The sequence below is a fragment of the Acinetobacter sp. VT 511 genome, assembly GCF_001077515.1.
Taxonomy (GTDB): Bacteria; Pseudomonadota; Gammaproteobacteria; order Pseudomonadales; family Moraxellaceae; genus Acinetobacter; species Acinetobacter schindleri.
This window is the reverse complement of the sequence record NZ_LFRE01000058.1, coordinates 115,344-173,014: the sequence shown is the minus strand read 5'-3', so window position 1 is coordinate 173,014 and position 57,671 is coordinate 115,344. Positions and strand designations below refer to the sequence as shown.

General features: G+C 42.6%; 50 protein-coding genes, 1 other RNA gene and 1 pseudogene (1 of these 52 only partly in view). 22 read left to right on the top strand and 30 right to left on the bottom strand.

All coding sequences use genetic code 11. The features are described from left to right. The 13 genes from ACS72_RS07140 to ACS72_RS07080 all read right to left on the bottom strand — a co-directional run. On the bottom strand, window positions 1–439 hold the 5' portion of the coding sequence (locus ACS72_RS07140) for a D-Ala-D-Ala carboxypeptidase family metallohydrolase (RefSeq protein ID WP_004812593.1). The gene continues 275 nt to the left of window position 1, outside the view; only the first 439 of its 714 coding nucleotides appear in the window; its start codon is at window positions 437–439; its stop codon lies beyond the left edge, outside the window. 139 nt (window positions 440–578) lie between these two features. After that, window positions 579–902, bottom strand: a complete 324-nt coding sequence (fdxA, locus tag ACS72_RS07135) for a ferredoxin FdxA (protein WP_004812595.1) — start codon at window positions 900–902, stop codon at window positions 579–581. A gap of 202 nt (window positions 903–1,104) precedes the next feature. Continuing rightward, complete coding sequence (gene mutS / locus ACS72_RS07130; RefSeq protein WP_048881699.1) at window positions 1,105–3,738, bottom strand: DNA mismatch repair protein MutS; 2,634 nt, start codon at window positions 3,736–3,738, stop codon at window positions 1,105–1,107. Between the two features lie 234 nt (window positions 3,739–3,972). Then, on the bottom strand, window positions 3,973–5,211 hold the full coding sequence (locus tag ACS72_RS07125) for a diguanylate cyclase (protein WP_048881698.1): 1,239 nt from the start codon (window positions 5,209–5,211) through the stop codon (window positions 3,973–3,975). 295 nt (window positions 5,212–5,506) lie between these two features. Then, the gene (locus ACS72_RS07120) at window positions 5,507–7,516 is read right to left on the bottom strand and encodes an alpha/beta fold hydrolase (protein ID WP_048881710.1); all 2,010 of its coding nucleotides are present in this window, start codon (window positions 7,514–7,516) and stop codon (window positions 5,507–5,509) included. Window positions 7,517–7,646: 130 nt separating this feature from the next. Beyond that, complete coding sequence (locus ACS72_RS07115; protein ID WP_048881697.1) at window positions 7,647–8,555, bottom strand: ABUW_2363 family tetratricopeptide repeat lipoprotein; 909 nt, start codon at window positions 8,553–8,555, stop codon at window positions 7,647–7,649. A 105-nt stretch (window positions 8,556–8,660) separates the two neighbouring features. Then, window positions 8,661–9,470: a serine O-acetyltransferase gene (gene cysE / locus ACS72_RS07110; RefSeq protein WP_048881696.1), complete on the bottom strand. Its 810-nt coding sequence runs from the start codon at window positions 9,468–9,470 to the stop codon at window positions 8,661–8,663. Continuing rightward, the gene (locus ACS72_RS07105; RefSeq protein WP_048881695.1) at window positions 9,470–10,318 is read right to left on the bottom strand and encodes an RNA methyltransferase; all 849 of its coding nucleotides are present in this window, start codon (window positions 10,316–10,318) and stop codon (window positions 9,470–9,472) included. The genes cysE and ACS72_RS07105 overlap by 1 nt, the downstream gene beginning before the upstream one ends. Before the next feature lie 35 nt (window positions 10,319–10,353). Continuing rightward, window positions 10,354–13,926: a DNA polymerase III subunit alpha gene (gene dnaE / locus ACS72_RS07100; protein ID WP_048881694.1), complete on the bottom strand. Its 3,573-nt coding sequence runs from the start codon at window positions 13,924–13,926 to the stop codon at window positions 10,354–10,356. 650 nt (window positions 13,927–14,576) lie between these two features. Further along, window positions 14,577–15,272 (bottom strand): methionine ABC transporter permease, encoded by a 696-nt coding sequence (locus ACS72_RS07095; protein ID WP_004812614.1) that lies wholly within the window; start codon window positions 15,270–15,272, stop codon window positions 14,577–14,579. After that, entirely contained in the window at window positions 15,269–16,294 is a 1,026-nt protein-coding gene (locus ACS72_RS07090; RefSeq protein ID WP_048881693.1) for a methionine ABC transporter ATP-binding protein, read from the bottom strand. Before ACS72_RS07090 ends, ACS72_RS07095 begins: the two co-directional genes overlap by 4 nt. Before the next feature lie 73 nt (window positions 16,295–16,367). Then, entirely contained in the window at window positions 16,368–17,243 is an 876-nt protein-coding gene (locus tag ACS72_RS07085) for a MetQ/NlpA family ABC transporter substrate-binding protein (RefSeq protein ID WP_048881692.1), read from the bottom strand. A gap of 589 nt (window positions 17,244–17,832) precedes the next feature. Continuing rightward, window positions 17,833–18,390 carry a GNAT family N-acetyltransferase gene (locus tag ACS72_RS07080; RefSeq protein WP_048881691.1) on the bottom strand — a complete coding sequence of 186 codons (558 nt, stop codon included), beginning with the start codon at window positions 18,388–18,390 and terminating at the stop codon, window positions 17,833–17,835. A gap of 123 nt (window positions 18,391–18,513) precedes the next feature. Between ACS72_RS07080 and ACS72_RS07075 the strand changes: the two genes are divergently transcribed. Beyond that, on the top strand, window positions 18,514–19,527 hold the full coding sequence (locus tag ACS72_RS07075) for a hypothetical protein (RefSeq protein WP_048881690.1): 1,014 nt from the start codon (window positions 18,514–18,516) through the stop codon (window positions 19,525–19,527). A gap of 51 nt (window positions 19,528–19,578) precedes the next feature. On the opposite strand, the gene purD is transcribed toward ACS72_RS07075, so the two are convergent. The 8 genes from purD to ACS72_RS07035 all read right to left on the bottom strand — a co-directional run bounded on the left by purD (window position 19,579) and on the right by ACS72_RS07035 (window position 27,605). Continuing rightward, window positions 19,579–20,862 (bottom strand): phosphoribosylamine--glycine ligase, encoded by a 1,284-nt coding sequence (purD, locus tag ACS72_RS07070; protein WP_048881689.1) that lies wholly within the window; start codon window positions 20,860–20,862, stop codon window positions 19,579–19,581. A 142-nt stretch (window positions 20,863–21,004) separates the two neighbouring features. Continuing rightward, window positions 21,005–22,579: a bifunctional phosphoribosylaminoimidazolecarboxamide formyltransferase/IMP cyclohydrolase gene (gene purH, locus ACS72_RS07065; RefSeq protein ID WP_048881688.1), complete on the bottom strand. Its 1,575-nt coding sequence runs from the start codon at window positions 22,577–22,579 to the stop codon at window positions 21,005–21,007. 94 nt (window positions 22,580–22,673) lie between these two features. Then, entirely contained in the window at window positions 22,674–22,943 is a 270-nt protein-coding gene (gene fis, locus ACS72_RS07060; protein ID WP_001086304.1) for a DNA-binding transcriptional regulator Fis, read from the bottom strand. Window positions 22,944–23,343: 400 nt separating this feature from the next. After that, window positions 23,344–24,222 carry a DUF3426 domain-containing protein gene (locus ACS72_RS07055; RefSeq protein ID WP_048881687.1) on the bottom strand — a complete coding sequence of 293 codons (879 nt, stop codon included), beginning with the start codon at window positions 24,220–24,222 and terminating at the stop codon, window positions 23,344–23,346. Window positions 24,223–24,236: 14 nt separating this feature from the next. Beyond that, the gene (prmA, locus tag ACS72_RS07050; protein WP_048881686.1) at window positions 24,237–25,139 is read right to left on the bottom strand and encodes a 50S ribosomal protein L11 methyltransferase; all 903 of its coding nucleotides are present in this window, start codon (window positions 25,137–25,139) and stop codon (window positions 24,237–24,239) included. Between the two features lie 135 nt (window positions 25,140–25,274). After that, on the bottom strand, window positions 25,275–26,162 hold the full coding sequence (locus tag ACS72_RS07045; protein ID WP_048881685.1) for a bile acid:sodium symporter family protein: 888 nt from the start codon (window positions 26,160–26,162) through the stop codon (window positions 25,275–25,277). Between the two features lie 81 nt (window positions 26,163–26,243). After that, window positions 26,244–27,134: a bile acid:sodium symporter family protein gene (locus ACS72_RS07040; RefSeq protein WP_048881684.1), complete on the bottom strand. Its 891-nt coding sequence runs from the start codon at window positions 27,132–27,134 to the stop codon at window positions 26,244–26,246. 126 nt (window positions 27,135–27,260) lie between these two features. Beyond that, the gene (locus ACS72_RS07035; protein ID WP_004894381.1) at window positions 27,261–27,605 is read right to left on the bottom strand and encodes a hypothetical protein; all 345 of its coding nucleotides are present in this window, start codon (window positions 27,603–27,605) and stop codon (window positions 27,261–27,263) included. Window positions 27,606–27,870: 265 nt separating this feature from the next. On the opposite strand from ACS72_RS07035, the gene mnmG reads away from it, so the two are divergent. The 3 genes and pseudogenes from mnmG to ACS72_RS07020 all read left to right on the top strand — a co-directional run bounded on the left by mnmG (window position 27,871) and on the right by ACS72_RS07020 (window position 31,725). Continuing rightward, a complete protein-coding gene (mnmG, locus tag ACS72_RS07030; protein WP_048881683.1) occupies window positions 27,871–29,751 on the top strand; it encodes a tRNA uridine-5-carboxymethylaminomethyl(34) synthesis enzyme MnmG in 1,881 nt (626 codons plus the stop codon). A gap of 305 nt (window positions 29,752–30,056) precedes the next feature. Beyond that, window positions 30,057–31,270 (top strand): annotated as a pseudogene (mhpT, locus tag ACS72_RS18990) (3-(3-hydroxy-phenyl)propionate transporter MhpT). A gap of 128 nt (window positions 31,271–31,398) precedes the next feature. Beyond that, window positions 31,399–31,725 (top strand): hypothetical protein, encoded by a 327-nt coding sequence (locus tag ACS72_RS07020; protein WP_048881682.1) that lies wholly within the window; start codon window positions 31,399–31,401, stop codon window positions 31,723–31,725. A gap of 59 nt (window positions 31,726–31,784) precedes the next feature. On the opposite strand, the gene glnG is transcribed toward ACS72_RS07020, so the two are convergent. After that, window positions 31,785–33,257, bottom strand: coding sequence for a nitrogen regulation protein NR(I) (glnG, locus tag ACS72_RS07015; RefSeq protein ID WP_048881681.1), 1,473 nt, complete (start codon window positions 33,255–33,257; stop codon window positions 31,785–31,787). Continuing rightward, a complete protein-coding gene (glnL, locus tag ACS72_RS07010) occupies window positions 33,244–34,353 on the bottom strand; it encodes a nitrogen regulation protein NR(II) (RefSeq protein ID WP_048881680.1) in 1,110 nt (369 codons plus the stop codon). Before glnL ends, glnG begins: the two co-directional genes overlap by 14 nt. A gap of 352 nt (window positions 34,354–34,705) precedes the next feature. On the opposite strand from glnL, the gene rimO reads away from it, so the two are divergent. The 12 genes from rimO (at window position 34,706) to lpxA (ending at window position 47,085) form a co-directional block, all read left to right on the top strand. Then, a complete protein-coding gene (rimO, locus tag ACS72_RS07005) occupies window positions 34,706–36,049 on the top strand; it encodes a 30S ribosomal protein S12 methylthiotransferase RimO (RefSeq protein ID WP_048881679.1) in 1,344 nt (447 codons plus the stop codon). A gap of 40 nt (window positions 36,050–36,089) precedes the next feature. Continuing rightward, window positions 36,090–36,818 carry a UMP kinase gene (gene pyrH / locus ACS72_RS07000; RefSeq protein ID WP_004812647.1) on the top strand — a complete coding sequence of 243 codons (729 nt, stop codon included), beginning with the start codon at window positions 36,090–36,092 and terminating at the stop codon, window positions 36,816–36,818. 77 nt (window positions 36,819–36,895) lie between these two features. After that, the gene (gene frr / locus ACS72_RS06995; protein ID WP_048881678.1) at window positions 36,896–37,450 is read left to right on the top strand and encodes a ribosome recycling factor; all 555 of its coding nucleotides are present in this window, start codon (window positions 36,896–36,898) and stop codon (window positions 37,448–37,450) included. A 7-nt stretch (window positions 37,451–37,457) separates the two neighbouring features. Next, window positions 37,458–38,210, top strand: a complete 753-nt coding sequence (uppS, locus tag ACS72_RS06990) for a polyprenyl diphosphate synthase (RefSeq protein ID WP_008305282.1) — start codon at window positions 37,458–37,460, stop codon at window positions 38,208–38,210. A 3-nt stretch (window positions 38,211–38,213) separates the two neighbouring features. Next, window positions 38,214–39,038, top strand: a complete 825-nt coding sequence (locus ACS72_RS06985) for a phosphatidate cytidylyltransferase (RefSeq protein ID WP_004894403.1) — start codon at window positions 38,214–38,216, stop codon at window positions 39,036–39,038. After that, window positions 39,039–40,235 (top strand): 1-deoxy-D-xylulose-5-phosphate reductoisomerase, encoded by a 1,197-nt coding sequence (ispC, locus tag ACS72_RS06980; protein WP_008305281.1) that lies wholly within the window; start codon window positions 39,039–39,041, stop codon window positions 40,233–40,235. 3 nt (window positions 40,236–40,238) lie between these two features. After that, window positions 40,239–41,594, top strand: coding sequence for an RIP metalloprotease RseP (rseP, locus tag ACS72_RS06975; protein WP_008305280.1), 1,356 nt, complete (start codon window positions 40,239–40,241; stop codon window positions 41,592–41,594). A 40-nt stretch (window positions 41,595–41,634) separates the two neighbouring features. Further along, window positions 41,635–44,148: an outer membrane protein assembly factor BamA gene (bamA, locus tag ACS72_RS06970; protein ID WP_048881677.1), complete on the top strand. Its 2,514-nt coding sequence runs from the start codon at window positions 41,635–41,637 to the stop codon at window positions 44,146–44,148. A gap of 89 nt (window positions 44,149–44,237) precedes the next feature. After that, window positions 44,238–44,735, top strand: coding sequence for an OmpH family outer membrane protein (locus ACS72_RS06965; RefSeq protein WP_004812658.1), 498 nt, complete (start codon window positions 44,238–44,240; stop codon window positions 44,733–44,735). Between the two features lie 3 nt (window positions 44,736–44,738). Then, window positions 44,739–45,809, top strand: coding sequence for a UDP-3-O-(3-hydroxymyristoyl)glucosamine N-acyltransferase (gene lpxD / locus ACS72_RS06960; RefSeq protein WP_048881676.1), 1,071 nt, complete (start codon window positions 44,739–44,741; stop codon window positions 45,807–45,809). 5 nt (window positions 45,810–45,814) lie between these two features. Continuing rightward, a complete protein-coding gene (gene fabZ / locus ACS72_RS06955; protein ID WP_026056779.1) occupies window positions 45,815–46,300 on the top strand; it encodes a 3-hydroxyacyl-ACP dehydratase FabZ in 486 nt (161 codons plus the stop codon). Further along, window positions 46,297–47,085: an acyl-ACP--UDP-N-acetylglucosamine O-acyltransferase gene (lpxA, locus tag ACS72_RS06950; protein ID WP_004894416.1), complete on the top strand. Its 789-nt coding sequence runs from the start codon at window positions 46,297–46,299 to the stop codon at window positions 47,083–47,085. The genes fabZ and lpxA overlap by 4 nt, the downstream gene beginning before the upstream one ends. A gap of 56 nt (window positions 47,086–47,141) precedes the next feature. Here the strand turns inward: lpxA and ACS72_RS06945 are convergent, their stop codons facing one another. Then, on the bottom strand, window positions 47,142–47,963 hold the full coding sequence (locus ACS72_RS06945) for a YbgF trimerization domain-containing protein (RefSeq protein ID WP_005221754.1): 822 nt from the start codon (window positions 47,961–47,963) through the stop codon (window positions 47,142–47,144). Window positions 47,964–48,256: 293 nt separating this feature from the next. Between ACS72_RS06945 and ffs the strand changes: the two genes are divergently transcribed. After that, an RNA gene (gene ffs, locus ACS72_RS17360) (signal recognition particle sRNA small type) lies at window positions 48,257–48,353 on the top strand. Window positions 48,354–48,564: 211 nt separating this feature from the next. Here the strand turns inward: ffs and ACS72_RS06940 are convergent. The 4 genes from ACS72_RS06940 to ACS72_RS06925 all read right to left on the bottom strand — a co-directional run bounded on the left by ACS72_RS06940 (window position 48,565) and on the right by ACS72_RS06925 (window position 51,569). Then, a complete protein-coding gene (locus tag ACS72_RS06940; protein WP_048881675.1) occupies window positions 48,565–49,182 on the bottom strand; it encodes a regulatory protein RecX in 618 nt (205 codons plus the stop codon). Window positions 49,183–49,259: 77 nt separating this feature from the next. After that, window positions 49,260–50,303 carry a recombinase RecA gene (recA, locus tag ACS72_RS06935; protein WP_005221756.1) on the bottom strand — a complete coding sequence of 348 codons (1,044 nt, stop codon included), beginning with the start codon at window positions 50,301–50,303 and terminating at the stop codon, window positions 49,260–49,262. A gap of 146 nt (window positions 50,304–50,449) precedes the next feature. Further along, window positions 50,450–50,890, bottom strand: a complete 441-nt coding sequence (locus ACS72_RS06930; protein WP_048881674.1) for an RNA-binding S4 domain-containing protein — start codon at window positions 50,888–50,890, stop codon at window positions 50,450–50,452. Then, on the bottom strand, window positions 50,883–51,569 hold the full coding sequence (locus ACS72_RS06925) for an HAD-IA family hydrolase (RefSeq protein ID WP_004812672.1): 687 nt from the start codon (window positions 51,567–51,569) through the stop codon (window positions 50,883–50,885). Before ACS72_RS06925 ends, ACS72_RS06930 begins: the two co-directional genes overlap by 8 nt. Before the next feature lie 12 nt (window positions 51,570–51,581). Here ACS72_RS06925 and ACS72_RS06920 point away from each other — a divergent pair, with 12 nt between their 5' ends. Both ACS72_RS06920 and ACS72_RS06915 read left to right on the top strand, forming a co-directional pair. Beyond that, window positions 51,582–52,433 carry a 3'(2'),5'-bisphosphate nucleotidase CysQ gene (locus ACS72_RS06920; RefSeq protein ID WP_004894426.1) on the top strand — a complete coding sequence of 284 codons (852 nt, stop codon included), beginning with the start codon at window positions 51,582–51,584 and terminating at the stop codon, window positions 52,431–52,433. Between the two features lie 60 nt (window positions 52,434–52,493). After that, window positions 52,494–53,243 carry a histidine phosphatase family protein gene (locus tag ACS72_RS06915; RefSeq protein WP_048881673.1) on the top strand — a complete coding sequence of 250 codons (750 nt, stop codon included), beginning with the start codon at window positions 52,494–52,496 and terminating at the stop codon, window positions 53,241–53,243. A 494-nt stretch (window positions 53,244–53,737) separates the two neighbouring features. Here ACS72_RS06915 and rpsT read toward each other — a convergent pair whose 3' ends face one another. Further along, window positions 53,738–54,007, bottom strand: coding sequence for a 30S ribosomal protein S20 (gene rpsT, locus ACS72_RS06910; RefSeq protein ID WP_004786139.1), 270 nt, complete (start codon window positions 54,005–54,007; stop codon window positions 53,738–53,740). 214 nt (window positions 54,008–54,221) lie between these two features. Between rpsT and ACS72_RS06905 the strand changes: the two genes are divergently transcribed. From ACS72_RS06905 to ACS72_RS06895, 3 genes are all read left to right on the top strand, one after another. Next, window positions 54,222–54,887 (top strand): NAD-dependent epimerase/dehydratase family protein, encoded by a 666-nt coding sequence (locus ACS72_RS06905; RefSeq protein ID WP_048881672.1) that lies wholly within the window; start codon window positions 54,222–54,224, stop codon window positions 54,885–54,887. Window positions 54,888–54,898: 11 nt separating this feature from the next. Continuing rightward, a complete protein-coding gene (gene rraA, locus ACS72_RS06900; protein ID WP_048881709.1) occupies window positions 54,899–55,408 on the top strand; it encodes a ribonuclease E activity regulator RraA in 510 nt (169 codons plus the stop codon). A 101-nt stretch (window positions 55,409–55,509) separates the two neighbouring features. Further along, entirely contained in the window at window positions 55,510–56,289 is a 780-nt protein-coding gene (locus ACS72_RS06895; RefSeq protein ID WP_048881671.1) for a glutathione S-transferase N-terminal domain-containing protein, read from the top strand. A gap of 79 nt (window positions 56,290–56,368) precedes the next feature. Here ACS72_RS06895 and ACS72_RS06890 read toward each other — a convergent pair whose 3' ends face one another. Further along, window positions 56,369–57,538, bottom strand: a complete 1,170-nt coding sequence (locus tag ACS72_RS06890; protein ID WP_048881670.1) for a cupin domain-containing protein — start codon at window positions 57,536–57,538, stop codon at window positions 56,369–56,371. Between the last annotated feature and the right edge of the window lie 133 nt (window positions 57,539–57,671).

The window sequence follows — 57,671 nt, the reverse complement described above, 5'->3', positions numbered from 1 at the left end:
GATCACGATAAACTGAGGTTACTTCGAAATCATTGAGGACATTGGCTGCAACCAGATATTTAAATACACGTAACGTTGGCAACTGATTGCTCCACAGCTCACGGCTTGGCACCATATACTGCGGTCCACCACAACGCGACCAGTCACGTGCAGTACGCATCAATTCAAAACTTGGAATGATATTGCCTACCGAATTACGTTCTAAAAATACTTCATACTCGCGTACACGAGAGAGGTTATTTGCTACGGCTGCCCAGTTGGTATAGGCAAAAGGAATACTCTTAGGCAGCACCTTACGGTCAACCTTAACCTGTTCCTGAGGAATGTAAATCCGTTTTCCATCTGGCAAGGTCATTGGTTTCTTTGTCGCAGTGGTACAGCCCACCATGACAAAAGGGATCATGCTGAGACCCAATAATCCCTTGTAAAAATGCTTCATTATTAGAAATCAGGTATTTATAAAATAGCGCTATTTTAGTCCACTTTTGCGAAGGAATTCAGGATAAATTGCAATGAAATGTGTGCATCAGGTACAAAAAAAGACCAGACTATGCTGATCTTTTTTGGGGATTTGAAAATTACTTTTCAAGATATTGCAGTTTATCTGCTTTACCGTTCCATTCTTCACGGTCAGCTGGCTGATCACCAATTTGGGTGATATTCGGCCATTTTTGAGACAGCTCAGCATTCAATTCGATGAATACCTCCTGACCCTCAGGTAATTCATCTTCAGAGAAAATTGCATTTGCAGGACATTCTGGTTCACATAACGCGCAGTCGATACATTCGTCCGGGTTAATTACAAGGAAGTTCGGACCTTCATAGAAACAATCTACAGGGCAAACTTCAACACAGTCTTGATATTTACATTTAATACAATTTTCAGTGACAACGAAGGTCATGGCGACAGCTACCTAAAAAATATGGTTCTAATAACTAATGTGTATTTTAGGCAAAAACCGCAGCAACTAACAATTCCTTTTATTGATATTTGTTATATATAGGGCTGTTATTTTTGCAAAAAAACCGATACAGATATCAAATTCAGAGATTATAGCTACCTAAAACAAAACCGCCTCATACTGAATGAAGCGGTTGAAGAGTTTAGCCTGGTAGTTTCAGTAGATCTTTCAGTGCATAAAGCTGCTGTAAGGCTTCACGCGGACTGAGACTGTCGACATCAATGTCTTCCAGCAGTTCAAGTGCAGCTGATGGTTTTTCCACCTCAATAATCCGCTCAACGACTGTTTCGACCTGTTCAATCGCAAACAGATCAGGTTGTGGACTTTGAGGCTTGGTGTGATGCTGCTTTTCCAGAATACGCAGTCGGTTTTGTGCTTCCCGGATTACGCTTGCTGGAATACCGGCAAGTTTGGCGACCTGTAGGCCATGACTCTGGCTGGCTGGACCTTGTTGCACTTTATGCAGCAAAATCAGGTTACCATTCACTTCACGGGCAGTCACATGATAGTTATCAATACCTGATTCGCTGGCCAGTTCAGTTAACTCAAAATAATGCGTAGCAAACAGACATAAACATTGAATACGTCGGGTGAGATCAAGTACGCATGCCCAAGCTAGGGACAGACCATCATAAGTGCTGGTACCACGACCGACTTCATCCATCAGCACGAGTGATTGACTAGTCGCATGATGCAGAATCTGCGAAGTTTCGGTCATTTCTACCATGAAGGTGGATTTACCTGTAGACAAGTCATCTGCCGAACCGATCCGGGTAAAAATGCGGTCAATTGGCCCCAAGGTTACAGCCTGCGCCGGAACATAACTACCACAATAGGCCAGCAGGGCAATCAGTGCTGTCTGACGCATAAAGGTAGATTTACCGCCCATGTTTGGACCGGTGATAATGGCCATCCGGTGCTGATAATCGAGTTGTGTATCATTTGGAGTGAAGGCAGTTTTGCTTAAAGCTTCCACAACAGGATGACGGCCTGCCTGGATTTTCAAGCCAATTTCCGGACTATATTTCGGGCGTGACCAGTTGCGTAGGCGTGCCTGATGCGCAAAGTTACACAGCAGGTCGATCTGTGCGATGGCACTGCTCATCATTTGCAGGTTGCCAATATCCTCGCGTAATTCATCCAGCAGCATTTCAAAGAGCAATTTTTCACGTGCCAGTGCACGGGATTCGCTGGAAAGGACTTTATCTTCAAAGGCTTTCAGCTCTGGCGTAATGTAACGTTCAGCATTTTTTAAGGTCTGGCGACGAATATAATGTTCTGGTGCCTGTTCAGCCTGTGCACGGGTCAATTCAATATAGTAGCCACTGACACGGTTATAGCCGATTTTTAGGGTTGGAATGCCACTCTGCTCACGTTCCTTGATTTCCAGATCAATCAGGAATTGCCCGGCATGATCGCGAATTTTGCGTAACTCATCCAGTTCTGCATCGAAGCCTTCGGCAATAACATTCCCATCACGTAACAGAACTGGTGGATTTTCCACAATGGCTGACATCAAACGTTCATGCAGACCATGGAAATCACCAAGTTCTTCATTCAGTTGAATGAGTAATTTGGACTGCTGCTGGCTGACCATCGGTTGTAGTGCATGACGCAGGAACGGGATCTGAGCACAGGCCTGACGCAGCTGAACCAGATCCCGTGGACGTGCACTGCCCAATGCAATACGGCTCAATACACGTTCAATATCACTGATTTCTTTTAAAACCAGACGTACTGGCGATTCATGAAAGCCGTCTAATAATACCTGAGTAGCATCCAGACGCTCATCCAGAATGGCAGTATCGCGTAAGGGCTGCATCAGGGTGCGACTCAGCAGGCGGCCACCCATTGCTGTCTGACAATCATTGATTAACTGGAACAGCGAAGTACCATGTTCAAATAATGGTTCAATCAACTCTAAATTGCGTCTAGTCACTGGATCTAGCGCAATAAAGTCTGAACTTTGTTCTAGCTGAATGGTACGAATATGCGGCAGCGCAGTTTTCTGGGTTTCTTTGGCATAGTGAATCAATGCAGCCGCTGCGGCTTTGGCGAGTGGCAGATGATCAATCCCAAAACCTGCCAGTGTACTTACAGCAAACTGGTCACATAAAGTCTTTTGGGCATTGTTCAGGTTAAAGTCGACATTTGGGCGTTTGCTGACTGGTACATCCAGTTGGCGTTTCAAATGTTCAACCAGATCCTGCTCTTGCAGATTCTCATCTACGACAATTTCGCTTGGCATCAGACGTGCCAGCTCAATTGCCAGTTGGTTCAGGTCATAATCAATTTGTTGAACTTTGAAGATACCGGCGCTTAAATCCAGTAGAGCGATACCAATTTTATTTTGCTGAATGCATAGCGCAACCAGATTAGAAGTTTGATGTGCACCCAGCAGGGCATCATCGGTTAATGTGCCCGGAGTAATAATCCGAACCACACCACGTTCAACCGGACCTTTACCTGTGACCTCTCCAATCTGCTCGCAGATTACTACCGTTTCGCCTTTTTTTACCAGACGGGCCAAATATCCTTCTGCCGCATGGAAAGGCACACCTGCCATTGGAATCGGCTGACCATTGGCCTTACCGCGATGGGTTAGGGTAATGCCAAGAATTTTAGCTGCTTTATGGGCATCTTCAAAGAACAGTTCGTAGAAATCACCCATGCGATAGAACATCAATGAATGCGGATGCTGCATCTTTACAGACATATATTGCTGCATCATAGGTGTTAGAGTAGAAAGATCAGCCATGAGTTCTGAACTGGTCATTAAGAAGAAATCCTTTAAAAAATAATGGGCAGACTGGTTAAGGCTGATGAGCTGAAGGCAATATAGTCGCTATTCATTTGCCCAAGCAGAAACCATCAAAACAGCCATGCAAAATGTGTATTGAGCTAAGTCTAGCAAAATTAATTTTTAGAAAGAAATGGATTCGATGACTTCTGTCGAGTCTAATGAAAGATTGCCGGTTTTAAACACGAAAAATATGGATCGGAGTCAGGCCTAAATCATATATACATTGTTTTTAGACTGACAAGGAGCGATCTTAAAACGATTACGACCCTCTGCTTTTGCAGCATACAGCGCTTCATCAGCCTGAGCAATAAAATCAGCCAGGCGATCATTTTCCTGAGGCTTGATACTGGCACAGCCAATACTCACCGTGACATGACCCGAGACCTGACTGGCAGGATGGAACAGCTGCAAAGCATTGATGCGTTGGATCAGCTCTTGGGCAATTTTCTGTATTTCTACTTCATCGATATAAGGATAGACCAGTAAAAATTCTTCTCCACCATAACGTGCTGCCAGTTCCATACTGCGGGAAGAAATGCCTTGTAACTGTTGGGCTACCAATTGTAGACATGCATCACCGGCAATGTGTCCAAAATGGTCGTTATAGTTTTTAAAATAATCGATATCCACCATCATGATACTCAAAGGCGCTTGATGTCGTAGTGCGTGGCGCCATTGTGTGTCCAGATATTCTGTCAGATAACGTCGATTGGCCAGGCCAGTGAGCGCATCAAGTTGGGTCAGCCGTTCCAGTTCCTGTGCCTGTTGGGTCAGTTCCTCTTTATGCAGTTCGATAATACAATTTTGCAAATAGTTCTCACGATGCTGGCGGTCAATCGCATAGGCAATAATCATTCCAAGGAGACTGCTAAACGTATAGGTACGATGTAAAAAGGTCCAGTCAATATTGTAGTTGAGAGAAACCGTGACCAGATAACCAATCAGTCCACCGCCCCAACCCGCAATGAGTGCTGAATAAAAGCGCATACCGACAAAGCTATAGTTAATGACGACTGCATACATCATGGCCACGTGCAGCAGGGCATCATTATCAATATCCTGGCCAATCACGGGAATAATCACAAAAGAAATCGCGACCGCACTGGTCGCACCTAACGTGGTATACAGGTCAAAAAAACGATTAAACGGCTTGCTAAACGACATTAACCAAACTGCGATGGTAATTACCCCAACCCAGGCATACAGAGAAAGCCAATGAATTAGTTTTTCATCGATTGAAATGGTCTGAAAAATTCCGTAACTGAGCACAAAATACAGAACCAGAATAATGCTGCCCCGAAAACGAAATTCATAAGCAGCTTCGTCACGGTATTGCTGGCGATAGATTGGCTCGAGTTCTTTTCTGAAATACACATAGTTCAGTCCATGTGCAATCAGCTCATTTACTTTTTCATGGCTAATCTGTTTAGAGCCAGCTAATTTCATAAGGTACCATTACTAAGCAAATAAAGTCGTTTAACTACTGCTACTGTAGATTGTATCGAATGGTTAAACTATTGATAGCACAGATAAAGTATCCTGCTCAAGAAATATCCTTTTATATATAAAAAAATTATATTTCATATAAGTCATAAAAAAGTAATTTGATTACCTAACTATCTTTATCATCTCTTAGAAGTGCTTATCAATTTACATGCTCTTAAATTAAGTAACTTAAGATTTATAGCTATTTCGCAAGAGAGAAAATAAAAAACCGAAGTTTTAACTTCGGTTTTTATACTTATTTCAGTACTTTTTGCGGCTGATATAAACCGAGTTCAGTCAGGTGCAACCTCAAGATACGACGTAACTCGAGTACAGCTTCAGGCGTTTCCTGAATCGAATGACCACCTTTGATAATTTCCTCAGAAATTGCGCCTTTTAGCTCGGCACTTTGATAGGGAACCACATCATCTGTCATCACTGATTTATCGGTACTATCTGTCGTATTACCTATAATGTTGTGGAACTTAAAGCCTTTGTATGGCACGACATCACGGGTCAGGGCATTAAATTTCGAATTTTTGGATAAATCGCTTGGACCGTTCTGAATCATGTCATGGCCAACTTCCTTGATGAAATCATCCAGTCCAATATCACCTTGTAAGGTATCCGCAAATGCGCCCAGAAATGCACCCGGTAAACGGATAATTTTACGGGCCGCCAAGGTAAACCAGCGATCTGCATAATCAGTTCCGCGATGTGGGGTAGCCAAAAAAATCCCCCGGCTAAAGTTTGGAATCGGTTTAAGCTGCAAACGTGCTTTAAATAATGGATTATTACGGAACCGTTCGATACGGCGGTTATTATTAATCAACTCTTCAGTACGTGGAATCAGATTGGCATCACTTACCAAGAGGCGGGCGATCACCCCGCCCATACTATGACCAACCAGTACGGCATCTTTCTTGGCAGGATCCTGCGCATTGATGCGTTGGAAACTTTGTTGGATCAAGGCATTGATCTGATAACGGCTCTCCAGAATTGGCATATTGGTTGAATAGAATACTTGCCAGACCTGGAAATTTTCCCGCAGTACCGGATCACCCATGATGTCATTGGTGAGACGGATCCAGGCTTCAGGACTGCTGGCTAGGCCATGGATTAGGACAATCACTTTTTTCTTCGGATTGTAGGGTTCAAGCATATAAAGATGCGGCATGATCAGGTTGTCATCCCGGTCAATCAGCACCAGATAGGCAGCACGTCCCAGGTTATTTTCAGCCAGCCATAAGCCATAGGGCGCCGAGAAATTTGCAGCCAGCGCATATTGTTTACCTGCAACGGTTACTTTTTCATGTTTGTAGGGATCATGCAATTTGAGCTGGAATTCCGGACCGTTAATAATCTGATCAATACTGGTCGCAGATTTAGGAACTGCGGTAATAGTAGTGGCCAGATAACGCGCCGAATGAATATTCGGATTGCTGCCTTCTGCATATTTGAAATTCAGTGGGTCGACAATATATTTTTTATTTGGTGTGATACGTTTTTCTTCGGGAAGGACCACTACAAATTCCGAACCAAAACCGTCTCGACGGGTAATTGAACGTAGACCAGAGAAATTCATGTTATAGGTCGACATGAGCTTCTCAAAAGGCTGGTCCTTAATTTCAGGATAGTTTTCGAAATCTACTGTATAAATGCTGTTGCCGACCTGAATCTTGCGGCTGCCTTCTTTGGCCTGATGACGCTCGGAATAAACATGGATCAAATGCGAGATCGCCAGGTTATAAAAGTCACGAATCTGTACCTGACGGTTGTCAAAGATACGATCTTGTGGAGCACGCTGGGTTTTGAACAGATAGGCATAGCTATAACGAATACTTTGGTCCAGCATCGCCAGCTGCTGATCCTGGCATTTCTGGATATTCTGTTTTTGTAGCTGCTTTTTTTCTTCAGATTGGGTCTTGGTCAGAACGCTGCTTTTGCATTCTGAACCTTTACCCAATTGCAGTGATTTGGCCAGATACAACTCACTGGCAGTAGACAGAAGCTGTTCATCCAGAATCTGCGGGATCTCCTTGAGCGCCTCTACGCATTCCTGCGGTTGTTCAGTACAGATTCGTGCTTCACGCCCAGTCATGGACAGAACATTCAGGCTGGCTTCACTCAGTTTATCCCGGGTCAAAATGCTGTCACGTTCATTACTGATGGTGACATTGAAGGCTTGTTCTTTCACACTGACCACCTGACAGCCGGTCAGGACTGTGGTGAATAAGAGTGAACAGAGGACGAATGCTTTATTCATTTTATAGTGCATATGAAATCTGAATGCTCAGTTAAATATTGAAATAATGTTTTGTATTTTACTTATTTTTATCAGAAAAAAGACTGCCGAAGCAGTCTATTTTGTAACTCAGATCACGAGCATTTTCACTTTAATTTTTGGGTGTCAGCACTTGCCATACATTCCAGCGACCTTGCTTCTCAATTTCCTGAATCAGCTGGTCTGCTACTTGTGCTTCTTGTGGGTATTTCACCTTATAATTTTTCAGCACCTGAACTGCATTCTTTTTATTTTCCATGGCAATGTAGTTGTTTGCCGCAGATAAGTAGGCTTCCTGAACACCAGCTTTCATGGCTTTTTCCAGATAAGGAATCGCTTCACGCTGACCGCCACCCTCAGACAGACCAAAACCGAACCAGAAGTTGGCTTCAGCATCATCCTGGTTCAATTTCAGAATACGCTGTGCATAAGCCAATGATTTAGTAGTATAGACTGAACCTAGGTCGAGATTACGCGCCATAACGCTGGCTTTAAATGCACGCATTAAAATATCGAAAGAGGCATTATTGTTGGCAGCTAAAGTATCGAGTTCCTGAGTGACACGTTTCAGTTTCAGTTCAAAACCTCTACGTTCCTGACGGTCACTGAAACGTGGTGGATAGTGTCGTGCTTTACCTTCAACTAATTGCAAGAAATCATCAATTTCAGTAATATCAATTTCATTCGGCCCAGCTAAAGTCGCATAACGCATAGAACGCGTATTGCTGTTTACGGTTGGAATGATCAGACGATTTACATCAAGGGTAATTTTTTCTGATGGGTTATCAGCACGGTTCACCACCATTTTGGTGACAGGCGCAGCAGCAGCTTTCTGCAAGTGCACTTCAAATGGAGGTGGTTCGTTATAATTGAATGGATTTAATGCATAAAAGGGTGGGGTCAGTTCCGGCTCAGCGAACACCATTGGATTTTTAGGTGTGTCTTGCTTTGAGGATGGAGTTGAACATGCGGTCAATGCCAGCGCTGCGAAGCAGGCAAGTGCCAAAGGCTTAAATGTCATGGTATACATCCATTTATGTTATTTTGAAAAATTGTGAGATTGCATGTTCGTCAGTCTAAGAAAACTGTAGCGAACATGCAAGTTACGGCGTGTTACCGTTTTTGATCAGGCCTTAGACTGAGAAGTCTGTGCTTCGCACTCACGGCGAGCTTCTTCCAGAATCTTTAGATCTTCCTTGCTGAGCGGATGTTCATTCAGCTGGTTTTTCTTGAAAGTAGGGTCAAGCATAGATAAACGGTTACAAAGCATATTCATGCGTTTTTCATTTTGCTGAATACGGTCAAGTAGGACACGCATACCTTCAATAATCGGATCAGACTGATCTTGTGTCGTCGCATATGGCTGGAAACCAATACTTTCTGCATAATCACGACGACGAGCTTCAGCTTCATCTTTCGGCTGATCTTTGGTAATAAATCGGGCAGGGTTGCCGACCGCTGTGGTATTGGCCGGTACGGCTTTGGTTACAACAGCATTGGAACCGACCTTGGCATTTTTACCAACTGTAAACGGACCGAGAATTTTTGCGCCGGCACCCACAACCACACCATCTTCCAGGGTTGGATGACGTTTGCCTTTATTCCAGGTCGTACCACCCAAGGTCACACCGTGATAAAGAGTAACATCATCACCAATTTCAGCTGTCTCACCAATCACCACACCCATACCATGGTCAATAAAGAAACGGCGGCCAATCTTGGCGCCCGGATGAATTTCGATACCTGTTGCAAAACGGCTAAAAGAGGACAAAACACGCGCTGAACCTTTACAGTCTTTTTTCCATAGCTCATGTGCCATGCGATGCATAATCAGTGCATGGATGCCAGGGTACGTGGTTAAGACTTCTAAGGTATTGCGTGCTGCAGGATCGCGCGCAAAGACAGCTTGGATATCTTCTTTGAGCTGTTTTAGCATTAGTTTTGATCCTCATCCTGTTGTGATGTATGGGAAGATTTTTTCCAGGTGCCGTTATTCAGTGCCTGAACACGAGTGAAAATACCACGAAGTAAGTGATATTCCATACGATCTAATTGTATACGTCCGAAAAGGCGACGCAAGCGTAAAGGCAGCAATCGTGGGTTTTTTGGATCCATAAATTCAATTTCTGCCAGCATTTTTTCCAGATGCGGATAGAATTGTTCCATCTGTTCATGGGTCACCAGCGGTTCATCCCATTCCATTTCAATGCCATCAATAACTTGCATGGTGGCTTTAGGATCACGTGGGTGTTCAACCTGATCCAGTGCAGCCATACGCAGTTCATAGCAGATGACCTGAATTGCTTGTGCGACATTGAGTACGCCGTAGTCAGTATTCACCGGAATGGTGAGGTGATAATTGGCCATTGCCAGTTCTTCATTGGTCAGGCCACGGTCTTCACGACCAAACAGAATCGCAATTTCCTGTTGCTCTTGCACGACCGCAGACAGCGCTTTTTCAGCTGCAGGACGCACATCCAGAAGAGGCCAGGGAATGGTACGGCTGCGTGCGCTGGTACCGAATACGATCTGGCAATCTTTGATCGCGTCTTCCAGTGTCTCGACGATTTCAATCTGCTCGATCAGATCGGTCGCACCTGCAGCCAAGGCATCAATATCCGGATGTGGATAGGTTTTTGGTGCAACCAAAACCAGCTTGGACAGGCCCATAGTTTTCATGGCACGTAAAGCACTACCGATATTGGCAGGCAGGGTGGTATTAACCATGACAATACGCACATGGGAGAGATGTGCTGAAACAGCAGCATTGTCAATTTGACTCATGATGATTCCAATATAAATATTTTAAAGGTCAGAATTTATGAATATTGCGGCTGAGACTCGGCTTCATATTGCGCCAGGGCATCATCCATACTCATATCTGCAGGGGGAGGCGGCACTTCAACCGACTTGGCTTCTTCATAAGATACCGCGCGGGCAGCTTTAGATTTAACCTGATATTCAATATGCAAGGCAGCCTTACCAAAGTAGTCCCGTAATTTGACCAGCAGCTCATCCAGCGGAGCGACTTTCCAGTTCAGGCCCAGATGCAGCTCAGTCGTTGCATAGTCATAATCCAGATAAAGAATGACTGGAATATGCGTACTCATATCCACATTGGTATATGGCATTAAAATCTGTTGCAGATCACGGCTGAGGGTTTTACTGTAATGTTCCGCTTGCAGGGTAATCTTGATGCTATTGGCTCGTTTCTGGCGGATTTCGTTCAGGCTAAAGGCTTTGGTCAGACGTCCCATTGGACGGTCAAAACCTTCGCGCTCATAAATTTCGCCTTCAATCACCACCACCTGATCCACCTGAACGATGTCTTTAAAGCGGTTAAAACGTTCATGATTGGTGGATACTTCAATCCGTGCCGTACCATCATCCAGCGTCACCATCATCCGGTTCGGGAAGTTGGCTACATCCACCACCAGACCTGCAAATACCGTCGTCACACCACGGCGGGTTGGGGTCAGTTCATTGATCTGACACGGGACAAAAGCTTTTAGCTCATTACGATAAACATCAATCGGGTGACCAGTCAGATATAGACCAAGCGTATCTTTTTCGCCTTTAAGGCGGACTTCATCGGACCACGGTTTGACTGGCTTAGAGGGTTTGCGTTGAACTTCTTCAACTTCACCAAACAGGTCCATAATACCAGTTTCACGGTTCTGGCGAGCCTGATCCGCAGCCTGTACCGCTTCAGGGAGTTGTGCCATCAGGTCAGCACGCTCGATGCCCAAGCAATCCAAAGCACCGGCACGAATCAAGGCTTCCAAAGTCCGTTTATTGATTTTTTTCAGGTCAATACGGTGGCAGAAGTCAAACAGGTCTTTATAGGGACCTTCTTTCTGACGAGATTCAATCACCGACTGCATAGCCGCTTCACCAACGCCTTTAATCGCTCCTAGGCCATAGACAATGGTTTTTTCATCAGTAGCATGGAACTGATAGATAGACATATTAACTGACGGTGGTAACACTTCCAGATTGTTCTTGCGGCAGTCATCAATCAGGAATACCACGTTATCGGTATTCTGCATTTCCGAAGACATCACCGCTGCCAGGAACTCAGCCGGATAATGGGCTTTCAGCCACGCCGTCTGGTAAGCAACAAGAGCATAAGCTGCCGCATGCGATTTGTTAAAACCATAGCCGGCGAACTTTTCCATATAGTCAAAGATATGGTTGGCTGTGGCCTCATCAATATCTTTTTTCGCAGCACCTTCAATGAAGATTTTACGCTGCTTGACCATTTCCTCAGGCTTTTTCTTACCCATAGCACGACGCAGCAAGTCCGCGCCACCGAGGGTATAGCCGGCACAGAACTGTGCAGCCTGCATTACCTGTTCCTGATACACCATAATCCCGTAAGTTGGCTCTAATACGCCTTCAAGCAGGGGATGCAGATATTCAAACTCACCGCCGTGCATACGATGGATAAAGTCCGGAATCAGGTCCATTGGACCCGGACGGTACAACGATACGAACGCGATAATCTCTTCAAATTTGCTTGGGCGAGCTTCTTTCAGCATCTTTTTCATGCCCACGGATTCAAACTGGAAGACCGCGGTAGTATTGGCTTCGGCAAAGACCAGATAAGCATCTTTATCATCTAGCGGGATATAAGCAATATCCAGCGGTTTATCGCTCTGGATACGCTTATTGATATTATTAACCGCATCTTCAATTACGGTCAGGTTACGCAGCCCCAGGAAGTCGAACTTCACCAGGCCGGCTGCTTCGACATCGTCCTTATCGAACTGGGCAACACGCGCAGTACCATCAGCATCACACATCACAGCTGAGTAGTCAGTCAGCTTGGTTGGTGCAATTACTACACCACCGGCATGTTTACCGGTATTCCGGGTAATACCTTCAAGCTTCAGCGCCATTTCCCAGATTTCAGAAGCATCGTCATAATCCGGATTGGAGGGATTGGTAACGACGTCTTTCAGTTGTGGCTCGGCTTCCAGAGACTCTTCCAGGCTTAAACCCAAAGGTTTGGTGGGAATCAGTTTGGAAATGCGATCAGCCAGACCATAGGATTTACCGAGGACACGTGCCACGTCACGAATTGCCCCTTTGGCCGCCATGGTACCGAAGGTCGCAATCTGGGAAACTGCTTCTCGGCCATAAGTACGCGCTACATAATCAATTACGCGGTCACGACCAGCGATACAGAAATCGACGTCAAAGTCAGGCATCGAAACACGTTCCGGGTTTAAGAAACGTTCGAATAGCAGGTCATAACGCAGTGGATCAAGGTCAGTAATTTTTAAACTGTAGGCTACAAGAGAACCAGCACCTGAACCACGGCCCGGACCTACCGGCACACCATTCCCTTTGGACCACTGAATGAAGTCCATTACGATCAGGAAGTAACCCGGGAAGCCCATGTCTAGAATAATCTTGATTTCAAAGGCCAGACGTTCATCATAAGGTTGACGGATTTCCGGCCAGTCCTCACCACGTTGTTCAGGGGGATACAGAAAGTCTAGGCGTTCTTCCAGACCGACTTCACACAAATGGGTAAAATAACTGCCTATGGTATGACCTTCCGGAATCGGATAGTCTGGCAGGTCATTAAAGCCTAAACGCAAGGTGACATTGCAGCGTCTTGCGATATGAAACGTATTTTCAATCGCGGTTGGAATATCCGAGAAAAGCTCTGCCATTTCTGCTGAACTTTTAAAATACTGTTCAGGACTATAGGTTTTAGGGCGGCGATTATCACCAAGTACATAACCATCGGCGATACAGACACGTGCTTCGTGTGCTTCAAAGTCTTCACGTGCAAGAAAGTGCACGTCATTATGTGCGACTACACCGATATTATATTTTTTGGCGAGTTTGACCGCTTCTTCAATGAAAAGGTCTTCATTAGGGCGACTGGTACGAGTAAGCGCTAAATATACGCGATTACCAAATTTCTCTACCCATTCTTGTAGTAAAGGTTCAGCCTTATCAGGATTTGAGGTAATCAGCATTTTGCCGACATCAGATTGCATACCCAGCAATACAATCATGTCATCGTGCTGCTTTAAAATCCAATCTTTTTGTACACAAGGAATATCCAGTTGCTGGCCGCTAATATAACCTTCAGAGACCAGTTCGGTCAGGTTGCGCCAGCCTTTATTGGTCATGGAAAGCAGGGTGACACGATGCTCGGCATCATTCAGGCGAATTTCAGAACCGAGAATTGGCTTGATGCCTTTATCCAGACATTTTTTATAGAATTTGACTGCGGCATGCAGATTAGACAAATCGGTTAGCGCGAGTGCTGGCATCTCGTCATTAGCAGCAGCTTTGACCAGGTCCGGTATCCGTACGATGGATTCAGTAATCGAAAATTCTGTATGAATACCAAGATGAACAAAGTGCATAAATGAGTCCCTGCTAAAACCACTCGATAGTTTAGCACGGGATTTATTGTTTCAGTTTGAAATTGAGGGGAAATGCTGAACTTTTAGATTGTAATTTCGAGTGGACTTAGTTAATACTCATGTTCTTATTAAAGGCTTTTTTACCCCAAGATAAGATATGCGGATTGGCAACAGGGATGTTGCCAGTTGATCTGTGGCACAAGGAAGTGCCATCAAAGCAACAAAGGGGTTTTGTTACTTTTGCCCGTCAAAAGTAAGGGGGGAACTTTTAACGGTAAGGTTTGTTATCCTAAGATCAAAAGCAAAATAATATTTAGTAATAATTTTAATAGATAGCTCATGAATTCAGAAGAATTAAAATTTCAAAAATAAATGATTTCTATAATTCATGAGCGAGTACACTAAATCTCTTACTTTACTTTTGAAAGATGAGCAGCACTGCTGCGCAAGGTAACAAAAATCTTCTGTTAGCTTGATGATATATCCCTATATCACAAGCTAACGGGCGACATCCATGTCGCCATTTCTAATAGCTAATAAAGTGTGATTTTTTTTAAATGAAAATTTCTAATAATGATATGCGCTTTATGAACTTTAGTATGAAAAATAAAACCCTCAAAAAGAGGGCTTTATTTACTCAGAGAATTAACTTAACGCAGTCGGGATAACCAGTCACCCACACTCTGTACAATCTGCACCAGGATCAATAATACAATCACGGTCATGATCACCACTGAGGTATCAAAACGCTGGTAACCATAAGAGATTGCAAGATCACCAATACCACCAGCGCCGACAGCACCTGCCATCGCTGTTGCGCCAATCAGACTGATGGTGGCAGTCGTAAGATTCAGAATCAGCGAACTACGCGCTTCCGGCAGAATAAACTTGAAAATAATTTGCATTGGTGTTGCACCCATGGCTTGGGCAGATTCGATAATGCCTTCGTTGACTTCCAGCAGAGAGGTTTCCACCAAGCGGCCGATATAAGGCCCCACATAAATGGTCAAAGGCACAATCGCTGCCCAAGTACCAATTGATGTTCCAACCAGAAATTTAGTCAGTGGAATAACAGCAATCAGCAAGATAATAAATGGCAGGGAACGCAGTGCATTTACAATCGGATTTAGACCATGATAAATCACACGGTTTGGCAAAATTCCATTTGGACGAGTAACTAATAGAGTAATCGCCTGAATAAAACCCCAGATACAACCAAACAGCATCGCGAAGAACACCATATGGAAAGTTTCTTGCAGTGCAGTCACGAACTGGTCCATCGACAGCGAGCTTTTCCAGAAAGGCGCAGTGATCGTAGTAAGCCACTGTACAATTAAGTCTCTCATTCCTGTACTCCTGCCTGATCTACCTGTACGCCGTTATCTCGGAGATATTGTATTGCAGCTGTAATTTGCGCGGGATCACCGAGAAGCTGGATAAACATCTGTCCAATCACCGAACCATTAATTTCAGTCATATTGGCAAACAGGATATTCAAACTGATATCAAACTGTTTAATCACGCCCTGAATCACAGTTTCCTGCGCTGAGCTACCCAGGAACTTTAAACAATAAATACTGTGATGATTCTGATTTTCCAGATTCGTCAGAATATTTACGGGCAGGTTTTGCTGGAGCACCGTCTGGATAAAGTTTTTCGTGGTCGGATGCTGAGGCTGACTGAAAATCTGTAAGGTAGAGCCAGTTTCAATCACATCACCTTTTTCCATGACTGCCACATAATCACATACAGTTTCAATCACATCCATTTCATGAGTGACCATCACAATCGTAATGCCTTGTTCCTGATTAATGCGTTTCAGCAGTTGCAGTACAGACTTGGTGGTTTGCGGATCGAGAGCTGAGGTTGCTTCATCACATAACAAGATCTTTGGATGATTCGCTAAGGCACGGGCAATACCGACACGCTGCTTCTGACCGCCAGAAAGTTCATCTGGAAAAGCATTGCGTTTATGTTTTAAATCAATAAAGTCCAGCAATTCTTCAAGACGCTTTTCCCGTTCAGCTTTACTCCAGCCAAGCAGTTTCATTGGCATTTCAATATTGGCAGCCACAGTTTTGGTCTGCATCAGGTTAAAGTGCTGGAAAATCATGCCAATCTGGGTACGTTCCTGACGCAATGATTTGGCATCCAAAGCAGTAAAATCTGTACCATTAATTATTACCCGGCCCGAAGTTGGTCGTTCCAGCAGGTTAATCAGGCGAATCAGGGTACTTTTACCGGCACCACTATAGCCAATAATACCAAAGATACTGCCAGTCGGAATCTGCAGGTTGATCCGGTTCAGGGCATGTAAGGTCTGACCCTTCAGCTCGTACTGTTTGGAGATGTCTTTAAATTCAATCATAGTGTCAAATACTGCATCACGAATAAAAAAACAGGCAAGTTATCCTTGCCTGTTTTGAGTATTGATTATTGTATTACTTTGCTTCGGTCAAATAAGTTACCGGTTTGTTTACCGCAACCTTTGTACCGCCGAAGTGTTCATCAACATAGGCTTTCACAGCAGGAGTATGATACAACTGGCCAACTTTTTGAAGTACAGGATCATTTTGACGATCGGCTGCAACTGCTAAAACGTTCACGTTCATTTTAGTGCTTTGATCAATGGCTTCATAGTAGATTGCATCTTTCAATACGTTCAGACCACCTTCCATTGCCAGGGTATTACCTAAAACAATCGCATCGACTTCGTCTTTTACACGTACTGCTGTTGCCATTTGAATCGGCTTGATCACGATCTGTTTCGCATTTTCAGTGATGTCAGCAGGCGTCCCTTTAACCAGATCAAAGTTTGGTTTAAGTTTTACCAGACCCGCAGATTGCAATAATAACAGTGCACGTGATTCATTTGCGCCGTCGTTTGGAATGGCAATTGTAGCGCCAGTTTTAAAGTCTTCTACTTTTTTTACTTTGCTTGAGTAAATCCCCATTGGCTCAAGATAAGTCGTAGAAAGTGGAGCAATCTTTTGTGTATTGGCGTCGTTATAAGCCACCATATAGGCATAAGACTGGAATGCGTTAACATCAATTTCTTTATTGGCAACAGCAGTGTTCATCGACACATAGTCAGTGAAGTTTTTTACATCCAGCTTGATGCCGGCCTGCGCGGTTTCAGGTAAAGTGGCAATGTAGCGCCAGATATCAGCATCTGAACCTGTAGAAGCCATAGTCACTGTTTGCAGTTCACCTGAATCTTTGTTTTGTGCTGCATCCGTTGCAGGGGCTTCTTGTTTTCCGCATGCAGTTAAAGTCAGTACAGATGCACTGAGTAAAACGCCAAGTAGCTTTTTCATAAAGATGTCCTAATTCTCGTGTTGCCTAAAGTATATGCATTTTAAGGTCATGTGAAAGAGGAGTTTTATGATCTCTTCCTCAGACTTTAGATCAATATTGCATTTGACTCTGGCCGGGAAAATGCAAATGTACTGCAATAGTTCACGTTAGTTTGATCGGTTTAGAGTTCACCAAACGCTATATACTTTTTCTATTTGGAGAAAGTAAATAGAGATTATTTAAAGATATAGTCGTAAATGATGCTCTGGATGGGCGCAATCATACCAATTATTGTTTATTCAATATAGTGAATAAAAAATGATTGCTTATCTGATTAAGTGAATAGCTAATTCATAAAAATGTTAGTAATTACAATATATTATTTTTACTTTAAATAAATTGAATATTCATTCTGATGAAAAGATGATCTTTATAATATTTTTGCCGATATTAAGCATAAAAATGCATATAGATAAATATAAGAAAAATATCTGCTTTTTGGGAAATCAAGAAAATTCTATCTTAACGACATAAATCTTTTCTTCATGCTCAATAGGCGAAGCAGAATCTGATCTTGGTTTTCTCAGGTCATGATACTGCAAGTATATTTTAACAAAAGGGAATATGCAGATAATCCGAACGCTGTTTTTCATAGAGTACGTGTCTACACAAGATATGATCGGCAGATACAAGCGGATGGTCAAATTCTCCTACTTTTTCTAAGCCAATATTTTGCATGACACGTTCTGATGGCGTGTTGACGCATGCAGTAAAAGAAATGACTTTCTCGAGGCGTAGGGTTCTAAAGGCATATTTCAGTACCGCTTTGGCTCCTTCAGTTGCATAGCCTTGATTCCAGTATTGCGGTAACAAGCGCCACCCAATCTCAAGTGCATCTGCCACTTCAAACTCAGGCGGATGCACGTGTAACCCAATAGAGCCAATAAATTCGCCAGAGCTTTTCAGCTCTACTGCATATAAACCCCAACCACGTGTTTCGATGGCATCTTTTAAGCATTGCATAAATGCAGTGGCTTCAGAAGCATCGAGTTTTTTTATAAAATAACGCATGACTTCATCGTCTGCGCACATTTGGATAAATGGGGCAGTGTCGGAATCTTGCCACTGGCGGAGGATGAGGTGAGGGATGGAAATAGTAATATTCATTTATTTAGATATATTTGATTGATTTTCAAAGAAGAAAATTTGGTATGGTGTTAATTAAATACTATTCATTTAATTGCAAAATTAATACAATATAAAGAATAAATCTAAAAAAGAATCAAAAACATGACAAACATTATGAGATCTGACAATAGTGGGTCTTCAGGGGGAGTTGTTACTTTCTCAGGACATGCTGTGAGTGTTGAAGCTTGTCAGGATATATTTCAACAAATTACAAAACCTAAAACTTCTTTGAGTAAAAGCTATTCAAATAATTTAATGTTGGAATATGACGACATAGAAAATTTGAATTATATGATCGGGCAAGCTTTGCGAGGGGAAAATCTTGTCGCATTTAACTCTTCGATAATTGTTGTGCATCGTGATAAGTCGCAAGCAGTATTCGGAAGTTTTGAGGAGTTTAATGGTTATGCTACAGGAGGTAGTAGTCCAACAAGAGTTGTAGTACTTATTTATGAATATGCAATAAAATATGGTAATGAGGAAAAGTTCCAAAACTATCAAATAAAAATTGAAATTTCTTCTAAATTAACTTCTTATGAGGTTATTAATGATGATCAGTTGCCATCACCAATGAAAGCCCTATTTGTGAGAGTAATGCCTACTGTAGAAGTTCGTGTCAAATATGATGACTATATCAAAGCTAAGAATATAGTAGATTTGTTGGACACATGGGTAAGTGGGCGAACGAATAGTGATAACTATAAAAGTAATATCATAAAAAGATTACAAACTTATTCAGATACTTTTTCTGCAATTTTCTCATGCCTATTTATATTTGGGTTTATGTTTTATTTGCAAAAAAATATTAATGATTTTGTTACTAAAGGAAGTAATGTTCAAGAATTAGCGATCTTCTTTATTCAAATATTAGGAATATCTTTCTTAATTATAATGATCGCGAGAGGGGTTGGTAAACTTATTGAAAACTTTTTAGACTTCTACCCGTTTTTGTCTTATGTGAATATAAATAAGGGTGACCTGAACTTAATTGAAAAAAGAAAAGAGAAACTTTTTGGGGTGTTTCTTAAAATAATGGGTGCTGTTGTAATAGGTGCATTAGGCAGTTATTTAATGGCTGTTATATGTGGCTTATTTCCGTCACTAAATCCATTGTAGAAAGTAAAAAACCCCGCACTCAGCGGGGTTTTTTTTAATGCTTAAACTGAATTAAGCATTTTCACGTGCAATCGCACGGTAACCAATATCTTTACGATATTGAACACCATCAAACGTTACTTTTTCACAAAGTTCTAACGCTTTCGCTTGCGCTTCACCAATCGTATTACCCAGTGCAGTTACGCAAAGTACACGACCACCAGCAGTCACGATATCACCATTCTCAAGTGCTTTCGTACCTGCATGGAACACTTTGGCATCAGCCATTTCTGTGTCTAAACCTGAAATCACATCGCCATTGCTAGACGTTTCAGGGTAGCCACGAGATGCAAGCACGATACCAACAGTTTTACGCTCATCCCATTCAGCTTCCGCAGGTAAGTTACCTTCGATACCTGCTTGAACCAAATCAACTAATGATGATTTTAAACGCATCATGATTGGCTGAGTTTCAGGGTCACCAAAACGACAGTTAAACTCGATCACTTTAGGTTGACCTTGTTCATCAATCATCAAACCTGCGTATAAGAAACCTGTATAAACATGACCGTCTTTTTTCATACCTTCAACAGTAGGACGCATCACTTCATTCATGGTTTTTTCAAAAACGTCTGCCGTCACCACAGGCGCAGGAGAGTAAGCACCCATACCACCCGTGTTTGGACCTTGGTCGCCTTCAAAAATACGCTTATGGTCTTGAGAAGTTGCCATCGGCAAGATGTTGTCGCCATCAATCATACAAATGAATGATGCTTCTTCACCTGCAAGGAATTCTTCGATGACTACGCGAGAACCTGCATCACCAAATTTATTGCCTGCAAGCATGTCATCAATGGCATCGAATGCTTCTTCATTGGTCATGGCAACAATTACGCCTTTACCTGCAGCAAGACCATCCGCCTTGATCACGATTGGCGCACCATTTTTCTCAACAAAGGCTTTCGCTGCATCTACTTCAGTAAAGACATCATAGAATGCTGTTGGAATGTTGTGACGTTTTAAGAAGTGCTTGGCAAAAGCTTTAGAGCCTTCTAGCTGTGCAGCAAACTGCGTTGGACCCCAAATTTTTACACCCGCTTCACGGCAAGCATCAACCACACCATTTACAAGCGGTGCTTCAGGGCCGACAATAATCAGTTCAACTGCATTGTTTTTGGCAAAATCAATAATCGCAGGGTTGTCGAGAATGTCTAAAGCGACATTTTCACATTTATTTTCAGTTGCAGTACCTGCATTACCTGGCGCTACAAAAACTTTTGTAACTTGATCGTCTTGTGCGATTTTCCACGCCAATGCATGCTCACGACCGCCACTACCCAAAACTAAAATGTTCATCTTTAGAATAATCCTCGAAAATGAAATTCCCAAAGCCTAATTCGGCTTAAAAATCATTAACATCTTAACGCAAGATGCAAATCAATACAGACATAATAAACCCCCCTTATAGAAAGGAGGGCTTATTTTTAAATTTTACAACTTAGTGGCGGAAATGACGCATGCCAGTGAACACCATTGCAATACCAGCTTCGTCAGCTGCTGCAATCGTTTCTTCGTCACGCATAGAACCACCCGGCTGAATAATGCATTTGATACCTGCTTTTGCAGCGTTATCAATACCATCGCGGAATGGGAAGAATGCATCAGACGCCATTACTGCACCCTCAACGACTAAACCTGCATGTTCAGCTTTGATAGCAGCAATACGAGCCGAGTTCACGCGGCTCATTTGACCAGCGCCTACACCGATCGTTTGACGGTTTTTCGCATAAACAATCGCATTAGACTTTACGTATTTCGCTACTTTCCAGGCAAAGATCATGTCGTCAATTTCTTGTTCAGTTGGTGCGCGTTTAGTCACAACTTTAAGATCATCTTTCGTAATCATGCCTAAGTCTTGATCTTGAACTAACAAACCGCCGTTTACGCGTTTGTAGTCAAGTTGTGCAGCACGTTCGTCAATCTTCGGCAGTTCGCCACATACTAGTACGCGTACATTCTTCTTCGCACCAGTGACTTCAAGCACGCCTTCAGCAATGCTAGGAGCGATGATTACTTCAACGAATTGGCGGTCAACAATCGCTTGTGCAGTTTCAACATCTAATTCACGGTTGAATGCAATAATGCCACCGAATGCAGATTCAGGGTCGGTTGCATAAGCCAAGTCATAAGCAGCTTTGATACCGTCTAAAGATACTGCGACACCACATGGATTCGCGTGTTTCACGATCACACAAGCAGGTTTCGCAAATGATTTAACACATTCAAGTGCAGCGTCTGTGTCCGCAATGTTGTTATAAGAGAGTTCTTTACCTTGTAACTGTTTTGCAGTTGAAACAGAAGCTTCAGTTGCAGCTGGATCTACATAGAATGCAGCAGACTGATGCGGATTTTCACCGTAACGTAAGTCTTGAGCTTTGTTCAATTGTGTATTGAAAGTACGAGCAAACTTGTCAGCCGGACCTTCCTCGACACCTACGCGCGCGCCTAAGTAAGATGCGATCATACCGTCGTATTGCGCAGTATGTTCAAATGCTTTCACTGCCAGGTCAAAACGGGTTGCATAAGATAAAGCACCCTCAGCTTTAAGCTCAGCAATTACCGTTGCGTAGTCAGATGCATTCACTACGATACCGACAGAAGCATGGTTTTTTGCAGCAGCACGAACCATAGTTGGACCACCGATGTCGATATTTTCAATCGCATCGGCCAGTGAACAGTTTGGTTTTGCTACAGTTGCAGCAAATGGATATAGGTTAACAACGACAAGATCGATCGCATCGATGTTGTGTTCAGCCATCACAGCTTCGTCTAGACCACGACGAGCCAGAATGCCACCATGAATTTTCGGATGTAGTGTTTTTACACGGCCGTCCATCATCTCTGGGAAACCAGTGTGCTCTGAAACTTCAACTACAGCGACATTATTGTCTTTCAACAATTTATATGTACCGCCAGTAGATAAAATTTCTACCCCTAGAGCAGCAAGGTTTTGTGCAAACTCGACAATACCGGTTTTGTCGGAAACAGAGATTAAAGCGCGTTTAATAGTCATGATCTTCGTCACAGTTACCAAGGAACAGATTAAATCTAAATAGCTAATTTACAGTCAAAAAAAATGCCTGCGATTAACGCAAGCATTTTATCATTTATTCACTCATTAAACCGTGTGCTTTTAACTTTTTACGCAAAGTACCGCGGTTTAAGCCGAGAATTTCAGCAGCGCGGGTCTGGTTACCACGCGTATATTCTAGAACTACAGATAGAAGAGGCTTCTCCATTTCTGCCAGCACCATGTCATACACCTGAGAAGGTTGCTCGCCTTGCAGTTGTGCAAAATAGTGGCGAACTGCGCGATCTACGTGAATACGAAGAGCGACATCAGATTGTGCAGTAAAAATAGGAGATTTGCTATTCATGCGAATTAATCCGAAAAATCAAATACCACTTGGGTAAAGTGATATATAAAAGTGGTCTATAAATTAAATGAGCTTCTGTTTTAGATCCTAAAACAGAAGCTCTAAAACATGGTCATTACATTGAGCATGTAGCTTGACACATCTCAGCCAGTTGGTCGAAATATAAGCGTAACAATTGTTAAATTTTTGTTACCGACCAAAAATCAAACAAAAAAATCTGCATGATACGCAATAAGTGTTAGAGCGCATTAGCAAGACTGTATTTGTTGTGAAAAATTAGCGAAGAGTTGGCAGCACATAGCTTTCGTGGCGCGTATAATACCATTGTCTACAAAAAAGTGAGCAAGAAAACTGCATTTTTTTTTAGTTTTTTTATCTTTTTTGATAGTTTTTTTCAATATCAAGGACGAATTATTTCTAAACTATAGCTATCGAAACTTTTTCGCTTGACTGGAACCTGAAAGTCGAATTTAAAAGGACTATTTTTTGGAATACGCTGGATGCTCACTAAACTTTCAATCAGGTATTCTGACGGTGAAAGCGTATAAGAAGCAGTAATCACCCCATTGTCTTTTAAGTCGAGACGCAAAACTGGCATGACCAGGCTGCGATCATGATAATTGATCAGCTCACCTGTAAATCGGGTTTGCTTCGAATCTGATGCCGTGACTTTAACATTCCTGGTATTAATCAGGTCGTAATGCTCATCCATATTAGAACAATTGAATACATCACAAACAGCATTAAACGCTGTACCCATCATATGACTATTCTTTAAGTACTGTGGATTAAACCAGAAGAACTGAAAAACCAATATGCCGAGTAACAATACATTTATTGCTGTCCAGCCAATATATTGCAAGATAGAGCGCTGACTTCTGTCATCTGTATCTTCTTCCCAGTTCATGGCTGGAAGGGCACTGATGGGCTCGGTACTAAAATAGTTCAGATTATTCAAATAGGTTTTGAGATCAATATTCGAGTTTTCAACTTTTTCATCAAAAATATGTAGAAGATTGTTGAGGCGAGAAGAAATCTTGCTGTTATATAAGTCTGCATCAAATTGTGATGTAGCTTGAGCTGGACTAAGAGACTCAACATTAGCTTCAGGGGGGGTGCCAGTGGCCGAAGGCTGAGGTTCGGTCACCAGATGAGAAAGTGCATTAAATGAGGTGGTGCATTTGGGACAACAAACCATACCCTGAGCAATGGTTAACTGAGCAACCGTTACTTTGTAGATTGTGGAACAAGTCGGGCAGAGGGTTCGTTTATCACTCATACATTCACGCTTATTTAATTCTTATGGCGTTTACCAGAAATTCGACACCAGTATTCATCACGCTTCGCTACTTCTAATATATCAAAATGATTAGAGTAAATGCTAGTAACATCAGTAACTTGTTCTTCAATAACACCCGCAAGTGCGAATTCACCCTCAGCTTTTACCAATTCTGCAAAGTGCGGTTCAAGCATCATCAGTGGACCTGCCAAGATATTAGCAACGAAAACATCTGCCTTTATTGCACCAAGCTCTTCGTTAAATTCTTCCGGTAAGCCTACATAAAGCCGATCAAGTACACCATTAAGTTCAGCATTTTGTTGAGTGGCTAATACTGCTTGTGGATCAATATCGGTTGCATATGCTTTTTTCGCGCCAAGTAGCAGGGCAGCAACAGCCAAAATGCCTGAACCGCAACCATAGTCGATGACGGTTTTGTCTTTGAGATCTGTTTTCCCCAGCCATTGCAGGCAGAGGAAAGTAGAAGCATGATTGCCTGTACCAAAAGCCAGACCTGGATCGAGCTTGATATTTACTGCATCTGCTTCAGGTGGTTCCATCCATTCTGGCACAATCCAGAACTTGTCAGAAATCTGAATTGGTTCATAAGCATCCATCCAGGTGCGTTCCCAAGCTTGATCTTCCAGAAATTCATGACGGATAGGCGCTTCAGGCATTTGTGCACGAATAAAGGTTTCGAGTGCGTCGACATCGATTTCTTCGCCTTCTTCTTGTGCATAAATACCGGTAACAATCACTTTATTCCACAACGGTGTTTCACCTGGAAGTGGTTCAAGTAAATCCTGATTTTCAGCATCATCCAGCGTCACGCTCACCGCACCCAGCGAGCTGAGTAATGTTTCAGTGAAATCAACCTGAGCCTGATCAACCGTAATATGAATTTGTAACCACTTCACAGAAATAACCTTATGTATATCTTTTCAAAAAGCTATTGTAACGGAAGTTCCGGTTTTTGTGCGGCTAGATTGCTGTGCAGGTGTAAATAAAAAAAAGGATGCCTGAGACATCCTTTTAAAGGTTTTAGACTTTATCTAATCTAGATTTGTCAGGGGTTTTTGTACCTGAAGCGGTACAAGTCGATTCAGTAAAGTGCCAAAAATTGCAGCAAATATATACATAAAAATAGAATAAACTGCCGCTGGCATTGCTACTGCTGAGCTGCCAATCACGGTCAGGGCAATGGTCATCGCAAGGGTACTGTTATGAATGCCGATTTCAAAAGCACTGGCGCGGGCTTGAGCGCTATTAATGTTAAGGAGTCGTGGAACCAGATAGCCGATGCCAAGGCTGAGGATACAGAATAAGGCAGTTGCCAGTCCGACTTGAGTCAGATATTCACTGATATTGGCACGTTCCTTCACAATGGTTGCGGCAATAATAAGAACCAGAAAAGTAATAGCAAAAATCCGCAGTGGTCGATTCAGTTTTGCTGTCACACCTGGTGCATAATGACGAATCAGCATGCCAATCCCAACTGGAATCAGAATAATCGCAAAGACCTGCAGAATTTTGCCAAATTGCAGGCCAACTTGCTGACCATCCTGCATGAAGTGCAAGATCGAAAAGTTAATAATTAAAGGAAGGGTAATTGCAGCAATGACTGAGTTGATTGCTGTTAAAGTAATATTCAGCGCCAGATCACCTTTGAATAGGTAGCTAAACAGGTTGGCTGTGGCACCGCCTGGAGAAGCAGCCAAGAGCATCAAACCGACTGATAAAAGTGGTGGTAAAGCTAGTAGTTTACATAGTGCAAAGGCGATTCCCACCAGAATAATCAGCTGACAGAAAAGTGCGATGAGTACAGCTTTGGGATGGCGGGTAACTCGGCTAAAGTCACGTGGGGTAAGTTCAAGTCCAAGCCCCATCATAATGATCGCTAAAGCCAGTGGTAACAATATGGTAATAAAGCCAGAATCCATCTGTATACTCCTTATTTAAATGTCTTTTTTATCTATTTTTAAGTCCAGCATACAGAGGAAATTATGGTTTACATAGCGTGTTTACAAATCTGATAAACGATGCTTAGATTTCTGATAAATGATGCGTTGACGGCTCAGGATAATGCCAAAAAAGGTGGCAAGAGTGTACATGACAATAGTATAGATACCCGCAGGGATGGCAATAGTATTATTGCCTAATACGGTAATAGCGATAGTTATGGCAACAGCGGTATTATGAATGCCCACCTCAAAGGTACAAGCACGTGCCTGACGGTCTGGAATACCAAGCAGTAAAGGTAGGCAATAACCAATAAACAGGCTGGAAAAGCCAAAAATTACGGTCGCGATTCCGATGCTATTGAAATATTCCATCAGATTATGGCGTTCGCGTACGACTGCAAATACAAATAATGCAATGAGGAAGCCAATTGCGAAAATACGCATTGAGCGATTGACAGTGATTGTGAGCCTTGGGAATTTAGCCCGTAATGCCATACCGAAGATAACAGGAAGTAATATGATAAAAAATACCTGAACCATCTTCATGGCTGGCATGGTAATGGTATCGTCACTGCCCAGGAAAAAATGTAAGGATAAATTAACAATAAAAGGCAGGGTGAAGATCGATATAAAAGTATTAATTGTAGTCAGGGTGAAGTTGAGCGCCAAATCACCTTTATATAGGTAGCTGAACAGATTGGCCGTTGGTCCACCCGGAGAGGCTGCCAGCAGCATTAAACCCACAGCCAGTAGCGGCGGCAAATCCAATATGATACAAATCAGAAAAGCCAGACTGGTCAACAGGATCAGCTGGATAAATAAGGCAATAAAAATGACCTTAGGATAGTTGAGTACACGAATAAAATCCTTGACGCGTAATTCAAGTCCTAACCCCATCATTAAAATTGCCAGCAGTACCGGCAATAAAAAAACAAAAAATACCGAATCCATAGAATGTCCTTTTTATTATTGGATCTTCATTTTTAAATTAAGTTTAACGTAAATTATTAAATAATCAATAGAAAATGGGCAAAACCTCAATTTTGCCCATTTATTCTTTTATCACTTCAAAGAGGTTTATTTAGGTCGAGGAGGAGTGAAGCCCAAGGCACATTTACCACTAATTTCCTGACCATTAACGGTGGTTGTGGTGTTTCCAGAAGCGTCCTGACAAGCACTGTAAATTTCAGCTTCATCACCCATTAAGGCTGTTTTAGAGTTGGAAAAAAACTGTGGTTCACAGGTGCCGTTCCAGATAATGCCACGATGAGCAAAAGTTACGGCATCACCAGCTGATTTGCCTTTACAGACTTTCTGATACAAATCTGGATTGTAAACCTTAGCAACCTTATCATTTGCAGTTGCCATGCCTGTTACTGATAGTGCACCGAGCATTATTGAAAATAATATTTTCTTATCCATTTATTTCACCTTTTTTCTTCGTGTGGCGTCAAATTTACATCTTAGAAAATACTCAGCTGCATACAATTGTGATCAGGTAACCAATACAAGCTCTATGTATTGATTTATCGGTGTTTTGCTAAAAAATGAAAGATTAAGTGACAATTAAGAAGGTTTATAAAAATACGATAGGGTGACCTTGAATTAATTCCACTGAATTTGTCAACTATTCTGCAATTTTTGCTATAATCTTCGGCTATCCTTTTTTAATCTCTCAAATACCACTATGCACTATCCTAAAGTATACGATGTCATTGTGATCGGTGGCGGTCACGCAGGTACGGAAGCAGCATTGGCTGCGGCGCGTATGGGTCGACAGACTTTACTCTTAACTCACAATATTGAGACTTTAGGGCAGATGAGCTGTAACCCAGCCATCGGTGGTATTGGTAAATCGCACTTGGTGCGTGAAATTGATGCCTTGGGCGGTGCAATGGCACTTGCTGCTGACAAAGGCGGTATCCAATTCCGAATTTTAAACTCACGTAAAGGTGCTGCGGTTCGTGCGACGCGCGCGCAGGCTGACCGTGTACGTTATAAAGCTGCGATTCGTGAAACATTAGAAAACCAAGCGAATCTTGATATTTTCCAACAAGCAGCGGATGACCTGATTGTTGAAGGCGATACCGTTAAAGGTGTGGTTACCCAAATGGGTATTCGCTTCGATGCCAAAACTGTAGTGTTAACTGCGGGTACATTCTTAGGTGGTGTGATTCACGTTGGTCTTGAAAAATCAAGCGGTGGTCGTGCAGGTGATCCACCATCAATTTCTTTAGCACATCGTTTACGTGAATTAAACTTACCTGTGGGTCGTTTAAAAACAGGTACACCACCACGTATTGATGCACGTTCAGTTGATTTTTCTGTGATGACGCCGCAGCCGGGTGATTTCCCATCTCCGACCATGTCGTTCATGGGTGATGCATCTATGCACCCTGAGCAAGTGAATTGTTGGATTACCCATACCAATGAAAAAACCCATGACATTATTCGTGGTGGTTTAGACCGTTCACCAATGTATACCGGTGTGATTGAAGGTGTCGGTCCACGTTACTGCCCATCCATTGAAGACAAGATTCATCGTTTTGCCGATAAAGACTCTCACCAAGTGTTCTTGGAGCCTGAAGGTTTAGATACGCACGAGTTGTATCCAAATGGTATTTCAACATCATTGCCATTTGATGTGCAGTTTGAATTGGTGCGCTCAATCCGTGGTATGGAGAATGCACACATTCTTCGTCCAGGGTATGCGATTGAATACGATTACTTCAACCCGCAAGCGTTGAAATTCACTTTGGAAACCAAAGCGATTAATAACTTGTACTTTGCAGGTCAAATCAACGGTACAACAGGTTATGAAGAAGCAGGTGCGCAAGGTTTACTTGCAGGCTTGAACGCAGCACGTCGTGCGTGGGATCAAGAGCAATGGACACCAAAACGTGATGAAGCGTACATGGGTGTATTGGTTGATGACTTGATCACTTTAGGTACCAAAGAACCGTACCGTATGTTCACTTCACGTGCGGAATATCGTTTAATGCTTCGTGAAGACAATGCAGACCAACGTTTAACACCAGTCGGTCGTGAAATGGGTCTGGTGGATGATGAGCGTTGGGCGGCTTACTGCGAGAAAATGGAAGCGGTTGAACGTGAAACAGGTCGTTTACAACATCTTTGGGCAGCACCAAACAATCCAATGGGTAAAAAATTCGTTGAGATGACAGGTGCAGACCTTTCTAAAGAATGTTCAGCGATTGATTTGTTAAAACGTCCAAATATTACCTTTGCTCAAATTGCAGAATTAACAGGTTCTGACGTGTCAGCTCAGGTGGGCGACCAGATTGAGATTGCGGTGAAATACGAAGGTTATATTAATCGTCAGCACCAAGATGTAGCGCAAATGAAGCGTTTGGAAGAAACCAAGATTCCTACTGATTTTAACTATGACATCGTTTCAGGTCTTTCTCGTGAAATTACCTTGAAGTTAAAAGATGTTCGTCCTGAAACGCTTGCACAAGCAAGCCGTATTCCGGGTGTAACCCCTGCTGCAGTCCAACTGGTGATGATTACGATTCGCAAGAATGCACAAACAAAAAAATCTGCCTAAGATTTGATGTTAAAAAATCCCGCAAAATGCGGGTTTTTTTATAAATAAAAGTTAACAATCACCGAGATGAATGATTCCATAGTTAAAAGCTACCAATAAAATAAATAATTAAAAAATAATAATATTTATAATTTTTCATCTAAAAATAAAATCACTGTAATTTTTTTTAAGTCTTATTTGGGGGTGAAAAAGCAAACTTTTACATTTCAAATCCTACCATTGTAGTGCTATTTATTCGAAAGGATTAGATTAACAATTAGGCAGTGGGCTAAGCCAAAAAAGCCTAGAATTGAGGAAGATGAATCATGATGTTGACACAAAAGGAAAAAATACAAAAATTTCTGGTGATATTTTTGTGTTTCTGGGTCGCATTTTTTGAAGGCTTTGATTTACAAGCCCCTGGAATTGCAGCCAAAGGTATTGCAGAAACGTTTGCACTTGATCAGGTGCAAATGGGCTATGTATTTAGTCTCGGCGTTTTTGGTATGTTGTTCGGCGCTTTCTTTGGTGGGCGAATCGCGGACTATTTAGGTCAGAAACGAGTCTTAATGCTGTCAGTGGCTATTTTCGGGGTGTTCTTTGCACTTACAGCGATCGCACCAAGTATTGAAATTTTATATGCGGCACGTTTCCTGACGGGGTTGGGCTTAGGGGCTGCGATGCCCACCATGATTTCAGTAGTGGGGGATGAGGCGACTGAACGTAACCGGGGTAAGCTGAATAGCTTAATGTATTGTGGTTTGCCTGTAGGTGCGATTTTTGTTGCCGGGCTGGCAATCTATTTTAAGGACATTAGCTGGCAAACACTATTCCTGATCGGTGGTTTGACACCATTGGTCCTGCTGCCTTTCATGGCTTTGATTTTAAAAGATAAACTGAGTGCTGTTAAAGCCCAAACGACTGAGCAACAGGTCGCAGTACCCAATATGGCTGAAGTACTGTTTAAACAGGAATAATATAAACGTACTGTGCCATTGTGGTTTGGCTTTTTCTTTACCTTAATGATTAACTATATCCTGATCAGCTGGTTACCAAATTTACTGATGGAACAGGGGCTTTCCAAGCAGGAAGCTTTTAGTATCATGCTGATCTTCCAGGTTGGTGCTGTAATTGGTACTTTAGGGCTAGGTTATTTATTAGATCGCCTGAAACTCTGGCAAGAGCGGGTGCTATAATTTATGTAGGCCTGGCAATTGTATTGATTCTACTCTTTACCAGTAAAGTAATTCCATTGCTGATCCTGGCCGGTTTAATGGGTGGAATTTTCTCTACCGGTGGTCAATCTATCCTATATGGTATTTCTCCAATCTTCTACTCAGGGGCAGGTAAAGTTACGGGAGTGGGAAGTGCGATTTCACTCGGGCGTTTGGGTGCCATGACTGGTCCACTTTTATCTGGCAAGATTCTGGCATTGGGCTTGGGAACAACAGGTATTCTGTGGGCCAGCTTGCCGGCTGTGGTGATTTCTGCTGTGGCAGTCACTGCTCTGTCCCGTTATAAGACACAAAACAAGCATTAATTTAAGTGATCTATCTATGAAAAAAAGTTGGTCTGATGGCTGGCTTTTTTTATTTGAAGATATTTAGACAGATTATTTAACAGGTAGTTTTTGTTAATATAAGTTGAACTAAAAAACGAAATTGAGATATGAGCTATCAGTTAATTGAGCTGGATATAGACGCGACCGACAATATTACCTGCCTACATTGCCAGCAACAGATTATTAACTGGCAAGAAGAACAATATGTCCAACCTTGCGAACATACGCTCTTTATCGCTATGGATATTGGTTTTGAATACATTACCGATGAGTTTGAACAGACCATGCAACATACTGTGGATGATTTACATGCCAATGATGATCAGGTCAATATGTTTGCAGAGTTGACTGCAAGTATTTATCCGGAATTTATAATTTTAAAATCGGATCTGGGTGTGGAAGGTTATTCACGTTATATTGGCCTTACTGCTTAAATCTCAGAATGAAAAAAGCGCCAAATCAATTGGCGCTTTTTTGTGGCTAACTTTAAAAATTAACCTTCAACTTCTTCTTCAACATCATCATCTGCACTGTCCATACCCAGCTCTTTAAGTTTGCGCGTCAATGTATTTCGACCCCAACCTAAAAGCTCAGCAGCATGGCGTTTACGGCCACGAGTTTGCTGAAGGGCTGCATTAATCAGAGTGCGTTCAAACATTGGTGTTGCGATGTCGAGAATCTTCATCTCACCATTTTTTAGCTTTTGAATTGCCCATTGGTTCAGTAATTCATCCCAATGATGCGGAGCAACCTGATTCAGATTTGGAATTGGTGCACCATTGTCCTGCTGGATAGGAATCTGTTTCAGTTCAGGTGGCAAGTCTTCTGGATAAACTTCACGACCTGTGATCATAACCGTTAACCAGCGACAGGTATTTTCCAGCTGACGCACGTTTCCTTGCCAAGGCAGCTTTTGCATATATTCCTGAGTTTCAGGACGCAGAATCTTCGGATTGACACCAAGCTCTTTGCCTGCACGTGCCAGGAAATGCTGTGCCAGCATTGGAATATCTTCAGAACGGTGTGCCAGTTTAGGAATATGAATACGAATTACATTCAGGCGGTGATACAAGTCTTCACGGAAGCGGCCATCGTGTACCAGTTTTTCCAGATCCTGGTGAGTTGCTGCCACGATACGCACATCAACCTTGACTGGAATATGACCACCTACACGGTAAAATTCACCATCAGCTAGGACACGTAACAAACGAGTTTGTGTTTCAAATGGCATGTCACCAATTTCATCCAGGAACAGCGTACCGCCGTTGGCCTGTTCAAAACGGCCCTGACGTTGCGTATTTGCACCGGTAAAAGCGCCTTTTTCATGACCGAATAATTCAGTCTCAATCAGGTCTTTTGGAATCGCTGCCATGTTCAGGGCGATAAATGGCTTATTGCTACGTGGTGAATGGCGGTGCAAAGCATGTGCCACCAATTCTTTACCTGTACCTGATTCACCATTAATCAAAACGGTAATATGCGACTGAGATAGACGGCCAATAGCGCGGAATACTTCCTGCATTGCAGGAGATTCACCGATAATTTCAGTCGATTGAATTGTTGGAGCCGCTTTTGCAGATTCCTGTTGCTGTAACTTGGTGATGTGCAGGATGGCACGATTCACCAATGCCAGCGCTTCATCAATATCAAATGGCTTTGGCAGATACTCGAATGCACCGGTCTGATAACTTGATACTGCAGATTCCAGATCCGAGTGCGCCGTCATAATGATAACAGGCAAATCAGGATTAGTATTCTTGACTTTACCTAAAAAGGTTAAGCCATCTATACCCGGCATTCGGATATCGGTCAGGATCACATCTGGTACATCCACACTCAGCTGATCAAGTGCTGACTGGGCTTCTTCAAAACTGGTAACGTCGAAACCTTCTTCTTTGAATGTTTTTTCGAGTACCCAACGCATGGCACGATCGTCATCAATCACCCATATTTTATTTCGCGACATGATCTGACTCCCAAGGTAAAAATAAGCTAAATATGGTTTTTCCTGGAACTGACTGGCATTCAATCATTCCGTTATGTTGGTGCATTATATTTTGAGCAATACTGAGGCCCAGGCCGGTTCCTTTGGCACGGCTGGTCACAAGCGGGTAGAAAACGGCTTCAATAATATCGTCTGGTACACCCGGACCATTATCTTCAATGTCGATGCGTACCACTGAACGATGAATCACACCATTAATAGTATATAGACGCTGAATACGGGTTCTTAAAATCAGTTCAGGCTGATGCTCGACAAAGAAGTCTTTGTTTTCAGTCATCGCCTGAACCGCATTCACACAGATATTCAGCATGACCTGAATCAGCTGATCGCGGTCTGCTAAAACTTCTGGCAGGGACAGGTCATAGTCCCGGGTAATTTTAATTTTCTTTTTGGTCTGATTTACAATCAGTGAGCGGACACGTTCTAAAGGCTCATGCACGTTGACCATTTCATAGCTTGGCAATTGACGTGAACCCAGCATACTATCTGCCAGATTTCTCAGGCGATCCACTTCACTGATAATAATATCTGTAAATTCTTTGTATTTCGGATCATCCAGGCTACGTGCGAGAAGCTGAGTTGCACCACGAATACCACCAAGCGGGTTCTTGATCTCATGTGCTACACCACGGATCAACTGGCGCGCCACCTGATGTTGCTGAATATAGTTTTCTTCACGCGAGATTTTCAGCATACGGTCACGCTGATTCAGCTCAATCAGCAATAAGGGGTGATGTGGTTTGCCTGCATTCAGTAGCGAAACCGTATAATCCACATGAATATCTTTAAAATTGACAATAATGGTCGCTTCACGGCGGGTATAAGGTTGTCCAGTATGCAGGGTGTTATACAGCGACTCTTCAGTATTGAACTCATCTGTAGGGGCTTGCAGGATATTTAATACCGGTGTGCCAAATGCGCGTAACAAGCTGATATCGAACATGGCCTCGCAGGCAGTGTTCAGGTAATAGATATTCAGGTTGCTATCAATCAGCATGACAGCAGTGGTCAGGTTGTCCACCAAAAGGCGATAGTCGATGGAAAGGGGCTGATCCATTAGCGATGGTTTTCCTGTATTAAAATAGCGCAATGGCATCTTCATAAAGCAAAATTTAAAGTCTTAAGTTCTCATTTGATGCACATTAAGCAAAATGCACGCCAACTTTTTAAATAATCCTTAAATTATTGCAATGAAATGGAAGTGGGGGTCATGAAGATGCATGATTTGTTAATGGTATAGCTGATAAAAATCAGCATGTAAATCATAAATGTTCAATTTTGGTGCATGTGTAATTATATTGAATATTTTATGGCTTTATTTTGGTGCTTGATGTAATCAGTCTCCATTTCAACTGTTTTTATGTTTCGAAAAGACATACAATACGCGCATTCTAGTGGAGCGCAGATTCATGAAGTCCCCCAAAGTCGGTTTTGTTTCTTTAGGTTGTCCTAAGGCATTGGTAGATTCTGAACGAATTTTAACTCAGTTGAAGACTGAAGGTTATGATGTCGCATCGGATTATGACGGTGCTGATTTAGTAGTAGTAAACACCTGTGGTTTTATTGAATCTGCAGTACAAGAGTCTCTAGACGCCATCGGTGAAGCGATGAGCGCGAATGGTCGCGTGATTGTGACGGGCTGTCTAGGTAAAGACGAAGACAAGATTCGCCGAATGCATCCGAATGTCCTGAAAGTGACTGGTGCTGCGGCTTATGAAGAAGTAATGGATGCGGTTCATCAATATGTCCCTGAACCGCCAAAACATAATCCATTTATTGATCTGGTTCCTGAGCAAGGCATTCGCCTTACTCCAAAACACTATGCGTACTTGAAAATTTCAGAAGGCTGTAACCACCGTTGTACTTTCTGCATTATCCCAAGCATGCGTGGTGATCTGGTATCGCGTCCAGTCGGTTCTGTGCTTGAAGAAGCTGCAGCGCTAAAACGTGCTGGCGTAAAAGAAGTACTCGTCATCTCCCAGGATACTTCTGCTTACGGCGTGGATACCAAGTACAAACTTGACTTCTGGAATGGTCAGCCAGTTAAGACCAAATTCTATGATATGTGTGAAGCGCTGGGGCAGTTAGGCATCTGGGTGCGTCTGCACTATGTCTACCCATATCCACATGTGGATGCGGTGATTGATCTGATGGCACAAGGCAAAATCCTGCCATACCTGGATATTCCATTCCAGCATGCCAGTCCTAAAGTATTAAAGCTGATGAAGCGTCCTGCGCACAGTGAAAATACATTAGAACGTTTGAAAGTATGGCGTGAAAAATGTCCTGAATTGGTGCTGCGTTCGACATTTGTAGTGGGCTTCCCGGGTGAAACCGAAGAAGACTTCCAAATGTTGTTGGACTGGTTGCAGGAAGCTCAGCTGGATCGTGTGGGTTGTTTCACTTATTCAGCAGTTGAAGGTGCAGCAGCGAATGATCTGCCAGATCACGTGCCGGAAGAAATCAAGCAAGAACGTTATGAACGTTTCATGCAGGTGCAGCAAGCGATCTCAGCAGCCAAGCTGCAAAAGCGTATCGGTCAGAAAATGACAGTGCTAGTCGATGATCTGGAAGAGGAATTCCCGGTTGCTGTAGCACGTTCTTATGCCGATGCACCAGAGATTGATGGGAATGTATTTGTTGAAGATATCGACAAGAGCCTGATTAAGACAGGTGCTTTGCTTGAAGTCGAAATTACCGATGCGGACGAATATGACCTGTTTGCAAAACTGATTTCGATTAAATCAGCCTAATACTTAGATAAAATTAAATGAAATAATTTGGAGTTTGATGATGTTGGATTCTAAAAAGCCGCGTTTTGGCCGTATTTTGCTGAAACTTTCAGGTGAAGCGCTTGCCGGCAACAAGGATATGGGTATTGATGCACCAATCCTTGACCAGATGTCTTTAGCGATTGCACACCTGGTTGGATTGGGTGTACAGGTCGGTATTGTTGTCGGTGGTGGTAACTTGTACCGTGGTAGCCAGTTGCAGAAAGATGGTCTGGTTGGTCGTGTAACCGGTGACCAGATGGGTATGCTGGCAACCGTGATGAACGGTCTGGCATTACGTGATGCGCTGGTACGCCGTAACATCAAGACACGTTTACTTTCAGCATTGCCAATTGGCACCGTTGTAGAATCTTACTCAAGCCGTGATGCGATTCGTCACCTGACGCGTGGTGAAGTCTGCGTATTTGTTGCGGGGACAGGTAACCCGTTCTTTACCACTGATACAGCAGCTTGCTTGCGTGGCATTGAAATTGAAGCGGACCTGATTCTGAAAGCAACTAAGGTTGATGGTGTCTATAATAAAGATCCAAGCAAATTTGAAGATGCTGTTAAATACGAAACCTTAACCTTTGACCAAGTGCTTGATGAAAAACTGGGTGTGATGGATTTAACGGCGATCTGCCTATGCCGTGATCATAACGTACCGCTACAAGTTTTCGATATGAACAAGTCTGGTGCTTTATTGTCCGTTGTGATGGGTGAAAAAGAGGGTACTCACGTTACCAATTGATGACGTGAACCTTGAAGCACTTTATACTAGTCAAAATTTAGCTTTTACATTTTTTAGAATTAAGTAAGGAAGATCATATGATTAACGATCTTAAAAAAGACGCAGAAGACCGTATGAACAAGTCACTTGACTCGTTGGAGCATGGTTTTGCCAAAGTTCGTACTGGACGTGCACATCCATCGATTCTGAACGGTGTTATGGTTCCTTACTATGGCTCTGACGTGCCATTGAACCAGGTTGCAAACGTAGGTATTGAAGATTCACGTACCTTGCTGGTTCAACCATTTGAACGTTCAATGGTTGCTGCAATTGATAAAGCCATTCGTGAATCAGATTTAGGGCTTAACCCGATTACTGCTGACGCAATTCGTGTACCAATGGCTGCGTTAACTGAAGAAACTCGCCGTGACATGCAGAAAGTTGCGCGTAACGAAGCTGAAAACGCTAAAGTTGCGATTCGTAACATTCGTCGTGATGTTTTGGGCGATATCAAAGCTTTATTGAAAGAAAAAGAAATTTCTGAAGATGAAGAGCGTCGTGCTTCTGACGAAATCCAGAAAATTACTGATAAATATGTTGCTGAAGTTGACAAACGTTTGGCTGCAAAAGAAGCTGAATTGATGAAGGTCTAATTCATCAATGACCGTTTCTGAAGAGAGTTCCCGTCTTCCAAAACATGTTGCCATCATCATGGATGGCAACAATCGTTTTGCCAAAAAAAATCAGATGCAAAAAGGTGAAGGACACCGTGAAGGTAAAAGCGTTCTTGACCCGATTGTAGAACACTGTAGAAAAAGAAAAATCCAGGCTTTAACTGTATTTGCGTTTTCGAGTGAAAACTGGAATCGTCCGCAGTATGAAGTGGATCTGCTCATGCGATTGCTCGAAGACACCATCCATGAACAGTTACCGCGCATGGAAAAATTCAATATTGCCTTACGCTTTATCGGTGATTGCAACCGTTTATCTTCAGAGCTGCAAGCTTTAATGTTGCATGCTGAGGAAAGGACTGCTAAGTTCGATAGCATGACGCTCACTATTGCCATTAGTTATGGTGGTATGTGGGATATGGCGCAGGCTGCGAAGCGAATTGCTGCGGATGTTTTAACAAATAAATTAGAACTTGATGCAATTAATGCTGATGTTTTTGGTCAATATGTAAGTCTTAGTGATTTACCACCTGTGGATCTGTTAATCCGTACCGGTGGGGATTTTCGCTTGTCAAACTTCCTGCTCTGGCAGGCAGCTTATGCGGAATTGTATTTTACTGAAACCTTATGGCCAGAATTTACCACGGAAGAATTAGATGACGCGTTTGCCGTATTTGGTGGACGTGAACGTCGGTTTGGTAAGACATCAGAACAGATTCAGCAAGAGAAACTTGAGAATTAATACATGTTAGAGCGGATTATAACCGCATTGGTTTTGGTGGCTGTTGTACTCAGTTGTATGTTTGCCACTACTGCATATTACCCAATGTTTGTGTTGATGGTCGTTGCTGCAGGCGTGGCAGGTTATGAGTGGTTTAAACTCATGCCACGTCAGGGGAAAAAAGTAATTAAGCCGTTTGCTTGGGGTTATGGCTTACTCACAGCAGTTCTTTCAGCACTTGCACTCTATTTTTCAGACATCTCCATGCTGCTTTGGGCGGCATCGATTTTGACCTGGATCCTCAGCATCTATTGGGTTAAATCCTATCCTGAATATGATGGCTGGTACAATGTTACTTTAAATGGCATTGGCGTGATCCTGATCTCGGCGGCGGTCACTGCAATCTATTCAGTCTGGCAGCATTCACCTTGGTGGTTAATGTATCTGTTTTTGCTGGTTTGGGGGGCAGACAGTGGTGCCTATTTTATTGGACGCAAGTTCGGCAATAAAAAGCTCGCACCGAAAGTTAGTCCAAACAAATCGGTTGAAGGGTTGTATGGTGGAATCGTCACATCCATGTTGATTGTCATTACAGTCACATTACTTTATCTCGATATCAGTATTCCCGAACTGCTTTTATTCCTGATTTTATCAGTATTAACAGTCTTTAGTTCTGTGCTTGGCGACCTGTTTGAATCGATGATCAAACGTCGTGCTGGTATTAAAGATTCGGGACGTATTCTGCCAGGACATGGTGGTGTATTGGACCGTATTGATTCTCTCCTTGCTGCAGCACCGATTTTTGCTGCAGGCATGTATGTCTTAAAACTAATTGGCGTAGATTTATAAATGTCACAAGCTGTTTGTATACTGGGTGCTACAGGTTCTATTGGGCAAAGTACTTTAAAAATCCTGCAGCGACATCCTGAAGCTTACAGCGTATATGCTGTGACTGCACAAAGCCGTATTGCTGAACTGGTCGAGATCTGTAAGCAGTTTCGACCAAAAATCGCTGTGGTGCCAGCCTTTAAAGTAGATGAACTGGCACAATTGCTGAAACAGCAACAGTTATTCGAAATAGAAATTTTACCAGATGAAGCAGGCTTGATTGCAGTTGCTGAACATCCAGAAGTAGATGTAGTCATGGCGGCGATTGTTGGTGCAGCTGGCCTTTTACCGACATTGGCTGCGGTCAAAGCGGGAAAACGCGTCCTGCTGGCTAATAAAGAAGCTTTGGTGATGTCTGGTGATATTATGATGCAGGCTGCTCGTGATCATGGGGCTTTATTGCTACCTGTGGACTCAGAGCACAATGCAATTTTCCAGTGTTTGCCGGCGAATTACTTCGATGCTGAGCGTAACGGTCAGCCAAAACTGGGTGTACAGCAGATTCTGTTAACTGCCTCTGGTGGTCCATTTTTAAATCATACTTTCGAGCAGCTGCAGACGGTCACACCAGCACAAGCCTGCAAGCATCCGAACTGGTCGATGGGTCAGAAAATTTCAGTAGATTCTGCAACCTTGATGAATAAAGGTTTGGAACTGATTGAAGCCTGTCATTTATTTGCAGTAAAAGAACAATTTGTTACAGTTGTCGTGCATCCACAGAGTATTATTCACTCCATGGTTCAATATGTAGATGGTTCAACTTTGGCGCAAATGGGTAATCCAGATATGTGTACCCCGATTGCACATGCCTTGGCATGGCCAGAGCGGATCAGTACGCATGTCGCGCCATTAGATTTATTTGTACATTCACAACTGAATTTCCAGCAACCGGATACCCAGCGTTTTCCTGCATTAAAACTGGCACGCCAGGCAATGCAGCAAGGCGGGATTGCGCCTGCTATTCTGAATGCAGCCAATGAAATTGCCGTGGCAGCATTTTTGCATGAAAAAATTACTTTCACTCAAATACCTCAGATAGTTGAACATACGCTGAATTCGATGGACAATCAGACAGCAGGTCAGCTGGAAGTGATTCTTCAGGCTGATCGGCAGGCGCGTGATATCGCCCGTCAATTCGTTGTGAATAAAGGAAGTTAAGCCATGAACGCCTTGTTTATTATCGCAGCTGCAATTCTGTTATTAGGTCCCCTGATTGCGATCCATGAATTTGGACATTACTTTGTAGCTCGAAAACTTGGCGTAAAGGTTTTAGTTTATTCGATTGGATTTGGTCCAACGCTAATCAAATGGACTTCAAAAAAATCTGGTATCCAGTATCAGCTTTCTGCTTTGCCATTTGGCGGCTATGTCAAAATGCTCGATGAACGTGAAGGTAATGTACCTGAAGAGGATCTGCCGAAAGCATTTAACCGTCAACATCCATGGAAGCGTATCGCGATTGTTGCGGCTGGTCCTTTAATTAATCTTTTCTTTGCAGTGATTCTATTCTGGATTTTATTTTTACCTGCACAAGAGCAGTTAAATACCCGTGTAGGTCAAGTTCTGCCTAATACACCTGCCGCTGCTGTACAAATGCAGCAAGGCGACAAAATTACCGCAGTGGATGGCACCGAAGTCGCAACCTGGGAAAAGCTGAATTATGCCTTGGTTGATCGTGTTGGTGAAACCGGGCTGATTACGATTCAGGCTGAACGTGATGGACAGATAAAAAGTTTCCAATTGCCGATTCAGAGTTTTCTGAAAGATCAGTCACAGTCTCCACTGGATACTTTAGGTTTTATACCGTATCGTCCAGAAATTCCCGCAGTGGTATCTAAGCTCAGTGACGATGGCGCTGCAATCCGCCAAGGCATGAAGGAAGGTGACAAGATCATTGCCATTGATGGTGTGGCGATGAAAAACTGGTTTGATGTGGTACAGGTTGTCCAGGCATCACCAGAAAAATTATTAAAAATAGTTGTGTTACGTAATAACCAGGTGGTGCATTTACAGGTGATGCCACAGGCGAAACGTGACAATATGGGTAAAGTGACGGGTATGCTGGGTGTACAAAGTGACCCAGGCAAAATCACCATCCCGGCAGAATATAAACAGACAATTCAATATAGTCCGACTGAAGCACTGGTCATGGCTTTTGACAAAACGACACAACTGTCTTCGATGATTCTGAACTCGATTGTGAAGATGGTTCGTGGTCTGATTGGTCTGGATAATTTATCTGGTCCAATTACGATTGCCAAAGTGGCAGGTCAAAGTGCGGAAATGGGATGGCAAACTTTTATTTCCTTTATGGCGCTAATGAGTGTAAGTTTAGGGATATTAAATTTACTGCCAATTCCAATGCTTGATGGCGGACATCTGGTTTACTATTTTATTGAATTATTACGTGGTAAACCTGTTTCTGAACAAATACAATTGGTTGGCTTAAAAATTGGTATGGTATTGCTGGGTAGTATGATGCTACTTGCACTATTTAATGATTTTATGCGTTTATAACAACGTAGATGGAATAAATTAACAAGCGGAAAAGACTGGCATGCAGCACACACATTTATTTATGCCTTTGGCACTCGTTAGTGCTATGGCAGTTGCACAACAAGTATATGCAGCAGATGAATTCGTAGTACAAGATATAAAATTTGACGGACTGGTTCGTCTCACTCCCGAAAATGTGTATGGCCTGGTGCCAATCAATAGTGGTGATCGTGTCAATGATCCGATTATTGCCAATGCGATCCGGAGTCTGTATGCCTCAGGCTTGTTTGATGATATCAAGGCAACTCAAGCTGGAAATACGCTAGTATTCCAGGTGGTTGAACGCCCGGTTATTTCCAAGATCGAACTAAAAGGTAACAAGCTGATTCCGAAGGAAGCTTTGGAAGAAGGTTTGAAAAAAATGGGTCTTGCTGAAGGTGAGGTTCTAAAAAAATCTGCTCTGCAAACTGTAGAAACCGAGCTTGAACAGCAATATATGCAGCAAGGTCGTTATGATGCAGACATTACAGTAAAGACTACGCCGAAGCCAAATAACCGTGTCGATCTTCTGATTGAATTTGTGGAAGGTAAGGCTGCAAAAGTTTTTGACATTAATATTATTGGCAATACGGTCTTTAAAGAAGATGAGATCAAGCAGGCTTTTGCAATCAAGGAAAGCTCTTGGAATTCGATTATTTCCCGTAATGACCGTTATGCACGTGAGAAAATGGCAGCAAGCCTTGAAGCTTTGCGTGCCATGTACCTGAACCGTGGTTATATCAACTTCAATATCAATAACTCAAGTCTGAACCTGAGTGAAGATAAGAAAAATGTCTTTATTGAAGTATCGGTAGATGAAGGTGAGCAATTCAAGTTTGGTGAGACCAAATTCCTGGGTGATGCGCTTTATTCAGCAGATGAACTCAAAGTTTTACAACTATACAAAGATGGCGAAATTTATTCACAGGAAAAAGTGAATGCGGTTAAACAGTTATTACTGCGTAAATATGGTAATGCTGGCTATTATTTCGCTGAAGTAAATGTTGTTCCAGAAATTAATAAAGATACTAAACTGGTTGACTTAAATTATTACATCAACCCAGGTCAGCAGGTGACTGTGCGTCGCATTAATTTTACTGGTAATAACAAAACTGCGGATGAAGTATTGCGTCGTGAAATGCGTCAGATGGAAAGCGCACTGGCTAGTAACGAAAAAATTGACCTGTCTAAGGTCCGTCTGGAACGTACTGGTTTCTTTAAATCTGTTGATATTAAACCGGCGCGTATTCCTGGTTCACCGGATCAGATTGATTTAAATGTTGCGGTTGAAGAGCAACATTCCGGGACAAGTACCTTGGCAGTTGGTTTCTCGCAAAGTGGTGGTGTTACCTTCCAGGCTGGTTTAAGTCAAACCAACTTCCTAGGTACAGGGAATAGTGTATCGGTAGATCTATCACGCTCTGAAACTCAAGATTACTATAACCTGAGTGTAACCGATCCATACTTTACTATTGATGGGGTACGTCGTGGTTATAATCTCTACTACCGTAAAACCAAACTGGATGATGACTATAACGTCAACAACTATGTAACAGATAGTTTTGGTGGTGGGATTAACTTTGGTTATCCAATCGATGAGAACCAGAGTATTAGTTTTGGTCTGAATATTGATCAGACCGATGTTACGACTGGTCCATACGTTTCTACCTATGTACGTGACTATTTATTAGCAAATGGTGGTAAGGAAACCGGTAACCCAGGAAGATATTGTCCAGATGGACTATGGAATGCAACTGATAGAACCTGTGGTACGAATGATCAAGGTTGGGAGTCTTTCCCTGATGAGTTTAAAGGGGATTTCCTGACCTATAATCTTAATTTAGGCTGGTCATATAATACCTTAAACCGCCCAATCTTCCCTACAACTGGTTTCTCACATCGTATTAATGGTGAAATTGCCTTGCCAGGTAGTGATGTGGAATATCAAAAGCTGACCTATGATGCGCAAGCTTACTTCCCGTTAGGCAAGAATTTTGTAGTTCGTGGCTATGGTAAGCTCGGTTATGGTAATGATCTTCCATTCTATAAAAACTTCTATGCGGGTGGTTTTGGTTCAGTCCGTGGTTATGAAAATAGTACTTTGGGTCCTAAATACCCAGGTGTTACATATAACGAATCACGTACTCGCGATTATGATCCTGAAGAAGTAGGCGGTAATGCTTTAGTTCAGTTTGGTACAGAATTGGTGCTTCCAGTTCCATTTAAAGGAGATTGGGCACGTCAGGTGCGTCCAGTGCTATTTGCTGAAGGTGCACAGGTCTTTGATACTCAATGTGATGTGCCAAGAGGTAATTTGTACTTAACTGGTGGTTCAAGTGATCCAGGTGTAGATGCTAAACAGTACTGTAAAGACAACTTCGGTTTTGAACTAGATAACATGCGTTATAGCGTAGGTGCCGGCTTTACCTGGATTACTATGATCGGACCATTATCATTAAGTTATGCATATCCGTTGAATGATAAAAAAGGTGATGATACCAAGAGTATTCAATTCGAAATTGGTCGTACCTTCTAATTTAATTAACCAAAGTTAATATTATTTGGCCTTGTGAATAGTAAGAAATTACTATTTGTAAGGCCATTTTTATAGATAGAGAAATACAGATGAAAAAAATGATGATGGCGATAGGTATCGCTACGGCAACTTTAACTTCAACGGTACAGGCAGCTGGTGTTGGAGTAATTGATCTGGAACGTTTGGTGGAAAATAGCACATATCTAAAACAGCAAAATACGTCATTCCAGCAGACTATCAAACCACAAACCGCCAAAATTGAGCAGCTAAATAAGGAATTGGAAGCCATTCAGCAACGTGCCCAGGCAAACCCTAAAATGAGTGCGGCAGATAAGAAAAAGCTCGAAGAACAATATCAGGCAAAATTTAAAGAGTTAGGTCAATTACAGCAAGCTATACAGACTAGCGCGCAAAGCTCTATTCAGCAGGTTCGTACTGTATTTGATGCACGTGTGAAGCAAGTCGCTGAACAATTACGCCAAGAAAACAAGCTGGATGTGGTTTTGAATAAAAATAGCGCGCTTGCCTATGACCCTAAGTATGATTTAACTGATAAAATGATTCAAAAGGTTAATGCAATTAAATAATCAATGAATCATCAACAGCTTCAATTAGCTGACCTCGCTCGTCTGGTGCAAGGTGAGTGTATAGGTCAGTCCGATTTGCAGTTAAGAGGCTTGGCAAGTCTTGAGCATGCAACAGTACAGGATCTGGCGTTTGTTACTGCTGATAAATATCTGGAACAGGCAGCTCAAAGCCAGGCAGGTGCTCTGATTGTGACAGCTGAGCTTAAAACACAGCTAAGTTCACATCAGAACTTTATTGTCGTGGCAAATCCTTATCTTGCTTTTGCAATGCTGACTCATGTATTTGAGCAAAAGCAGACTCAACGTGGTATAGAAAGTACGGCACAGGTTCATCCTTCGGCTGTAATTGCAGATGACGCCTATATTGGTCACTATGTGGTGATCGGTGAAAATTGTGTAGTTGGATCAAATACGGTCATTCAGTCCCATGTGCAGATGGATAACCAGGTAGAAATTGGTAAAGACTGTTTTATTGATGCTCATGTGACCTTGACCGGTACAACAAAAATTGGTGACCGGGTACGTATCCATGCCAACAGCGTCATTGGCAGTGAAGGTTTTGGTTTTGCGCCTTATCAAGGTAAATGGCACCGCATTGCACAATTAGGGTCGGTACGTATTGGTCATGATGTCCGTATTGGTTCTAATTGCAGTATTGATCGTGGTGCTCTGGATGACACAATTCTGGAAAATGGCGTCATTATTGATAACCTTGTGCAAGTCGCTCATAACGTTAAAATTGGTGCCAACACTGCCATTGCAGCAAAAACAGCGATTGCAGGCAGTACCAGTATTGGCAAAAACTGTATCATTGGTGGGGCTACAGCGATTTCAGGACACCTGAATATTGCGGATAATGTGACTTTGACCGGAATGTCAATGGTGACAAATAATATTTCTGAAGCTGGAAAATATTCTTCAGGTATCGGATTGTTTGAAAATCAGAAGTGGAAGCGCACAGTGGTTCGCATTAGACAATTAGCAGATGTGCCATTGACCCAGGTAATGAAACGCCTTGATCATATGCAGTCTCAAATTGAGTCCATTGAATCAACATTTAAGTTGCGTAAATAATTATGATGACAGAATCGAATTTGCCTACATTCACGAAGCCTGAATTGCCAATGACCATTCAAAAGATTCGTGAGTATTTGCCTCATCGCTATCCATTCCTGCTTGTGGATCGCGTGGTAGATATTACTGATAATGGCATCGTGGGTTATAAAAACGTTTCAATTAATGAAGAGTTTTTACAGGGCCATTTTCCTAATTACCCAATCATGCCAGGTGTGCTAATTGTAGAAGCATTGGCACAGGTAGCAGGTATTCTTGGTTTCGTCATGAACAATGAGACTCCAACAGAGGGCTCTTTGTTCCTTTTTGCTGGTGCTGAGAAGGTTAGATTTAAAAAACAAGTGGTTGCAGGCGACCAATTGGTATTAAAAGCTGAATTAGTGATGCAAAAACGTGGCATTTACAAATATAATTGTATAGCCACAGTAGATGGCGTAGTCGCAACAACCGCGGAAATTATGGTTTCGCATCAGAAAGTCGAGCAGGCATGAGCAATAACTCCCTTATTCATCCAACTGCCATTATTGACTCATCTGCAGTAATTGCTTCAGATGTTCAAATTGGTCCTTACTGTATTATTGGGCCAAATGTCACTATTGGTGCAGGTACCAAACTTCATTCACACGTCGTTGTGGGTGGGTACACACGCATTGGCGAACACAATGAGATTTTCCAGTTTGCGAGTGTGGGAGAAGTTTGTCAGGACCTGAAATATGCAGGTGAAGAAACCTGGCTTGAGATTGGTGATCATAACAAGATTCGCGAACATTGCAGTCTGCACCGTGGTACTGTTCAGGACAATAGCATTACCAAAATCGGCAGTCATAACCTGCTGATGGTAAATACGCATATTGCACATGACTGTATGGTGGGCGATCACAATATCTTTGCAAATAATGTTGGTGTAGCTGGTCACGTCCATGTGGGTGATTATGTGGTGATTGGGGGTAACTCAGGTATCCATCAGTTCTGTAAGATTGATTCTTATAGCATGATCGGTGGTGCATCACTGATTCTTAAAGATGTGCCTGCTTATGTAATGGTTTCCGGCAATCCTGCGCATGCATTTGCAATGAATGTGGAAGGGATGCGTCGTAAGGGTTGGTCGAAAAATGTAATCAATGGCCTACGTGAGGCATTTAAACTGATCTATAAATCAGGTTTAACCACACAAGAAGCAATTGAAAAAATTCGTGCAGAGATTCTGCCAGAAGTGGCTGAAGCACAGCGCTTGCTTGATTCTTTGGAGCAGTCTAAACGTGGTATTGTGCGTTAATAGGCTATTCATAAAAAAGACACCTTTTCAGGTGTCTTTTTTATTTCTGAATCTTTTTATTTAAAGAATTTAGCTTCTTCAGACTGCGGATAATTTTTCAACAAGCGAGATTTATATTGTGCAGCCAAGGTCTTGTTTTTCTCTACTTCACTGCTGACATTATATAATTGATACAAAGCACGGGCAGCTTTTGCCGAATTTGGATAGCGGTCTGCCACAATGGCATAATTTCGCTTCGCTTCAGTAAAATTCGGTGGATCAATCGACAGATTAAACTCTGCTAACCAGAAATAGGCATTGCTGATATACACGCTGTTTGGATTATTCTTAATGAAATTCTGCATCGGTGCAATCGCTTTTGTGGCACCGCCATTCTTGTAGGCATCCAGGGCTACTGTATATGCGGCTTTTTCTAACTCGGAGGGTTGAGCAGAAGAGCTCGAAGCTGTTGATGTCTGAGCTTGGCTTAACTTGCTGTTGCCTGCTCCTGAGCTGGGTGCAGTATCCTGTTGATTATCCTCCCCAGTGCCTTGTTCAGGATCAATCTTTTGCTGTAATAACTCAAGACGTTGATCGAGATCGGCATAGCGGTTAGCCAGTTCACTTTTTAGCGACTGGATTTCGTTGTCCTGTTCTTCAATCTTGCCGCGCAAGCCACGAATATCACTTTCCAGTTGCTGATTTTTTTGCAGCAATTGCCAGCTCATATTGGTCTGTACCGGGGTATCTACTCCTGAGGAAATCGCAGGCAGGGTGTTGGTAGGTGCTGTACTGTTACCACCCTGGCTTAAGCCTCGAGATTCAATTGGAACTGCAGCAAAGAGCGAAGTGGTACAGAGCATGCTGAACGCGCATAAGACATGTTTTTTAAACATCATCTATTTTATCCATGTTGTTTTGAATGAACCAACGTTTAAGGTGGTCAATCAAATAAATTATTCAATGTATATGCCACACATTTAAAACGGCATTGCCGGGAATTGCAACATGCTTTTACAAAGTTGAAGGGGTTTTCCGGGCAGGAATTTGTATCTCGGATTTACAGAAAATCCTGAATTAATCCTACATTGTTTTTAAAATAATCAAATGGATAGCTTGTACCAGATTTTTTGGTATTCTCGCTTGCAAGTTCATTAAAAATCTCTATACTCTGTTCTTGCAATGGTAGCCCTGCCGGTTACTTCGCAATTGCACTCTGCGAACCCCGCCAGGACCGGAAGGTAGCAACGGTAGTAGAACTGCGATGTGCCGAAGCTTTGCTGGTAGGGTTGCCACCATATTTTTAATATAATAAAAACAATACCAATTTGAATTTTCTATTCTCAAATCAAATCTTTTATTCATAAGCTCAAATTGTATATCTTATTATTTTAATGTCTCAGCTCATGGTTGTTTTATTTCCTCTTTAAGCTTGTTCACCACACTATTTAAAATTCAATATTCAAGACTTTTAGTCATTGAGGCCTTTAGAAAAAGTAATCAATCTTCTGCTTTACGGTTAATCGCTTTCATAATGGCATCTATTTCAAAACCCCGGTACATGAGAAAACGAATCTGCTTGGCTTTGATTTTGGGATCTTTTGTAACTTCAAGGCCGTATTTCTTGAGCTTCAGTTCATAAGCTTGCTGAACCCAATCGGTTTCTTTCAGTTCATCTATAATTAAAGCTGTATCAATCTTCTTGCTTTTCAGCTTCATTTTAATCTGATTCGGGCCTTTACCTTTGCGCTTTTGGCTGGAAAGCAAAGTTTCTGCAACACGCTGGTCACTTTGATAATTCTCACGGGAAAGCTCATCAACAAGCTCTAGTACTTCATCACGATTTTCTGCATATAAACACAGTTTCTCGATCAGTTCCGCTTTGGCATATTCCTTACGGGTCAGTACTGCAAAGGCGTAGGAGCGCAAACGGGAGCCGGTTAAGCCCGGTTTCGTTTTATCTTCCTGCTTGTTATCAAATAAGCATTCTTCAGGATCAAACTCGGGCAGGGCATCAGCTTGGGATGGAGTTGCTGGCTTGGACGAATCATGAGCATCGCCAAACTGTTGCTTGATGGTTTCATAATCCAGGAGCTTAGTGAACTTTGCATCAGACATAGTGAATCCAATTCATTATATTACCTGTCCATAATAACAAAAACGCCCCGTAGGGCGCTCTGTAAGACGTTTAAGGATTATGCATCCAGAAAGTCTGCTGGTTCTTCTTCGTCTTTATCTTCAACCACATTGCCTGTCGTCAAAAGCTGCTCACGAATCAGTTTTTCAATGGTATCTGCAAGTGCTTTGTTCTCTTCCAGATAACGAATAGTGTTGTTCTTGCCTTGGCCAATCTTGTCACCTTGATAAGAGTACCAGGCACCGGCTTTCTGTACGATTTCCTGCTGTACTGCAAGGTCAATCAATTCACCGAGATGGTTTACACCTTTACCATACAGAATTTGGAATAGAGCTTCCTTAAATGGAGGCGCCATTTTGTTCTTCACAACTTTAACTTTAGTTTCAGAACCAACGATTTCGTCGCCTTCTTTTACCTGACCAATACGTCGGATATCCAGACGTACAGAAGCATAGAATTTCAGTGCATTACCACCAGTAGTAGTTTCCGGACTACCAAACATCACACCAATTTTCATACGGATCTGGTTAATGAAGATCACCATACAGTTTGAACGCTTGGCATTACCAGTGATTTTACGCAGTGCCTGGCTCATCAAACGTGCTTGCAGACCCATGTGTGAGTCACCCATTTCGCCTTCAATTTCAGCACGAGGGGTCAGGGCAGCTACAGAGTCGACAACGATCAGGTCAATCGCGCCTGAACGTACCAGCATGTCGGCAATTTCAAGTGCCTGTTCGCCATGGTCGGGTTGAGATACCAGCAGGTTGTCGATATCTACACCCAATTTACGTGCATATTGAGGATCAAGCGCATGTTCAGCATCGATGAATGCACAAGTACCACCAGCTTTTTGACATTCTGCAATCGCTTGTAATGTCATGGTGGTTTTACCTGAAGATTCAGGACCATAGATCTCGACAATACGGCCTTTTGGTAAACCGCCAATACCGAGCGCGATATCAAGCGTTAAAGAACCTGTAGATACAGCTTCAACTGCTTGAACGGTATTGTCACCAAGACGCATTACTGTGTTTTTGCCAAACTGTTTTTCAATCTGGCTTAAGGCAGCATTCAGCGCCTTGTTTTTATTCTCATCCATCTTACAACCTCAATACGATGTCACTAAATTAGTACTCAAGTGGATGTCTTAAATTAGAGCTTTGTTCCACAGGTATAATAGTGACAGAAAGTTCCCTGATATTCTATAAAATTCAGCGCATGTACGACATACGCTGACGCTTGAATTTAATCATCATTATATGACCAATGCTGGTCAAATAGCTGACTATTTTCGTCTCTAAATTTGCTGATGTCACGGCGATCTTTTTTACTTGGTCGGTGATCCGGACGAGCAAGATTATGCAACTTTCTTTGTGATGCAATCAATTCCCGTCGGGCAATACTGACTTCAGTTTCTTCATAAAGTGTTTGCGCAACTGGAGCAGGGCCACGGACATCAGATAGTTCTTTGACAACAACAGTTTTCTTGTCAATGCCTTGTTGGACCGTGATTTCCATGCCGATCCGGACTTCACGGGAGACTTTGACACGTTCGCCGTCAATATGCACCTTGCCGCCTTCAATGGCATTCTTGGCAATGGAGCGCGTTTTGAAAAAACGTGCCGCCCACAGCCATTTATCTATACGCATGCCTACCGCATCTTCGGGTAAAGACGATTTACGCATATTGCTTGTTAACCTCAGCCTGATTTAAATATGTGATTAAATCTGTTAATTGGTGCAGCATCGGGTAATTGCAAGTCTCGCGAGAAACTTTGCTGGAGGAGGGCTGTTTAATACTGAACAGATTCTGAATGCCATAGGCTTTGGCACCATTCAATACTTTTTCCGTATCATCAATAAAATAGACTTGTTCAGGATCAAAAGGATGCAGGGCGTTTAGACCTTGCCAGAATTCAACAAACTCCTTGGCATGCCCGATGGTTTCAGAGCTGACAATCACGTCAAAATAATCTTTGAGTTGCAGATGTTCCAATTTGAAGCTGAGTCCGGCACAGTCGGCATTGGTGGCCAGCCAGATCGGGTAGCCATTTGCCTTTAGATAATCCAGTAACTCCAGTGCCTGTGGTCTTAATGCGACTTTGGATTTATGCTCGATTTGCATCGCCAGAACATCCACTTCGACTTTAGCTGTCCAGAAGCGCGATGAGTACCAGTTTAGGGTATGATTATGTTCTTGATAGAATGCATAAAGCGTTGTTCGACTTTGCTCCAGGCTGCAATGGTGCGTTTCAGCATAGCGGACAGGAAGCAGGTCATTCCAGATGAAATCGTCATAGGCAAGATCAAGTAGGGTCCCGTCCATATCAAAAATAATGGGCGGTTTTTCTGAGCAATTCGGCATATAAGGTTTTCTATGTTTAAAGCAACAACAGCACCACAAGATCCGATGATTTTGCAGTTTGTGCCCATTTTGACACAGGCTTGTGAAATTTTGCGAGAAGAATATCAGCAATATTGTTCCGGTGCTGCTTTTGACATTGAAAGGAAAAAGGATGATTCGCCTGTGACGCAAGCCGATTACCGCGTCAATACTTTTCTGACTCAGGTCCTCGCTGAAATTTCTGATTTACCGTTACTTTCTGAAGAAGGTAAACAGGAGGACCGTCAGGCATGGTCTGCATTCTGGCTGCTCGATCCTCTGGATGGCACCAAGGAATTTCTGCATCAACGACCCGAATTCACTATTAATCTGAGCCTGGTCAAAGACAATCTGACGACTTTTGCCATTCTTGCAATTCCGGCACAACAGCTTATCTATTTCTGTCCAGAACAAGGTATGCCGCTAAAATATGACATTCAGCAAGATTGCTGGCATGAATATTTTCCAGCATCTCAACAAGACACGGTGCATATTGGTCTAAGTCAAAGTAGCCAAAAAAAGCCTAAATATGCGGCTTATCTGGAAAGTCTGGCTAAATTTACTGAGTTTGAGGAGTTTAAAGCTGGCAGTGCTTATAAATTTTGCATGATTCTGGAAGATCAGGTGGATATTTATCCGCGCTTCCATCCGACCTGTGAATGGGATACCAGTGCCGGTCAATGTCTGCTGGAACGTATTGGCGGCGGTTTAGTAGATTTTAAGGGGCGGCCATTTAGCTATAACCAGCGCGAGACCTTATTAAATAGTGGTTTTATTGCTTATAAGACCAAAGAGATGAAGATATTGGCCTTTAAAGCGCTGGCTGATATGCAAGGTAGTGATTGAGCTGTGTAACGTTCATGTTATAGTGAAGCTGATTCCGTTGATAGACCAGTTGGCAAGATTGTGGCATTAAAACTGCTTCCACCGAGCATGCTCAGTGCAATAGATTTATTGCCTGATACGAAGACACCTGTGACTCTGTTTACGCGTCATTCCTTGCGTGAAGAGGTGGCCGGTCAGGGCCTGGCAGGCTATGACTTGCAATTAACATCACAGGGGCGTGATCTGGCGCAGGAGTGGGGGGCTTATCTGGTCAATCAAACTGATCGTCATATTCAGCATTGTATTTCTAGTCCTATTCAGCGTTGTGTCGATACTGCAGCTCTTATGATTGAAGGTGCAGATGCAACCAATAAGGCATCGCATACCCATAACATTGAAATTATCGAACAAGGTTTACTGGTTGAGCCTGGCAGTTTTGTACTGGATATTCAGAAGGCTGGGCCATATTTCAAGAAACAGGGTGCATTAGGTTTTATTAATAGTTTTGTGAATAACGCCTTGCCGGGCATGAAGCATCCGATTCATGGTGTGGTCGATGTCCTGGAGTTAATCTATAACACGCATCCAAAAACGCCGTATGGACTCAGTCTGGCAGTAAGTCATGACACGATTTTGGCAGCCATGATTGCAGTCATGTCAGGTCATCAGGAAGTTAGCCGGGAAGACTGGCCGAAAATGATGGAAGGTTTGTTTGTCTGGTTTGAAGGCGATGTGTTTGAGGAGTCTAAACTGAAATGGATCTGGCGCGGTAAGGTACATGAACTGGATATTTCCCAGTTTCAGAATGCGGAATTACACACTAGGAAATAAGTTAAAAGCTCAATCATGATGGTTGAGCTTTTTACATTTGTCTTATGAAAGTGAAATAGAATAATCATCAAAAATCACTATGCTGATATCTAAACAGATATTCAAGTATGGGAAAAACAATGAAAACCATCACAATTTTAAGTTTGGTTATTATAGTGGGTCTAACCGCCTGTCAGAAACGTGATACGGATTCGCCAGAGCAGGACAAGACCACCACGCCACATTCTATGGATAAGGATCAATAATTCAAATATTAAACTGGCTGATATTCCCGTTCTTACTTTTATCAATCTTATTTTTGGTGCGAAATAGGATTTCCATAAGTTTTAAAGAATATTTTAAAAATATTGGGAAATAAGGAAGAAGAATTGAGTGGAAATAATCTTGTAAAGTTTATTTATTCAAAAATTGTCTTTTTATTGAATAGATCATTTTGTTGATTTACTAAATTTTGGGCACAAAAAAAGCCCTAAAAGGGCTTTTTTCATTTGCGATTAGTTAGAAGCTAATGCTTTAACTTGCGCGTTCAAACGGCTCTTATGACGAGCTGCTTTGTTTTTATGGATGATACCTTTGTCAGCCATACGGTCGATTACTGGAACAGCTTTTTTGTAAGCTTCAGTAGCAACAGCATAGTCGCCAGCAGCAATAGCAGCTACTGTACGTTTAAGATAGGTACGAACCATAGAACGCAAGCTTGCGTTGTGTTTGCGTGCTTTAACGTTTTGACGAGCACGTTTTTTAGCTTGAGCAGAGTTTGCCACTCGTGCACTCCTTGAAATAGATTGGTCTGGGCGGGCTGAAACTCAACTGAAAACCAACATCAGAAGAACTATCACCAGCCCGTAAACAAGTGCCATATTTTGAGGAAACTGAGGGCTTAAGTCAAGTCTTGACATGCTTTGACAACATTTTAGTTGCAGAAAAATTCTAAAGAAAACGTTAGATTAGTATTCAGGCAGGGAGATCGTACAAAAAATGACTAAAACCATAACATATCCAATCATCATTGGTGCCACGGGTCTTGTGGGTAAGAGCTTGGTACAACAGCTGGTTAATGAGCCAAGCTGCAAGCGTATCAGTGTCGTGGTACGCAAGCACCAGCCAGAGTTTGAGCAATGGCCCAAAGTCAAACAACTGGTCTTTGAGGATTTTCTGATGTTGAATGATCAGGATGTCAGCGGACATACCCATGCTTTCAGCTGTCTAGGTACAACTTTAAAGCAGGCAGGTTCCAAAGATGCTTTTTATAATGTGGACTATACCATCAACGCCCATTTTGCCGAGCTGGTTCAACAGACGGATGCGCATTATCTGCTGATTAGTGCCATGGGGGCGAATGCTGAATCCTGGTTTTTCTATAATCGGGTCAAAGGCGAGCTGGAAGATTATATCCAGACCTTAACGCTGGAACGAATCAGTCTGATCCGGCCATCTTTATTAATAGGTGAACGTGGTCATCAACGTTTACTGGAAGATGCTGCACAGAAAATCTATAGCAAGTTTTCGCATTTGGTACCGGATTCTTTTAAATACAAGCCAGTGACAGCCGAGCAGGTGGCTCATACTATGGTATATGCAGCCCTGAATCAGACTGTGAAATTTGAAATTTATGATAATTTAGCCATACAAAAAATGAAATGAGGGTAAAAATCGTGTCCAGCGTACCATTTGTAACTTGTGACCTGCTTGATGATAATCCAGATAAAGACCTGCAGGTAGTCACCCCATGCCTGGATGGCAAGTTTTTTAAAAGCTATGGTGCACGTAAAAGCTTTGGTGGCCAGATTGTCACAGTAAAGTGCTTTGAAGATAATTCTCGTGTCAAAGAATTACTGGCAACTGATGGTGCAGGCAAAGTCCTGGTGGTGGATGGTGGTGCTTCGATGCGCTGTGCACTGATGGGTGACCTGATTGCTGAATCAGCAGTAAAGAATCACTGGAATGGTGTAATTATTTACGGTTGTGTACGTGATGTGGATGCGATTGCCGAACTGGATCTTGGTGTGCATGCCTTAGCTTCGATTCCTCAAAAGAGCAACCGCAAAGGTATTGGGGAAGTCGATGTTGCACTGTACTTTGGCGGCGTGACTTTTCAATCAGGTGAATACGTTTATGCGGACAATAACGGGATCGTGCTGTCTAAAGAAAAACTGGTGGACTAATCCTGTTTATTGAAAACATACAAAAATCAGCTATACCGTGAAAGTCAGGCAGTTTAGATTGCTGTTTTCACGGCTTTAAAACAATAAAGAGGACAGACGATATGTTAGGCCATCAGATTAAAGTAGTACAGGCATTGGCATCCGCATTTCTGGAAGGTGGACGAGGAGTTTCCGGAACGCCATTTCCAAGCCAGCCTGAAAAACCCTTAAAGCTTTATGAGTACGAAGGCTCGCCATTCTGTCGCCGTGTCCGTGAAGTGATGACTTTACTCAACCTTGATTATGAAGTGTATCCATGCCCACGAGGCGGTAAACGCTTCCGTCCTGAAGTAAAACAGCAGGGAGGCAAACTCCAGTTCCCATTTTTAGTAGATGAAAATACGGGAGATAAGCTTTACGAATCTCAGGATATCATTCACCACCTGTTTAAGCATTATGGCAAAACTGGTAAGACTCCGGCGAAATATTCAAATTATCCAAAGGTGCCGGTGGCTGCAATTGCCGGTACGATGGTCAACGGTTTACGCGGTGGTATGGCAAAACCATTAAAGAAAAATAAACCTGCACCTGAACAGCTTCTGGAGCTGTGGGGGTTTGAAGCCAGCCCGTATACCCGTATAGTCCGTGGTGTATTGTCTGAGCTGGAAATTCCTTATATCTACCACAATGTGGCGAAAGAACGCTGGCAAGATTATGGCCCAGCCAAGCTACGCCTAAAGCCAGGAAAATATGAGCCCTTGCCAGGCGGTAAACGCGAACAGCTGTTCACCATGATGGGGAACAATATCCAGGTGCCTTATCTGGTCGATCCGAATACCAATGTAAAAATGTTCGAATCTAAAGATATTGTGAAATATCTAAAAGGTCAGTATGGCGCTTAATTTTCGTAAATTTTTTAATTAAAGAATTTCCTGAGTCACCAACAAAAAAGAGGATCAAATGACCCTCTTTTTTTGTTTCTTATTCTTCTTCAGCAGGCGGAACCAGCATCAGGATGGATTCATTGAGTAGATCTGCCAGGTCTTCCAGCATATCTTCATCAGCAAAGTCCAGATTGAGCATCACAGACTCACCATTGGCGATCAGCTTGAGTTTTTCTGTAAAAGCTTCTGAGACACATAAACCTTCACCATTGCCCCAGAATAGTATTTCACCATCTTCTTCAGTATAAAGCAGGCGTGATGCAGGCTCGAGCATAATGCTATAGCCTTGGTCTAATGCTTCTTCCAGGTCGCCAGTACCAATTTCTTCTGCTTCTGGAATATTTTCTGGATATTTAGGTTCAGACATCAGGCTCATGATGGCATCTTCAAGTACATTGGAATTATGCAACTGCTCCATGATTTTACTTTTTAGATATTCAAGCTCATTAGCTGCGACTTCACCGGCAGCACTGATTTGATCACGAATGATATCAGTTAGGGGATTACGTAAAACTTCATTTTCAGCAAACTTGTCCCCAACACGGTCCATCATGTCACTGATATTTGGCATACGGAAACCAAAAGAGAAAGTTAAACAGTCATCTTCAGCTACGCCGTAGTGTGAAAGCCCAGGTGGAACATACAGTAAGTCGCCTGGAGCAAGAACTTCATCAAAGTTTACATCTATTTCTGGAAGTAATTTTAATGGCTGACCCGGAACAAACTCAGTCTCTGCATTACACATCTGACCTAATTGCCAGCGACGATGACCATAACCTTGTACAAGGAAGACATCATAGAAGTCGAAATGCTTGCCTACAGAACCACCCTGAGGCGCATATGACACCATGATGTCATCACGGCGCCATTGTGGAATGAATGGAAATTTTTTCCAGAGTTCCGATAAATCAAAGGAATAATGATCTACTGCCTGAACAAGGAGTGTCCATAATTTAGGCATTTTCTGGAAATCAGCTTTTAGTAAAGGTGAAGATTTCACTGACCATTGGTTCGGGTCGCGGTCTTTTTGCTTGATCAAGCGTGCAGTGACGTTTTCATCCAGAGCCAGCTCCATGACATCATCAGGTTCAAGCAGGCCAGCAATTTCAGGCATGGCATTACGTACTAGGAGAGGTTTTTTCTGCCAGTATTCAGCAAGGAATTGTTCAGCGGTAATTCCGCCTAATACATCTAAAGGTTGGGACATAGGATTAACTACAAGATAAATTTTGCTTATTGTCCCTTGAGTTATTGAATGGTGCAAGCGAGATGGTGAGAAATAGAGCTTTTATAAATACCAGGAGAGCAAACTAAGTAATATTTATTTTCATAAAATCAAT

What these genes read in the sequence shown, in the direction of transcription:
- ACS72_RS07045 (WP_048881685.1), bottom strand. Translation starts at nt 26,162, where the DNA reads ATGGATTCTGGCTTTATTACCATATTGTTACCACTGGCTTTAGCGATC.
- ACS72_RS07120 (WP_048881710.1), bottom strand. Translation starts at nt 7,516, where the DNA reads ATGAATAAAGCATTCGTCCTCTGTTCACTCTTATTCACCACAGTCCTG.
- ACS72_RS07075 (WP_048881690.1), top strand. Translation starts at nt 18,514, where the DNA reads ATGACAAACATTATGAGATCTGACAATAGTGGGTCTTCAGGGGGAGTT.
- ACS72_RS06925 (WP_004812672.1), bottom strand. Translation starts at nt 51,569, where the DNA reads ATGCCGAATTGCTCAGAAAAACCGCCCATTATTTTTGATATGGACGGG.
- pyrH (WP_004812647.1), top strand. Translation starts at nt 36,090, where the DNA reads ATGTTGGATTCTAAAAAGCCGCGTTTTGGCCGTATTTTGCTGAAACTT.
- ACS72_RS06940 (WP_048881675.1), bottom strand. Translation starts at nt 49,182, where the DNA reads ATGTCTGATGCAAAGTTCACTAAGCTCCTGGATTATGAAACCATCAAG.
- rseP (WP_008305280.1), top strand. Translation starts at nt 40,239, where the DNA reads ATGAACGCCTTGTTTATTATCGCAGCTGCAATTCTGTTATTAGGTCCC.
- ACS72_RS07020 (WP_048881682.1), top strand. Translation starts at nt 31,399, where the DNA reads ATGAGCTATCAGTTAATTGAGCTGGATATAGACGCGACCGACAATATT.
- ACS72_RS07090 (WP_048881693.1), bottom strand. Translation starts at nt 16,294, where the DNA reads ATGATTGAATTTAAAGACATCTCCAAACAGTACGAGCTGAAGGGTCAG.
- ACS72_RS06965 (WP_004812658.1), top strand. Translation starts at nt 44,238, where the DNA reads ATGAAAAAAATGATGATGGCGATAGGTATCGCTACGGCAACTTTAACT.
- ACS72_RS07055 (WP_048881687.1), bottom strand. Translation starts at nt 24,222, where the DNA reads ATGAGTGATAAACGAACCCTCTGCCCGACTTGTTCCACAATCTACAAA.
- ACS72_RS07115 (WP_048881697.1), bottom strand. Translation starts at nt 8,555, where the DNA reads ATGACATTTAAGCCTTTGGCACTTGCCTGCTTCGCAGCGCTGGCATTG.
- cysE (WP_048881696.1), bottom strand. Translation starts at nt 9,470, where the DNA reads ATGCTAAAACAGCTCAAAGAAGATATCCAAGCTGTCTTTGCGCGCGAT.
- glnL (WP_048881680.1), bottom strand. Translation starts at nt 34,353, where the DNA reads ATGGATCAGCCCCTTTCCATCGACTATCGCCTTTTGGTGGACAACCTG.
- ACS72_RS06985 (WP_004894403.1), top strand. Translation starts at nt 38,214, where the DNA reads ATGTTAGAGCGGATTATAACCGCATTGGTTTTGGTGGCTGTTGTACTC.
- lpxA (WP_004894416.1), top strand. Translation starts at nt 46,297, where the DNA reads ATGAGCAATAACTCCCTTATTCATCCAACTGCCATTATTGACTCATCT.
- ACS72_RS06920 (WP_004894426.1), top strand. Translation starts at nt 51,582, where the DNA reads ATGTTTAAAGCAACAACAGCACCACAAGATCCGATGATTTTGCAGTTT.
- rimO (WP_048881679.1), top strand. Translation starts at nt 34,706, where the DNA reads ATGAAGTCCCCCAAAGTCGGTTTTGTTTCTTTAGGTTGTCCTAAGGCA.
- purH (WP_048881688.1), bottom strand. Translation starts at nt 22,579, where the DNA reads ATGACTATTAAACGCGCTTTAATCTCTGTTTCCGACAAAACCGGTATT.
- mnmG (WP_048881683.1), top strand. Translation starts at nt 27,871, where the DNA reads ATGCACTATCCTAAAGTATACGATGTCATTGTGATCGGTGGCGGTCAC.
- ACS72_RS06895 (WP_048881671.1), top strand. Translation starts at nt 55,510, where the DNA reads ATGTTAGGCCATCAGATTAAAGTAGTACAGGCATTGGCATCCGCATTT.
- fdxA (WP_004812595.1), bottom strand. Translation starts at nt 902, where the DNA reads ATGACCTTCGTTGTCACTGAAAATTGTATTAAATGTAAATATCAAGAC.
- ACS72_RS06890 (WP_048881670.1), bottom strand. Translation starts at nt 57,538, where the DNA reads ATGTCCCAACCTTTAGATGTATTAGGCGGAATTACCGCTGAACAATTC.
- bamA (WP_048881677.1), top strand. Translation starts at nt 41,635, where the DNA reads ATGCAGCACACACATTTATTTATGCCTTTGGCACTCGTTAGTGCTATG.
- purD (WP_048881689.1), bottom strand. Translation starts at nt 20,862, where the DNA reads ATGAACATTTTAGTTTTGGGTAGTGGCGGTCGTGAGCATGCATTGGCG.
- ispC (WP_008305281.1), top strand. Translation starts at nt 39,039, where the DNA reads ATGTCACAAGCTGTTTGTATACTGGGTGCTACAGGTTCTATTGGGCAA.
- ACS72_RS07095 (WP_004812614.1), bottom strand. Translation starts at nt 15,272, where the DNA reads ATGAGAGACTTAATTGTACAGTGGCTTACTACGATCACTGCGCCTTTC.
- glnG (WP_048881681.1), bottom strand. Translation starts at nt 33,257, where the DNA reads ATGTCGCGAAATAAAATATGGGTGATTGATGACGATCGTGCCATGCGT.
- dnaE (WP_048881694.1), bottom strand. Translation starts at nt 13,926, where the DNA reads ATGCACTTTGTTCATCTTGGTATTCATACAGAATTTTCGATTACTGAA.
- ACS72_RS06905 (WP_048881672.1), top strand. Translation starts at nt 54,222, where the DNA reads ATGACTAAAACCATAACATATCCAATCATCATTGGTGCCACGGGTCTT.
- fis (WP_001086304.1), bottom strand. Translation starts at nt 22,943, where the DNA reads ATGAATAGCAAATCTCCTATTTTTACTGCACAATCTGATGTCGCTCTT.
- lpxD (WP_048881676.1), top strand. Translation starts at nt 44,739, where the DNA reads ATGAATCATCAACAGCTTCAATTAGCTGACCTCGCTCGTCTGGTGCAA.
- fabZ (WP_026056779.1), top strand. Translation starts at nt 45,815, where the DNA reads ATGACAGAATCGAATTTGCCTACATTCACGAAGCCTGAATTGCCAATG.
- ACS72_RS07080 (WP_048881691.1), bottom strand. Translation starts at nt 18,390, where the DNA reads ATGAATATTACTATTTCCATCCCTCACCTCATCCTCCGCCAGTGGCAA.
- mutS (WP_048881699.1), bottom strand. Translation starts at nt 3,738, where the DNA reads ATGACCAGTTCAGAACTCATGGCTGATCTTTCTACTCTAACACCTATG.
- frr (WP_048881678.1), top strand. Translation starts at nt 36,896, where the DNA reads ATGATTAACGATCTTAAAAAAGACGCAGAAGACCGTATGAACAAGTCA.
- uppS (WP_008305282.1), top strand. Translation starts at nt 37,458, where the DNA reads ATGACCGTTTCTGAAGAGAGTTCCCGTCTTCCAAAACATGTTGCCATC.
- ACS72_RS07040 (WP_048881684.1), bottom strand. Translation starts at nt 27,134, where the DNA reads ATGGATTCGGTATTTTTTGTTTTTTTATTGCCGGTACTGCTGGCAATT.
- ACS72_RS07105 (WP_048881695.1), bottom strand. Translation starts at nt 10,318, where the DNA reads ATGAGTCAAATTGACAATGCTGCTGTTTCAGCACATCTCTCCCATGTG.
- ACS72_RS06945 (WP_005221754.1), bottom strand. Translation starts at nt 47,963, where the DNA reads ATGATGTTTAAAAAACATGTCTTATGCGCGTTCAGCATGCTCTGTACC.
- ACS72_RS07035 (WP_004894381.1), bottom strand. Translation starts at nt 27,605, where the DNA reads ATGGATAAGAAAATATTATTTTCAATAATGCTCGGTGCACTATCAGTA.
- ACS72_RS06930 (WP_048881674.1), bottom strand. Translation starts at nt 50,890, where the DNA reads ATGCGTAAATCGTCTTTACCCGAAGATGCGGTAGGCATGCGTATAGAT.
- recA (WP_005221756.1), bottom strand. Translation starts at nt 50,303, where the DNA reads ATGGATGAGAATAAAAACAAGGCGCTGAATGCTGCCTTAAGCCAGATT.
- ACS72_RS07085 (WP_048881692.1), bottom strand. Translation starts at nt 17,243, where the DNA reads ATGAAAAAGCTACTTGGCGTTTTACTCAGTGCATCTGTACTGACTTTA.
- ACS72_RS07125 (WP_048881698.1), bottom strand. Translation starts at nt 5,211, where the DNA reads ATGAAATTAGCTGGCTCTAAACAGATTAGCCATGAAAAAGTAAATGAG.